Genomic DNA, 57,671 nt, shown 5'->3' with positions numbered 1-57,671 from the left:
AAATGAAAGTGTTTTGCCTGTATTCCCACCATTCTTCGCCAGTCATAAAATCAGGCATTCTGGCCACTTTACGAACGCCAACATAGCCATCGTAAGAAATTGTTGCGCCGCTGCTTTTGTTGGTTGCACCATTCTTTGTGGTTACCAAAACAACACCGTTTGATCCCCTTGATCCATAGATCGCGGTAGATGCGGCATCTTTTAACACATCCATTTTGGCAATATCCTGCGGATTTAGGAAGTTAATATCTGATACGATTACACCATCCACTACAAATAGCGGTTGACCACCGGCCAGGGAATTTTGCCCCCGGATTTGGACATTGAAGCTCGCGCCTGCGCGCCCAGATCCTGCCGAAATATCAACCCCGGCAACTTGTCCCTGAACGGCTTGTAATGCGCTTACTGTTCCACGCTCGGCAATGGCATCACCTTGTACGCTACCTACCGCAGTAGCAACCTGCGATTTTCTCTGCGTTCCGTACCCAACCACCACTAATTCATTCAACTGACTTGCGGATTCTGTGAGGGTAACGGTAAGTGTTTTTTGTCCGCCGAGGGCTACTTCTTTATTGTTGTAGCCTACAAAAGAAAAAACTAATGTGGAATTGGGCGGCGCATCGAACGAAAAGGTACCATTTACATCTGTGGAGCCGCCAATTGCTGCACCTTTGACTTTGACTGATACGCCAATGAGTGTTTCGCCTTTTTCATCTATTACTTTACCTGAAATTCTCTGGTTTTGAGCCAGCAAAATAGTGTTAAACAATAGGGAAATGGCGAAAAAAAGTAATGTTTTTTTCATGGTTATTTGGTTAAAAATTGAAAATAGCCATTTGGGATGACTACTATATTTGGTTACTTATTTACAATTTAGCCAACCCATTTCAATTCCTAACTATAATATCTTTCAAAACTGTGCAATCGTTCCCGTAAAATTAATTTGAAATCATGACTCATTGGGGGAATAAATTTTGTCTGATTTTATGGAATAACGTTTTAGTATTACTTCGTTAGTCGTTTGGTTAGAGCCTGTAAACGTTTGAATATTGCAAACACGGTCGTCATGCCGAATTTAGTTCAGCACTTTTAAAAGAGTGTAGGAGTAGATTTTATTAAATGCTTCTGTTGAAATTCTCTACTGCGTTCTGCATGATCCTAAATACCCTGAACAACACGGTTTTTGCAATAGGGATCGTTATGCTGTGAGTGCAACGAAAACAAAAAAAAACACCATGCCGGAGGTCCCGTCATTTCGAGTGCGGCCGAGAAATCTTTAAACCTTATTAGCGGGATCGCGATACCGAATTAGTTCAGTGCTTTTTAAAATTCTCCTTTTTTTTCAGATTCAACATTCAGTTTGCTATGCTTTTTACCATACCAAAAGTATATTACCAGGCCAATTACCAGCCAAACGCCTAACCGCAACCAGGTTTCCCAGGGTAGAAATACCATCATGGCAATACACGTTAATGTCCCAAGAATTGGAATCAGAGGCACAAACGGAACCCTAAACGGCCGCTTCGCTTCCGGGTTGGTTTTTCTTAAAATTAAAATCCCAACACATACCATTAAGAAGGCAAGCAATGTTCCGATACTCGTCATTTCTCCTACTACATTCATCGGTACAAATGCGGCAAAAAGCCCGATGAAAATACAGAGAATGATATTTGATTTCCAGGGTGTTTTGAATTTACTGTGCACATCAGAAAACATTTTGGGCAATAATCCATCTTTACTGATTGAATAAAACATCCGCGACTGCGCCATTAAATCGATCAGAATCACAGAAGTATAGCCAATTAAAATGGCCAGTATAATCGCCTGACTTAACCAGGCATATGGCGTTTTTTCAATTGCGATGGCCACCGGCGCGCCACTATTTGCAAACTCTTTATAGTTTGCCAAGCCAGTCATTACGTGGCCGAATAAGCCAAAAAGCACGGTACAAACCACTAAAGAACCAATAATTCCGATAGGTAAATCCCTGCCCGGATTTTTGGTTTCCTGAGCAGAGGCAGCAACAGCATCAAAACCGATAAATACAAAGAATACGAGTCCGGCGCCACGCAATACCCCACTCCAGCCAAACTGGCCAAAAGTACCCGTATTTTCCGGAATATATGGATGATAGTTAGCTGGGTCTATATATTGCCAGCCTAAGGCGATGAAAACCAGCACTACGCCAACTTTTAAAAATACAATGATGCCATTTACAATTGCTGATCCTTTAGTGCCGCGAATTAAGATAGCGGTCATTAAAACCACCACCAATGCTGCAGGGATATTTACAATTCCGTTTACAGTTGATCCATCTGCAAGTTTTGCAGTCTCGAAAGGAGAGAGGGTAAGTTGTGGGGGTAAAAATATGCCCAGACTGCTTAGAAATCTGGTTAAATATTGCGACCAGCTAATCGCCACTGTTGCACAGCCAACGGAATATTCCAACACTAAATCCCAGCCGATAATCCAGGCGAAAAGTTCTCCCATAGTAGCATAAGAGTAGGTATATGCACTACCTGCAACCGGAATCATCGAAGCAAATTCTGCATAACAAAGTGCCGCGAAACCACAACCCAGTGCTGCAATTACAAAAGAAAGTGTTACCGCCGGACCAGAATGATTGGCAGCCGCCAACCCGGTAATGGAAAATAAACCTGCACCAAGCGTTAAGCCAACACCAATTAAAATTAGATTAACAGGTCCTAAAGTTCTTTTGAGCGTACCCTCACCGCTTTGATTCGCCTCAGCAACGATGCTGGCTATTGATTTTTTCATGAAACAAGTTAAAGAATTGCAAAATTATCAAAATATATTAAATCTATGGTGATTATATAGTATTGCTTTCTGTTAAAACCACAACCTCTTGATTTTACCGCTTTTTCATCCCCCGAAATATTAATCTATGTAAGATCATCTGGTTGCCTTTCATTTCACTTTCTGCTTCTTTTTCTGTTTTAAAAATTAACAATCCTTCCGATATCCGAAAGGAAAACCGATTTTTTTAACCTGAGATCTGATCAATTTAGCCGCTGAAACGTGTAGGTAAACGTCAAAATCAAATATAAATTTCGCCAGTTATTGAGGTGAAAAATGCTTCGATACTGCTAAAATTTCCATTCAAATTATCTTTGTAAATTTTTAAAATAAAAATAATGTACTGTCAATCAATTGTTTATAGGTTATTTTTAATTTAATTTAGTACTATGTATTGCATAGTACAAGATAAAACATATATCTTTGTATTATGATAGCAGAAAATACGCAAACGCAAATGCGGAAGGGAATTCTGGAATACTGTGTTTTATCAATTATATCTCGGGGAGAGATTTACGCTTCCGATATTATTGCTGAATTACGCTCGGCAAAATTGTTGGTTGTGGAGGGCACACTTTACCCATTATTAACCAGGCTTAAAAACAATGGTTTATTAAGCTACAACTGGGTAGAATCTACCTCAGGTCCGCCAAGAAAATATTATACTTTAACTGAAGTTGGTCGGCAAATTTTATCCAAACTAGATCAAACCTGGCAAGAACTTGCTTATGCTGTGGGCATATCGCAAAGTGGCGCTGATTCAAAAACCTCTTAACGCAACAAAGAAATGGAAAAGACCATCATCATCAATATAGGAAATACAATTATTCACATCGAAGAAAGTGCCTATGATACTTTAAAAGCTTATCTAAATGAAGTAAAACTCTATTTCGCCAACCATGCCGACGATTTAGAGATTGTTACAGACATTGAGAACAGGATAGCAGAATTGTTAACTGAGCAAATGGAGGCACAGAAAAAACAAGTGGTTGATGCTGCCGATGTACAACATGTAGTGGCGCAAATGGGGAGTGTAAAAGATTTTGATACCATTGAAGAAAACAATGAGGAACCTGCATTTCAACCCGATTATCAGCACCAGTATGCAGAGAAAAAATTGTACCGCGATATGGACGACCGTGTGGTTGCCGGCGTTTGCGCCGGAATTGCTCATTTTCTCAATACAGAAGCGAAATGGATTAGGGTTGCCGTTTTATTAATGGCCTTTTTAGGGGGCTTCGGGATTCTGGTTTATATGATCTTGTGGATCATTATGCCAAAGGCGAAATCGCGTGTAGAGAAAATGGAAATGAAAGGCGAGCCTGCAAACTTACAGGGATTTCAAAAAAATTTGGATGAAGAGTTGCAAGCGGTTAAGGAACGTTTAGGAGAAGTAAACAGGCACGCGCAACCGTTATTCGCCCGTTTCGGTATGTTTATCGGTGAATTTTTTGAATGGCTGGGCAGATTTATCTCCGGAAGCGGAAAAGTTATTTTTAAAGTGATTGCGGGCTTAATTATCATTTTTGGTGCATTTTGCTTGCTCGTGCTGATCATTACCGCCGCCGCTTTCCAGGGCTTTTGGGATTCAAGTATTTACGATTCTTTTCCTTTTTCCATTATCAACGATGGCAATAGAGGCGTAATACTTTTCAGCGCATTTATCGTATTTTTTGTGCCGGTTTTAGCGCTGGTATTATTCTCGATCCGCGTTGCATTTAACAAACAAGCCATTAATAAAACCTTTTCCTTTGCTTTATTAATTATCTGGTTGGCTGGAGTTGCCACTGCTGGTTACCAGGCAGCAAAAATTTCTTCAGAATTTAAACAACATGCCGAGCTGACGCAAACTGTCGACTTAAAATCTTTCAAAACCTATACAATTGATATTGATAAGAGTAAGTATTTTAGTAGAGAAGATAGTCTTGCTTACCACATCGATAGGAATAACAGGAATCAAATTGTGGTTGAAGATTTCGAACACGGGCCATTTGTTACTCCAAGTAACATCCGCATCAATATTAATAAAAGCGAAACTGGTGCAAGCAGAATTGTTCAGAAAAATGAATCTCAGGGTAAAACTTTTCCAGGTGCGTTGCAAAATGCGCAAAACATCAATTACACATATACATTGAAAGATTCTGTAATTGTTTTCAGTCCGCGGTTCCAGTTGAAAAAAGGTTCTATCTGGAGAAATCAGGAAGTACGGTTAGACCTGGAGGTTCCTGTAGGTACAAAATTAATTTTGAAGGACGTTGCATACGACTATATTAATAACACCTGGGCATGGGGCTGCGGCGATCGTGAGCATGATAACAATAACTTCAGCGTTTGGATTATGACGGAAGAAGGGATGAAGTGTAAGTATGAAATAGATCATCCGGAGGGAAATACAGATGGACAATAGATCCTGATTCAGCTTTGACAACTTTAACAAATGCTCATTTAAGAGTTGTCAAAGCTTTCATTAAACATATGCCTTAAAAAAAGAAATCATGAAAATATTATTTACGTTAATGACATGCCTGATGGTATGGGGGACTTCCTTTGCCCAAAAACTGCACACCATAACCGGAAAAATTATAGATGAAAAAGCGGTTGCCGTACCTTTTGCAGTTGCTCAATTGTTAAATGCATCAGATACTGCCAAAGTGAAAATGGTATCTGCCGATATTGATGGCGGATTTAAGATTGACCAGGTAAAAGATGGTTCCTACGTACTTTCGATTTCAGCGGTTGGCTTTAAAACGAAAAAGACAGCAATGTTTGTTTTGAATGGTGATTTGCAAGTTCCAATCCTAAAACTGGAAAGCGTTACCAGGCAACTCAATGAGGTAAGTGTAGCAGGTAAAAAGCCTTATGTTGAACATCAGATCGATAAAACGGTGTTGAATGTGGAAAATAGCATTGTATCTACAGGGAGCACGGCGCTTGAGTTATTAGAAAAGGCACCTGGTGTACAAGTCGACAAACAGAATGAACGGATTTTATTGAACAATAAATCTGGGGTGATGGTGATGATAGATGGAAAAAATAACTTTCTTTCGAACTCAGATTTGGCCGTTTACTTAGGGAATTTAACTAGTAGTCAGATTGCTACCATCGAAATTATTTCTAACCCTTCATCAAAATACGATGCGGCAGGAACTGCGGGAATAATTAATATCAAATTGAAGAAAAATAAGGCATTTGGCACAAATGGAAGTGTTTCTTCCACTTACAGGAACGCGATCATCGCAAATTTACCGAAAAATATTTATGGTTCTGATTTCAACTTCAATATTAATAACCGCAATAAAAAGTGGAACCTGTATAGTAACGCCAATGCATCTAAAAATAATAATTTTTCAAACCTGTTTTTAGAAAGAACTACCAATTCTGATGGATTGCAAAGCGCTTTTAATCAAAATTTCCAGAAAATATATACCGGCTCCAGGTTAGCCGCTAAGCTTGGCGCCGACTATTACCTGAGCGAAAAAACAACGATTGGGATAATGGTGGACGGTAGTACAAGTACCAGAAAACTCGATAATTTTTCGCAAACTTTTATTAATGAAGTCAGGGCAGGCGTAGCAAGCAATAATTCCCTTCAATTATATTCAGATGCCAATACGCCTAATAAAAATTATAGTGCAAACTTTAACGTTAAACACGACTTTAAAAAAGAAGGTGCCAGCTTAAACTTCGATATTGATTATTCGGGATTTAATTACACGGGCTTAGAGAATTTTGACACTGATTTTTATAACGAAAACGCAGTGGTCTATAATCAAACCCTTATTAGAAATGATAGTAAAACGGATATCAATATTTTAGCCTCTAAAGTTGATTTTACATGGCCAATATCTAAAACCACTAAGCTAGAGACGGGTTTAAAAACGAGCTATGTTGAAACAGATAACGATTTTCTATCTTCAGCATTACTGAATAATGAATGGCAAAACGTTGCAGGCCAGAGCAACCATTTTATTTACAAAGAGCATGTAAATGCTGCTTATGCAAACCTTTCTAAAGATTTGGGTAAATGGCAAATTCAAGCCGGGCTGCGGGCCGAACATACTCATGCTACAGGGGCTTTGATCACCAATAATACGGAAGCGGATCAAAAATACCTATCCTTGTTTCCAACAGTTTTTGTTAATCAAAAAATTTCAGAAAGTAGTAACCTGCGTTATACCTATGGAAGACGTATCGACAGACCTAATTACCAACAGTTGAATCCATTTAATTTCTATATGGATCCTTATACCATCCAACAAGGGAATCCTTATTTAAAGCCTCAGTTTACCAACAATTTTGAAGTCAGCTATAGCTATAAGAGCGGCTTTTCCATCTCGTTAGCGTATTCGAAAGTTAAAGATTTAATACTGGATAGTAAAACGGCACAAAATGACAGCACCCGGATTGTTACGGTTGGCCAGGGAAATATTGGAAGTGGCCAATACTATTCTGCCGGCTTATATTTCCCCTTGACAGTAACGAAATGGTGGAGTTTTCAAAACAATTTCAACCTGTTTTATAATAAGTTTGATGATAACAACCTGGAAGGAGCGCCTTTCGTATTAAGTAAGTTATCATATAACTTTAATATCTCAAGCTCGGTCACGCTGGCGGATAACTGGTCTATCGAAACTAACTTTTGGTTAAATTCTCCGAAGGTGAGGGGATTGGAGAAAACCATAATCTACCAATACGCCCTAAATGCCGGCGTACAGAAAAGCTTTTTAAATAAATCTTTGAAGCTTAAATTGAACATCGACGACATTTTTGCAACCAATTACTGGAAAGGTACTTTGGATTATCAAAACGTAAATTTGCGGGTTCAGAATAATTATATCAATAGAAGAGTCTCGTTTAATATCAGTTACAACTTTGGGAACCAGAATTTAAAATCAGCCAGGTCCAGAAATACAGCCAATGAAGAGATGAAGAACAGGGCGGGAGGGTAGTTGAGTTGGGAGTCCTTAGTCTGGAGTCTTAAGTCTAAGCCTTTAGTCATCAAAAAAGGATTATAAGACTATCATCAACATGATCATTGCGATGAGGTACGACGAAGCAATCTACTTTTGTAGATTCTTCGATAGAGATTGCTTCAGCAGATGAAGAATCTGCTTCGCAAAGACGGTTTTTTCCTTGGAGCTTCACTAAGGGAATCGTTATGCTGAATTTATTTCTGCCACTATTTTGATAAGCTCCCGAATCAAGTTCAGGAGGGCGATTCTAACTGAATTAAGTCGCTACATTCTATTTACTCAGTTTAATCTTCAGTACGGTAAAAGAATACGCCGGAAGTTTTAAGGGATCTTCAATATTTACCTTTGAAGTAGCAGGCATGATCAATCTTTCAGAGGGATTTCCGGAAATTTCTGTTTTTAATGCTGTTTTTTCAATAGTTGCAACTTCGCTGAGGTCAATTGAGGTATTCACAGAAACGGGTAAAAGATTAACCAGCTTAATGAATAATTCGTTCGTTTTGGTGTTTTTAACAGTCGAAATGGCAATTCTTTTGGCTACCTGATCCTGGTTGTTTGATAATTTTAATTCTGACGGAAGGTATTGATCTCCGGCATTGTTGCCATAAAGCTGCTGGATAAAATAGCCCGTAGTTGGCTTTACTTCGCTGTTGTTGAAATAAATTAAATCAGGATTCCACTGTGTATGTCCATCTTTTGCAATCAGCGGTGCATAAGAAGCCATACAGACCACATCGCCATTTCTTTCCAGTGAGGTTAAATATAAAGCTTCTGCTAAAGCTGTTTCCAGATTGGTTTTATTTCCTCCCGGAAGGCTTGCGGCATATTCTCCTAAATAAACTTTAGATTTTGACCTGTCGTATTGGTCGTAAAAATCTTGATTATTAATGAACCATCCCGGCGATTGATAATAATGTTCATCAATTATCGGCACTTTTAAATCCGTTGCAATTTTCCAGCCTTCTTCATAATCTGTGCCTTCAAAAAACGGTCCTGCGGTACCGATAATGGTAATTTCCGGATGCTTTTTTTGCAAAGCTTTGTAAATCAAGGTAAAGCGCTCTTTAAAAACCTCGGTAATCTGGTCTTCATTGCCAATGCCAATGTATTTTAAATTAAAAGGTTTCGGATGGCCCGCTTCCGCTCTTTTTTTGCCCCAGGTGGTATTTACATCGCCATTGGCATATTCCACTAAATCTACAATATCCTGAATGTATTGATCCATTTCTGCCATCGGAATTCCGCCTTGCTGGCCACCACCGCCTGTACCAGAATTTTGACAAGGCACTGCTGCCGCAATTACCGGAACGGGGGCTGCACCAATATCTTCGCAAAACTGAAAGTATTCAAAATAGCCTAAGCCCATGGTTTGGTGATAGCCCCAAAGGTTGCGGTCTGGCTTCCGTGCCTCTAAAGCACCGATAGAATTTTTCCAGTTGTAAATATTTTGAATACCATCGCCATGGGCTAAACATCCACCAGGAAAACGTACAAATTTCGGATGGATATCGGCAATTAGTGTGGCAAGATCTGCTCTAAGTCCATTTTTGCGGCCTTTAAATGTTTTTTGAGGGAATAAGGAAACCATATCAAAAGCAAATTTTCCGGTAGCCAGCGGAACGATTTCTATTCTAGCATCTGTCGCATTTGCAGCTGAATTGAAAATACCATTAACCTGTTTCCATGAAGAGGTGCTTTTTATTTTTAGTTTGCCTAAAATACCTTGTTTTTCGCTTACTAATCTGACTTCGAAACTGCCATTATTGCCCTGTAATTGTTTGCTGAAAATTGAAAAATTGTAATTTTCTCCCTTTTTAACTGCTATTCCATCGAAACCATTATTGGTAAGCGCAGCACCAGGAACTTTTACATCCAGAACCGCATAATGCAAATTGTTAGTATGAACCGGAGAAACAGAATCTATTTTTAAAACCGTTTGATCACCTTTTAGCGACCATGCAAAAGTGCTGTTCCAATCTTTGTCGCTGAATGATTTATCACTTGGTTTATACTCAAAACCACGATTTTGGATCAATTCGGCATAAAGGCCACCATCTGCTGCATAATTAATGTCTTCGAAAAATATACCGGTGAGCATATTGCTGATGGCTTTTGCATTTTTTGGCTGAAGGGTGATTTTTGCCTCAACTGGTTTTAAGCCTGCAAATCTTTGCACATCGTCTTTCGTGGTTTCAGTATTTTGTAGGGCTTTATATTGCTGCAAATCAAATACTTTTTGAAGTTCCTTGATGACAGACCAGGCAACACGATGTGTTTGACCAGTATGCTGACCTGAAATTTCTGCCGTTTGACTGCGATTTGTAAATGCAGAAAGTGGAATTTTTACGGCTTGGCTATAGCTGATAAAATCTTTGGTTTTAGTCTGAAAATGCTTGCCTTCAACATCTGCATAACTAATGGTATACAGATCCTCCACAGGATTATAATTAACAACAGGTTTAAGCACGTTTTTGCCTAAGGCAACGTAGGGATAATGCTGAGGGCTCCAATTGATTAAATTTTTAGAGGTAGCTACCGCAAATTGATTGGTTTTATCATTTAAACTCCAGGTGCAAACCCATTCACCATTTCTTCCTTTGATTAAATAAGGTGAAACCATCTTTTTTTCACTTCCCCATCTGCCATAATCGCTTTTTAGAAACAGGTAACCTTTGCCAATTGTTGTCCAGTTGGTTTGATCGCGGCTCCAGGCGAAACGTAAGCCATTTCCATTATAAGAAAATAGATAAACAGAATCTGGCTCATCAGTTAACTTATTATCTTTTGCCCATAAACTGGAAGATAAAAAGACTGATAATAGCAGGATGGATGATATAAGCTTGTATCGCATGGTTGTTTGTAATTGATTTGGGATGAGATAGTTTTTGGTTAAAATTTCATATCCAGCTTCCATTGATTAGCTAACCTCTGTGCCTCTTTTTGGGTAAGATGAATTACGGCGCAATGTTTTGGAGAAACAAAATTGGTCGATTTCATTACACCTTCATTAAAATGCCCCAGGTTTTTAAAGTTTACAAAATCTGTGGTTTCACTGAACCCGAAGTTATGTGGATTGATGCGATAAATGTCGTAAATGAGGTGCCACTTTTTCTGACCAATAAGTTTGTAAACAGTTGGCGCCTCGCAGCCTTTTTCTTCCGGATCATACCATTTGTCATCATATTTGTATCCCGAATTGATGGTATTTGATATTGCTTGTTTCACACCGGCCGTTCCGTCATGAGGTACATAAAACATATGATATTGATTTCCAACCCTGGTGATGTCTGCATCAATGTAGGCAACATCTTTAGGGTAAGTAAATAATAATTTTGGCGCAGTTTCCAGCTTGGTGAAGTCTTTATCCATATAAGCATAGTACACTTTATCCTTTCCGGTGCCAAAACGCATAGTGAAATAGATCATGGTTTTCTGTGCTTTTTCATCATAAATAAGTTCAGGTGCCCAGGCACAACCAATATCAGAAAGTTCAGGAAAAGCCTGATCTACCCGCAATACCTGGTGCGACCAGTTAATCAGATCTTTCGATTTCATCAAAACCAGTCCGCGATTATTACCCCAGCCATATTGCTTGCCATCACGTTCCCATTCTGTTAAGCGATAACCCATTTTTTGTGCATAGATGTGCAAATCGGTTAAGGCCAGGTAAAACGTACCATCGGGTGCACGGTAAATGTATGGATCTCTAATTCCTTTTTGTTCGGCAATGGTATCTCCGGCAATTATGGGTTTGGCGTTGTTGATATCTGTAAAACGGTAGCCATCTTTACTTAAAGCCATGTAAAGCCCGTGGGTATCATCTTTGAAGTAAACCATCAGGTAGGCGGCCATGTCCTTTTCTTTCGGAATTTTTGTTCTGATTTGGGCAAGCGCAGCCGAGGACGGAAAAATAAAAAGGAGTAATAATGGGAGTTTAAAAAGGCACTTCATCGGTCTGCAATTATTTGGTTAGGAATGCGATGACCAAAATAAATAATAATCGTTACTTTAACGATTATTATTATGGTTTTATTTTTTTAGTAATTTGATAGAGGCTAAACCGCATTTGGTGATAAGATAGTTGCTGAAGTAAATTCAGCATTACAGCTCCTCGTCGGGCGTCCTCCTGAACTTGATTCAGGATCTATTTCTATTGTGGTTTGGAATTGTTCACAAGACAAGTGCTGAAATAAACTCAGCATCACCATTCATTGTAATGATATCCAAAACTTCTTAGCTGCGTCAGGAAAGCCGTTCTATAGCAACCTATTCTTTCAAGAGCGCATCAATTTCTGTATTAAACTCTTTCACAAAATCAGTATAGTATTTTCCGGTCGCTGGTCCGCTGTAACCGGTATGGATTTGCGCAACCTCTCCTTTTTTATTAATAATGATCGTGGTTGGAAAAGAAAGGAAATTACTTAAGGCCGGCAATGATTCTGCCACCAGTTGTTTATCTGGCTTACCTGCAATCACCTGGTCGTACTGGATATCAAATTTTTCTCTGAATCTGTTTAATGCTTTACGTACATAAGCAGAATCAAGTTGTCTTTCGTAATGGATCCCGATTACTTCTACACCGCGTTTGCGATTTTCTTTGTACCAGGGTGCAATAAAAGATGCTTCATCCACGCAGTTCGGGCACCATGTTCCTGTGATGGTTAATATTACCACCTTGTTTTTAAATTTTTCATCACTTAGTGAGATTTTCCTGCCATTTACATCAGGGAAAGAGAAGTCCAGTGTCTTGTAACCATCTTTTAAATAGGTTAGTTTGTAGGCGTCCGGCAACGCAGCATTTTCATTTTGTTTTCCGCTAAATGGCGTATTTCCCCTTGCGCTTACCACTTCTCCGGTAATTGTTCCGTCTTTCGTAAAACTTCCTTTGTAATAAGATGGCCCGGAGCCAATAAAGCTTGATAAATAGAAATCGTTGCCTTCAACTATTCCCTCTAAATAACGGGAGTCGCCGGTAATACGTAAAAAAGTTCCGGAGATTTTGTTGCCTTCTTGTTTAAAAAGTCCGACTGCATTTTCGTCTTTCCCGGCAGGAGATTTAAAAGTAACATCATACTTGCCAGAAAAATCTGCAGTAGCTGTTTTGCCTGTAGTTTTGAATCGGTAATCTTTCCCTTTCGTTGCACTTACCGCTAAAGGCGTTCCGGAATGATCTTGTTTTCTAAGCGTTCCAATTAGCGAATCTCCTGAAATTTTAAAAGCGAGCTCATTATCAAACTGATCCAGAGGCACTAAAAGTGAATCTGCAGTCTGCCTTACTATTCCCCCCTCAAAACGTTCTTCAGCATTTAAAAAAACTAAATGAGGTTTGTCGGTTTCCTTGGTTATTTCAAAATTAAATGGGACTTCTACGCCTGGTTTAATTTCGAAAACACCACGCCATTTGCCATTTGAAACAAAGGCAGTATTCAATTTCTGTGGTGCAGGTAAACTTTTTTTGTGTGTTTGTGCTTGTAAAGTCTGCGAAAGCGTGAAAGCAAATAGCAGAATAAAATAAGATTTTATATTCATGGGATGTTTCAATCTATTGATTATGCCACAAATGTAAGCATGAAATGAATGGAGAAAAAATATTTTCAATAAAATCTATAGAATTTGTAGTCATTATGATTTTTATATTATCTTTGCGCCAGTTATTTTAAAATACTTATCAAGAAAGGTGGAGGGAATGGCCCTGCGAAACCTTAGCAACCAGCCTTAAAAATGGATATGGTGCTAATTCCACCCCAAGTAATTTGGGTTAGTTAAGTCAGATGAATGCAAATTATTAAAGATAATATATGAGAGCACTCCTGATTTAATGGGCGTGCTTTTTTTATAAGCCGGTTTCGCAAAACCTGATAAGTATAGATGTAGCGTTAATAGAAACTAGATGGAAAAAACTAACAAAGAACAATCAATTCAAAGCGTAAATTTAAACACCTTCTTAATCCTTCGAATGTGCAAGGGTATTTGTTGCTGTAGCAGTTGATAAATACCATACTATCCATTTTAATTAAATAATTATTCACGTCTGTAAAAAAATCGCCCTGATGGCGAAGTGGAATTGCTTTGCCCGAATTTTTTGCATTCACCATTTTTAAATGATCATTAATCAACACTAATTATGTTTAAGAAAATAAAGCTGCCGGCGATATTCTTTTTGCTATTGCTTTCAAATTTCGTTCAGGCGCAGAATATTCCAGTGTCTGGAACGGTAAAGGGCGCTTCCGGTGAAACCCTGCCGGGCGTTTCTGTATTTGTAAAAGGAACTAAACAGGCCGTAACCACAGATAATAACGGTGCATTCAGCATCTCAGTCGCTGGGAAAAGTACTCTTGTCTTCTCGTATATTGGTTTTGCTACCCGGGAGATTGAGGTAACTGAAGCAACAAAAACGCTTGCCGTGACTTTGAGTGATAGCGATAATGCGCTTGATGAAGTGGTTGTAACGGCTTTGGGTATCTCCAGACAAAAGAAATCTTTAGGTTATGCCGTTCAGGAGCTAAAAGGCGAAAGCTTAACTGAAGCGAGGGAATCTAATCTTGTAAACGCACTCGCCGGTAAAGTAGCCGGGGTTAGGGTAACGAATAGTCAGGGCGATATGGGTTCTTCCCGGGTGGTAATCAGGGGCGAAACGTCTATCTCCGGGAATAATCAGCCATTGTTTGTGGTGGATGGGATTCCTGTAGATAACTCACAGCTCAACTCTGCAGGCGCGCGGGATTATGCCAATGCCATTTCAGATATCAACCCGAATGATATCGAATCAATCAGTGTGCTGAAAGGGCCGAATGCCGCGGCATTATACGGATCAAGAGCTGCTGCGGGTGTAATCATTATCAAAACCAAAACCGGTAAATCGAAAAAAGGCCTGGGCATTTCTTTCAATTCCAATGCAGTAATTGAGAGTCTGTTAACCTTACCAAAATATCAGGATGTATTCGGGCAAGGGTCTGAAGGGAAATTTAGCTATGTAGATGGAAAAGGCGCAGGGGTAAATGATGGGGTAGATGAAAGCTGGGGCCCCAGGATGGATGGCCGTTTAATTCCTCAGTTTTTTTCTAAAGGAGTAGCTGTTCCGTTTGTAGCCAACCCGGATAACGTAAGAGATTTCTTCGAAACGGGATATTCCTTGGCGAATGGTATATCTATCGAAGATGCGAGTGATAAGATCGACTACCGTTTATCATACAATAACCTGAAACAAGTAGGCATTGTGCCCAACTCTGGTCAGGGAAAAAACTCTTTTGCATTAAATACAACCTTGCGGTTAACACCAAAACTTACCATCACGGCAAATGCAAACTATAGCAAGCTTGCTTCTGATAACTTGCCCGGTACTGGTGGTTCAAGATCAACCAGTACCATGCTACAGTTTGCCTGGTTTGGGAGACAAGTAGATATTAATCAATTGAAAAATTATCTGGATGAGAATGGAAATACCTTCAATTGGAACAATAGCTATTATAGTAATCCTTATTGGGTAGCTTACGAAAATACTGTTGCTCAAAACAGAAACAGGATTATTGGAAGCGTTGGCTTAAACTATAAAATCATAGATGGCTTAAACTTCAACTTCCGTTCGGGAACAGATTATTACAATGATCGCCGGAAAATAAAAATTGCCTATGGTACCAACGGAACACCATTTGGCTCTTATACTGAAAGTGCTTTTACGGTAAATGAAAACAATACGGATGCAACTTTAAGTTACAACAAGCAGTTGAATGACGACTTCAGTTTAGAGGCTTTGTTGGGTGGAAATATTCGTTCGAGGTACATTGAACAGAATGATCAAAGTGCCCCACGTTTGGCCGTTGCAGGTTTATATACCTTGAGTAATTCGAGAGATCCTTTAACTTCATCCAATAATTATAGCGAATTAAAATCCTATAGTGGTTATGCATCCGGGCAAATTGGATTTAGAAATTACCTGTTCGCAAATATTACGGCACGTAACGATTGGTCTTCTACTTTGCCAGCACAAAACCGGTCCTATTTCTACCCGTCTTTTAACGGAAGTTTTGTACTTACGGAAGCTTTCGATATAAAGAGTGAAGTATTGGATTATGCAAAAATCCGCGGAGGCTGGTCTAAAGTGGGTAAAGATGCAGATCCATACCGCTTGCTGAATACTTATACCTCTGGTGCGCCATTTGGAGCAAGTCCGCAACTTACCCCATCTGCCACCGATTTAAATCCAAATTTAAAACCGGAAACCACAACTTCGTCTGAATTAGGTGCAGAGGCCGTTTTATTTAACAAGCGACTACGTTTTGATTTAAGTTTGTATAACACCAATAGTTATGATCAGATTTTAAGTGTTGATGTAAGCCAGGGTACAGGTTTCAGATCTAAATTACTGAACGCAGGAAAAATTAACAATAAAGGAATTGAAGTGCAATTGGGTATTACACCGATTAAGAAGCAATTTACCTGGGATATTGATGTAAATTATGCAGCAAACAGAAGCAAGGTAATTGAATTAGACAAAGAGGGGTTATTAACAAATTACGTGGTCGCTACAAACTCGGCACAGGTAATCGCTGCCGTTGGCCAACCTTACGGAGCCTTATTTGGTAATGCCTTTTTAAGGGATGGCAGCGGAAATATTGTAGTAAATGCAACCGGCGCTCCGCAAACCGATCCAACCAAAAGGGTTTTAGGGAAATACACACCAGATTGGATCGGAGGAATTTACAATACCTTCAATTACAAAGGCTTTAGTCTGGGTGTTTTAGTAGATGCCAGTTTTGGAGGTTCCATTTACAACGGTACCTATTCTACAGGAACTTATACAGGTGTTTTAGCTTCAACTTTACCAGGCAGGGGTGCAGAATTTGGGGGGCTTTCCTATTATTACCCAGATAATAAAAAAGAGAATGGAACGGTTAGATTGGCTAATGGAACCAGTGCGCCCACCGGTACAACGGTTTACGATGACGGAATGATCTTCGATGGCGTTACTGCGGATGGAAAACGGAACGATAAAATTCTTTCTGCACAAACTTATTATAAATCTTTCCGTACCATAGATGAAGCCAATATTTTCGATGCTTCTTATGTGAAGCTTCGTGAAATTAAACTAACCTACAATTTACCGGCTAAATGGATTCGTTCATTGAACTTACAAGGCGTTTCAGTAGCCTTAGTCGGTAGAAACCTGGCTATTTTACATCGCAATACCGAAGACATTGATCCGGAAGTTGCCTTTAATACAGGGAACGGACAAGGTTTGGAAAGTTTATCAAACCCAACTACACGGACTTACGGAATCAACCTGAACATCAAATTTTAATTTTCCCATCATGAAAAATAATATCCTATATACCTTTATTTTACTTTCGCTGGTTGCTGCATCCTGCCGTAAAGAGCTGGATGATGTTAATATCAATCCAAATGCTACGGAAAATGCACAGCCGGATTACCTGCTAACTGCAGCAATTAAAAACACTGCTGATGCCTATTGGGGAACAACCAATAACATGAATTCCAGTTTGCTCTTTGTGCAACAGTGGGCTAAAGTGCAGTATACCGAAGAAGATCGTTTTATTTACAGTAATAGCAGTTTCACTTCACTGTGGTCTACCTTATATTCTACGAGCATTACAGGCTTAAATAAAGTGATCGAAATTGGCAATACCACTAATAATCCAAACTACAGAGGTGTGGCTTTGACGTTAAGATCCTGGTCTTTTTTATTGCTGACTGATGCTTATGGAGATGTTCCATACAGCCAGGCCGGGAAAATAAATGAATTTATAACGCCTGCTTATGATAAACAAAAGGACGTTTATTATGGAATACTGGAAGATTTAAAAACGGCAAATAGTGTTTTAAATCCAGCTGGAACAGCCATCAGTGGCGATATTATCTATAATGGCGACATTGCAAAGTGGAAGAAATTTGCAAACTCATTGCGGTTAAGAGTTGCCCTTCGCATTGCGGATAGGGAACCAGCGAAAGCACAACAGGTTTTAGATAAAATAAAAAGTGAGGGTGGTAGTTACATCAGTGCAAATGCAGATATTGCCCAATTGATTTACCAGGTTTCGCCGCAACAGAACCCGGTAAGCGCACAGTTTGATACCAGGGATGATTACCGGATTAGTAAAACGATTGTAGATAAACTATTCAGCCTGAGTGATCCGCGTTTACCCGTTTACGCAAGCAAAACGCAAACAGCTACACCAGAAGAATATGTAGGATTGCCGAATGGTTTAACCAATTCTGAAGCCAGTAACTTTGGTTTTGCGAAGACATCAAGACCAGGCGCTTATTTTCTGACACCTCAGTCGCCTGCGGTAATTTTTAGCTATGCAGAATTATTGTTTGACCGGGCAGAGGCAGCAGCGCGCGGTTTGACGGCAGAAAATGCCGCTGATTTATATAATCAAGGCATCGCAGCTTCATTGAAGCAGTTTGGCATTTCCGATGCATTAATTGCTAACTATACAGCTCAGAGAGCTGTCCAATATGATCCTTCCAATTATAAAAAATCAATTGGCGAACAAAAATGGCTGGCACTTTTTGGTCAGGGTTTAGAAGCATGGGCAGAAAGACGCAGACTTGATTACCCGGAACTTACGGCATCAGCAAACACCGTGTTAAACGGACAGATTCCGGTTCGCTTTATTTATCCTGGCACAGAACAATCTTTAAACGGGCAGAGCTACCGAAATGCAGTAGCAAGCCAGGGAACAGATTTGCTAACAACCAGATTATGGTTTGATGTGAAATAAAATTTAAGGATTAAACATGATTAAATACTGATAATTTGAATCGGTTGGTGTACTACCAACCGATTTTTTGTTTTAAACTTCAATGGATTAAGCTGTATTTGAATTTGTGTTTAACAAACTATTCAATCCGTTACAGACTTTTTTAAGCATTTTTTAATGATGATGACTACCTTGTATCTTTTTACATCAAAAATCAAAGTATGAAAAAGATATTTGTCGCCATTGTATGTTCGATATTCTTATTTATAAATGCTTCTGCCCAAAACAAACCCGCTTTCTGGGAAGATGTGCAAACGATCAAGAAATATGATCAGATGTACAAACCTCCTGTAAATCCGATATTGTTTGTAGGGAGTTCTTCTATCCGTAAATGGGACGATTTAATCCAGGTTTTTGCCAAATATAATGTGCTAAACCGGGGGATTGGTGGTGCGGTAACCAACGATATTACGTTTTATTTAAATGATGTTGTTTTTCCCTATCAACCCCGTCAAATAGTGCTTTATGTTGGAGAGAATGATCTTCCGAATGCACAGACTACACCAGATTCAGTATTAAACAGAACGGTGAATCTTTATAAATCCATCAGGGCGAAATTGCCAAATGTTCCTGTCATTTATATTTCTATTAAACCTAGCCCAAGCAGAGATGCGTTTAAAGAAAAAGCAATGGCTTCGAATGCCTTAATTAAAGCTTTTCTCTCTAAAGAAGCCAATACTAAATATGTTGATGTGTACAGCCTGATGCTAACCAAAGATGAAAAACTTCGGCCGGAACTTTTCTTAGAAGATATGTTGCATATGAATGCGGCGGGTTATGCCATCTGGAGAAAAGCCGTTGAACCTCATTTGTTGAAAAAATAGTTCTAAATGCTTCGCTATGGGCACTTTGTCTCCTCGTTGAATAGGGGGATGCAAACATGTTCGCTGTAAAATAGATGCAGGTTTTATCCGCTTTGCTATAGCCACCCCGTCTCCCCGCCGGCGGGGAACTAAAGGAGCTGATTCTCTCTCACAATTATACCTTCTGACACGAAATTCGTCATGACTACATCATTTTGTATTTCGTACATTTAGCGTCTCATGTTAAAAGTTGCAGCCTATATGTCAATAAAATTTTACTTGTTTTTTTTGTTGCTATTTCTAACCAGTTTTGCTGTTCATGCTCAAACCAAATTCACACTAAGTGGCACCATTCGCGATGCAAGTTCCGGCGAAACGCTCATTGGTGCAACCATTAAAATCACTGGTTCAGCAACTTCCGGTACCCTAACTAACGGATATGGCTATTTTGCCTTAACTCAGGTTCAGGGAATGTACACGGTTACCATAAGTTATACGGGCTATGTTCCAATCACTAAAAGTATCGACTTAAATAAAGATACTAAGCTGAATGAGGAACTGAAAACAGCAAATGACCTTGCTGAAGTAACCGTGAGTGCCAATAACAGAAAAAATGAAAACGTTAAAAGCGCACAAATGGGATTGGAAAGGATCGATATGGAATCTTTAAATGCTATTCCCGTTTTATTGGGTGAGAAAGATGTGTTAAAAACCATTCAATTGCTGCCAGGGGTGAAATCTGGTGGAGAAGGAAACACGGGTTTTTATGTTCGTGGTGGCGCGGCCGATCAGAATTTAATAATTCTTGATGAAGCAGTAGTTTATAATTCATCGCACTTACTGGGTTTCTTTTCTACTTTTAATGCAGATGCCATCAAAGATGTAAGTCTTTATAAAGGTGGAATGCCTGCGCAGTATGGCGGTCGTTTATCCTCTGTTTTAGATGTTAAAATGGATGATGGAAATAATAAAGAGTTTAAATTTCAGGGTGGAATTGGTTTGATTGCCTCACGGTTTAAAGCCGAAGGACCAATTGTAAAAGATAAGGGTTCGTTTATGGTGAGCTTTAGGAGAACTTATATCGACCTGTTTTTACGCGCCTCCCCAGACTCTTCTATCAACGGCAGTACGTTAAATTTTTATGACATCAACGCCAAGGCTAACTACAAAATCAACGATAAAAATACCATTTATATTTCCGGCTATTTCGGGAAGGATAATATCGGGATTAAAGACCTTTTTGAGAATAATTGGGGTAATGTTACCACCACCATTCGCTTAAATCATATTTTTAACGACAGGTTGTTTTCTAACACTTCACTTATCTACAACAATTACAATTATACTGTTCAGTTGCTAAATGATGTCACCAACTTTAAGGCTACTTCTTTGGTGCGCGACTTCAATTTTAAGGAAGATTTTCAATACTTCAGCAATAAACATACGCTCAGGTTTGGCTTAAATGCCACTCATCACCGCATTTCGCCAATTGATATTACAACCAGTCAGGCATCCCAGGTTAATCCACTAACACAAGAAAAAAGGTACGGTTTGGAAAGTGCGGCTTATGTATCTGATGAATGGGCGGCGACTGAAAAACTTAACTTTTTATACGGGGTTCGATTCGCAGCCTTTTCGCTTTTAGGTCCTGGTCATTTTAGTGAGTATGATGTAAACGGCAACATTACCAGTACGGAAACTGTAGGCAACGGAAAATTCCATAAGAACTATTTTAATCTGGAGCCTCGTTTTTCTGTTAGTTATTTATTCAATGAGCAAAATTCCGTAAAAGCTTCCTACAACCGAAACACCCAGAACATTCATATTTTAACAAATGCAACATCTAGTTCGCCTACGGATCAATATGTGTTGAGCAGCAATAACATTAAACCAGAAATTGCAGATCAGGTAGCGCTGGGGTATTTTAAAAACCTGGATGAAAATAAATATGAACTCTCGGGTGAGGTCTACTACAAATGGCTTCAAAATCAAATCGATTATAAAAATGCAGCACAACTGCTGGCCAATTCTAATATAGAATCAGAATTGCTTTATGGAATAGGCCGGGCCTATGGTTTGGAATTGTTCTTTAAAAAGAAATTCGGGAAGCTTAATGGATGGGTAGGCTATACCTTATCTAAAACCGAGCGCAAATTTGCACAGTTGAATAATGGAAACTATTTTCCGGCGAGGCAAGATCGTACACATGATATAGCTGTAGTGGGTATTTATAACCTCAATAAGCGTTGGACGTTTTCTTCAAGTTTTATCTACAGCACAGGAAATGCAGTTACTTTTCCGGCAGGTAAATATGTTGTTGGCGGGCAAACCATTTACTACTATACCGAAAGGAATGCCGGTAGAATGCCTTATAACATGCGTTTGGATTTGAGTGCAACGCTTGAAGGAAAACGCAGGGGCAGGTTCCAGTCAAGCTGGAATTTTGGTGTTTATAATGCCCTGGCCAGAAAGAATCCTTATTCAATCGAGTTTATAAATGATCCGGCAAACCCTGGTAAAACGGCTGCCGAGCAAACCTCCCTTTTTGGAATGATTCCTTCAGTTACCTGGAATTTTAAATTTTAAATCATGAAAAGACTTTTTATTTACCTGATGATTGCCACTGTCGGCCTTACTTCTTGTACGAAAATCATTGAAATAGATACCAAAAATGCCGAAGCACAGATCGTTATCGAAGGGAGAATTGTAGATAGGTTAATTGAACAGCAAATTATCATCACTAAAACTGTTGGTTATGATGAAGTGGGGGTTTATCCAAAAGTACCTGGCGCAACTGTAAAAGTGACCGATAGCCGGGGCAATAATTATATTTTTACAGAGAAAACACCTGGTGTTTATGTGAATAGAATGAGAGGGGTTTCTGGAGTTACTTACACTATGGATGTTATGGCAGAAGGGAAAAACTATCAGGCCAGCTCAAAAATGCCAAATTTTGTAAAGCTGGATTCCATAGGCGTGATCAGTAATTCTTTCTTTGGAGAAGAGCGTAAAACGGCTGCGGCTTTTCTGGTTGATCCTGCAAAGGAGAGTAATGCTTACCGTTTCAACCTATATGTGAATGGTGTCTTTTTTGATCGGATTTATGTAAATAATGATCGCTTAACCAATGGGAATAACCTGCGGATTCAATTGTTTTATGAAGCCAATGATGATGATGACGAAGGCTTAAAAAGCGGAGACAGTTTTAGCATTGAAATGGAAGGAATTGATTCGAATATTTTCGATTACTGGTATGTGCTGAGTCAGCAGGATGGAAGAGGTCCTAATCAGGGTACAACGCCTTCAAACCCTCCATCAAACATTTCGAATGGAGCATTGGGTTATTTTAGCGCAAACACTTTGCAAAGGATTAACGCCACAGTAAGATAGTAATGATTTCAAAATATTAAAACTCCTGAAAAGGTTCCTTGTTTTTAAAAGTATGAAAGTATTTATAAGCGGTAATATTGCACAGGTGGGCTTAAAGCAGCTGGAAGAAAATCACATCGAAATCACCCAATGGCAGGAAGACAGACAAATTTCTGCTGATGAGTTAACCGAGGCTTGTCAGGATCAGGATGCCTTGGTAAGTGTTGGTCCTAATAAAATTGATTCAAAATTTTTGAATGCCTGCAAACATTTAAAGGTAATTGCACTTCATTCGGTAGGCTTTGATCAGGTTGATGTGGAGGAAGCCAGAAAGTTAAGCATCCCGGTGGGCAATACTCCTGGTGTACTTAGTGGGGCCACGGCTGATACTGCATTTTTATTGATGCTGGCGGTTTCCAGAAAGGCATTTTACCTGCATAAAAAAATCATTAAAGGCGACTGGCAGAATTACGAGCCTACACCAGAGTTGGGAATCGAATTAAATGGCAAAATCCTGGGTGTGCTGGGCTTGGGGAAAATTGGTTTGGAAATGGCAAAAAAATGTGCCGGAGCTTTCCAGATGCCTGTGATTTACCATAACCGATCCCGTAATGAGGATGCTGAACAAGAAGTTGATGCTAAATATGTTTCTTTTGATGAACTATTGGAGCAGAGCGATGTGATTTCTGTGCATACGGCATTGACAGAGGAAACCAAGGATAAGTTTTCGATGGAGGCATTTAAAAAGATGAAGCCGAAATCTATATTTATAAATACTGCCAGGGGAGGGATTCATAACGAGAAAGACCTGATTCAAGCCCTGGAGGAAAAGATTATCTGGGGCGCTGGTTTGGATGTGACCAATCCGGAACCGATGAAAAAAGATAACCCTTTGTTAAATATGGATAATGTTGCCGTGTTGCCTCACATAGGCTCTGCGACAGAAGAAACGCGTGATGCAATGGCGAAGCTTATTGCCGAAAACATTATTGCTGGGCTGGAGGGTGAAAAATTGCCTTATCCGATTTGGTAAGCAGTCTAACTTCCTTCAAAATTTAATTATAGTTTACTTAAATTCTACAAGAGAAAGTTAACCACCCTTCTCCCTCCAAACTGGTAGAAGCGTTGGAAAAGTGCTATATCAGATAAAAATAAAAGGCTCAAATGCGTCTGCACCTGAGCCTTTTAACATAAACAATGATATCTATTTAACCGTGTACCGCAACACAGCCCTGCCTAAGTTTCCATTGGCATCTATGCCCTCAATAACTACTTTGTATTGTCCTTTCCCATCAGCATTATAGAATTCGAAAGAAGAATTTCCTGTCGCATCGGTAATAACTTTTGGGTTCCAGTAAATAGTGGTACGTAAATCATTTTTATTCATGTTAGCAGGAACATCGTATTTTGGCGAATAAAATTGTTTCTCTTTATTATAGCCCTGTGGAGAGAAAGTGACTTCATAATTCTTAGGAATCATATCAAGCAGTTGCGCTTTAGAAATTTTAGTTCCTTTTGGCGCTTTTTTCTGATTAAATACAATCACACCATTCACATTATTTGCACGGTTTACCAACCCCAGTTCATCCCTTAAAAAGACCTCAATTGATTCGATATTATTGGGATTTAAAGTGTTGATCTGATTTACATCTACGCTCATTCCATTAATAAAAATTCCCATCGGAATCCGTTTCCCGGCATTAAAATCTCTGGTGACATAAAAATTATTATCCTGATAGGTTACGCCTGCAAGCATGCCCTGCAAACAATTAATCAATAAGGCACAGCCCTGTAAGCGGTCGCCGGTAACTTCATGATCGGCCATCTGGCTTAAGCCAGTTAATGCAGGATAATCCTTATGGCTCACCTTTGGAATAACAGCACCTTTAATGGTTACATCCTTCAGCGTGTGTAAATAAGAATATTGTTTTTTACTATTATCCAGGTAAGTCGTTAATGCACTATCAATATTTAAAACCTCTTCTGCTGCGCTAAAATTTCGCGTTAAGCTTGGTACGGCAGATCCGTTTAAGCTAATGGCCATGGCCCTGTAATTTGGATTGTATTTTGCGGTAATGGTCACCTTAGAAGAGTCATTCAAAACCAGATTCTGAAACTTAAAATTTCCTACCGGATCAGTAGTCCCTTCCAGGTTAAAACGTTTATCAGGAATAGTTAACAACAGCTGGCCTTTCCTTACCGGAATTCCGTTGCTCATTCTTAAAATCCCCGAAACTTCAATACCTTGTTCTGGCAGGAAGCTGATTTTAGGCAAACTGCCGGCAAGAATATTGCTGTATTTAAAAGTGCGGTAACCTTGTGTGAGTAAGAGTATATCCAGATCGGTATTTTTCCTGGCATCAGGTGCATTAAAGTAATAATTGGCTTTTTCCACATAACCTTTAAGGTCGCTGCTTAACAATAAACCTGTTAAAATGGTACTGGCTGCATCGTCATTCGCCGGAACTTTCGTTTCATCAACCACAGTTACAGAGAAATTTCCTTCTACTGGCGCACCATCCTTTTTCGCAGCGACGTTCACCTTAACTTTTTTCTTCACCCCGTAAGATGGTGCTGCGGTAGTTAAGGCCACCGCCATATTGCTTTTATGTTGAATAAACGCCAGTCGTTCACTTAGTGGTTTGCCTGCATCGGTAAATAAGGTAAATTGTGCAATGCCTGACGGGAATTTGGATTTCAGAATCGTTGAGCTGTATTCTTTATTGGATAAGGCAGTTTGCGCACCGTAGCAAATTACACCTTTACTTTGTGCCACCAGGTAGAATTTTTTTCCTTTATTCTCTTCAAAAAAACCATCATTAGAAAGAATTTTTACCTGAATATTTTCTGCATCACTGTTGTCAACCGTTACTTTTATACCCTTATCTGTTACGGCAGGCAGGTTATAGGTTTCACTTGTGCCATCCACGTAAGTTACATTGGCTTTATAAGTTTTTCCATTTTCAGGCAGTAAATCAAAGGTTCCCATCCCCACATGCTGGGCGTTGAAGGCAGCCACCTGTTTGCCATCGCTATCAGTAATGGTCCCTTTCGAATTAATGCCTAAACCATCGCTCTTAATTGCTTTAATGGCAACTTTATTCGTTAATCCTGCAATTAGATTTCCTCCCTCCGGGAAAAATTGAAAGTCTTTACTTAAAATTGCATTGGCCAGCGTAAAGCTGTTGTTCACTACATCTTTATCGGTAGTATTGATGCTGGTGATCAGTTCGCCTTTTTTTAATTGATATTCTGCTTTCTGGTTGGCACTCATAGCAATGGTTAGGTAGCCATTTGCATCAGTAGTACCTCTTCCTTTTGCAATAACAGTGTAACTGGTAACCACCTGCCAGCTCACATTCCGATTGGCATATGGTTTATTACCTGGGTCTTTGAACTGTACGCGGGCATCAATTTTTTCCTGCTTATCGTTCGATGTATTTTTATAGGTGATGTGTGTTTTGACTTCTTTATCAATCGCTTCGCCAACAAAAAAGGTTTTGTTAAAAAACGCGGGACTATCAAAATTCAGCATCCACATGGTGTAAGCCCGTATATGGTAATTTCCTTGTTTATAGTTAACCTGATCCAGCGGAAAATTTCCATTTGCAACACCACCTGTAATTGGCAATTTTATGGTTTGAATGAGCGAATCTTTCTGATTAATTACATCAACATAAATGATCTTACTAATTCCTGATAAAAGATTCTGATTCTCCGTTACATAAGCTTTAAACCAAACCGTATCTGCGATGGCGTAATAGGGCTTATCAAAGTGGAGGTAAATTTTCTCCGTTGGATAGTCATTAAGTGCTTTACTGGTTTTGCTAATGAGGGTGTTGATGCTAACGGTATCGGTTTGTGCCGATGAAGAGAAGTTTATAGTGAAGAGAACGGAGAGTATTAAAAGGGATAGTCTAAAAATTTTCATGAATTGGAAATTAAATACTTAGGTTGTAAATATATCCAATTAAAAATAGAGCGCCTAAATTGTAATCATGTTTAACACTTTTTTACATAAAATACAGTTGCGGGGAAGAGCTGTCTATTTTCCAGCCATGTTGCGATTAATAGCTGGCCATTACTTATATTGAGTTTTTTGTAATGGGTAGTCTTTACAAAGAGTTGTCAGCTTTATAGGCAGGTTGCTGTAAAAGTTGACAACTCTATTGTTGATTATAAGCGCAGCGTGAAAAATTTGGCAATAACCTTATTTAAACTCAATTACAAATTCTTCTTTCGGTGTACGAACCTTTTTAAGGTTTGCCAACCAATCGCCATTTTCATCTCTGTGTCCCAGTGGCAATAGGGTTACGCTTTTTAAGCCTTTTTTATCCAAACCTAAAAGCTCATCCAAAGCAGGAGCATTAAAGCCTTCCATCGGTGTCGCATCTACTTTTAATAGGGCAGCTTCTGCGATAGCAACTCCAAAAGCAAGATATGCCTGTTTGGCAGCATGCTGGAAGTTTTCATCAGCAGATTTTGACAATAACATTCCTTTTAACTGTGTTTTATACGCATCAGTGGTATCCAAAGGCAAACCACGTTCAGTGTTCATTCTATCAAACACTTTGTCAATGCCTTCGTCTGTATATTTTTCTTGCGCAGCAAAAACCAATAGGTGAGAAGAATCTATTATTTGCGATTGGTTATAAGCAATAGGGGCAATTTTTTCTTTCAATTCCTGATTCGTAATTACGATCACCCTAAATGGTTGTAAACCTGAAGATGTGGGAGCCAGGTGCGCAGCCGCTATAATTTTATCAACCTTCTCTTGTTCTACCGGTTGGCCATTCATTTTTTTAACGGCGTAGCGCCAGTTCAGTGCGTCTATTGTGCTCATGGTTTTTCGTTTTATAAAATCAAATATCTAAATTAATTCAGCTTGACTTGTTGATTTATGATAAGAAAGCGCCAATTCAGCCCTGGCGTAGGAGAAAAGGCAGATTATTTTGTTTCGGCTGTTTTAGAAATGAGTTTTAAATCGCTTCTAACCGGAAAATGATCAGATAACTTTGCTTTTTCGATTTTATAGTTAAGTACTTCTAAATCTTTTGATGTTGCAATGTAATCGATTTGAAAATTCGGGAATTTACCATTATAAGTGGTACCGAAACCAGCGCCTTTTTTAATGAAGGCATTATTTAACTTTTCTGTGATCTGAGTGACCACATAGGAGGCCGGGGTATCATTAAAATCGCCGGCAATGAGGTATGGCGTTTTGCAATTGTCCATCTCCTTTTTCATTTCATCTACCTGACTGCTCCTTTTCAAAAACGCACTTTTCAGCATGCGTAAAATCCGTTTAGATGGCTGTAGCTGGGTATTCATTTCTTTCACCTTATCCAGGTATTCATAATCCTGTTTCTCGAAAGAGATGGATTGGAAATGCACATTATAAACCCTTAACGTTTGTCCTTTAATGTCCAGATCAGTATAGATGCTCATGTTGCCCGGGAAACCCTCAACAAAAGGAATTTTACCAGAATGTTTAATCGGGAATTTAGAGAAAATGGCTAAACCAATGGCCTCATAATCATTCTTATTTGTGGGCACGAAATAAAAATGTTTGGTTTTCAAAATTGTTTTCAGGCTGTCTATGGTGTCAAAATCTCCTTTGTAACGGGTGTAAAATTCCTGGAAGCAAATAATGTCAGGGCTTTGTTCGTTTATTACCTGAAGTATTTTCTCTTTAACAGATTCATCATTTTCGCCACCATACAACTTAAAATTATGAACATTGTAAGTCATCATTCTGATGCTGTTTTCTGTTTTTACGATAGGCCCCTGGTCGCCGCTTATAGAGAAAGTAGCCCTTAATGTTTTGTAGCCATAGGCGATGACCAATATGCTGGCCAATGCAAAAATCCACTTTTTACTGATGCACCACCAGGCAATAAAAATAATATGGAGGAATAAAAAATATGGATAAGCCAAACCAAAAAAAGCGATAACAGGGTGTTGCCGTGGATCCATATTGCCCGCAACCGTTCCCATTATCAAGGCTATTACCAATATAATTGCAATTGGTAATAAAATTTTATCCAGTAAATTATACTTTTTATTTGCCATTAATCTTTGCTTGCTTTGAACAATTTTTCTTTTTCTGTCGCCGTAAGTTTATCATAACCCGAAGATGAAATTTTATCTAAGATTTCATCAATTTCTTTCTGCGAAACATCTTTGAAAACAGGTTTCTTCACGGGCGGTTTTTCGTTTTTAACGACACGCAGTTTTGGCTTACGCTCAAATAATTTACTCCAGTCACGCCCGCTTTGCAAGCTTCTCATAAAGGCAAAACCCAGAATTGCACCGCCGATATGGGCCAGATTGCCCCCTGCATTGGCAGATGATAATCCGATAAAGGAAATCAGAAAATAAGCGATTGCCACCCATTTAATCTTTACCTCGCCTATCAACATCATCATAATGGTGTAATTTGGAACCAGGGTTGCGGTAGCCACAATAACGGCCATTACAGCTGCTGAAGAACCAATAACAGTTTGACCGATAATGCCGCCTGCATAAGCAGGGAAAATGTTTAAACCTGCTATATAAATTAACGCGCCAGCGAAGCCTCCTGCAAGATAAACGAAATGGAACTGTTTGCTTTTTAAGAAATTCATAAAGATGTTTCCAAACCAGAACAGCCCAAGCATATTGAACAACAGGTGAAGAAAGCCATCATGAAAAAACATGTAGGTAAATACCGTATAGAACCGGGTTGGCAACGAAGAAACTGCTGCCGGAACACCAAAATAGTCTCTGATCCAGTCGCCAATAATAAAATCGGTTTTCCCTAAAAATAAGAATACGGAGATAATCGCAGTGATTAGAAATATAATCGCATTAATACCAATGTAAAAAAACAGTGGATTACCCGATTGAAATACCTTATACTTTAAATCTTTAAAAGTATTATTCATGATAATTGTAAAAATTTGTGTTTTTATCCTTCCATATTTTAACGAGAATGAAGCCGATTAATGCGCCGCCTAAATGTGCATAATGGGCAACAGAATCGCCTTCAAACTGACCAACGCCTAAAAACAACTCTACCAGGATATAAAAAGGGATAATGTATTTTGCTTTCACCGGTACCGGAATGAACATGATCATCAGCTCTGCATTAGGATAGAGCATGCCAAACGCCACCAGTAAACCAAATATTGCGCCAGATGCGCCAACCATTGGTGTGGTGTAGATTTCAATTAATTTGCCTAATTGTTCATTATTTAATCCCTTCACATTCGATTGAACCATGTTTGACGCAAAATCAATAGAAACAGCTCCAGGATTTACTACCGCTCCTGTAAGTTGATAAGTTTCAAATGCCTGTACACCCAGCTGTAAAGCCAAAGCGCCAAGGCCGGTGATTAAATAGAATGTTAGAAATTTCTTAGCTCCCCAACGGCTTTCCAATAACGTGCCGAAAGAATAAAGGGCAAACATGTTGAAGAAAATATGCGCCCAGCCACCATGCATAAACATGTAGGTAAGCGGCTGCCAGGGTTTTGCTAAAGGCGAATCGAAATAAAAAGCCCCAAGCGTAAAGCCTAATCTTATCCCTTTTGTTTCGAAGTATAACGTGGCTAAGAAGAATAAGATATTAATAATCAGCAGGTTTTTGACTACTGGTGGGATATATATGTTGTTCATTTATTGTTTTTCCTGTCGTTGTTCGTTGTTCGTTGTTCGTTTTTCGTTGATCGTCTATCGTTTCTTGTTGGTCGTTTGCCATTATGGCTGTCGAACATCAAGCTTTAATCTTTACACTTTCCGCTTTAGTCTTTACACTTTCCGCTTTAGTCTTTACGCTTTCCGCTTTAATCTTTTGGCTTTCCGCTTTAATCTTACTTCTCAAACTTCTTATCCAGTTCTCCTAGCGTAATGGTTTGGATCACCGGTTTTCCGCTGACGCTAAAGTTAGGCGTTTTGCAGGCAAAAAGTTCATCAATCAGGGTATTCATTTCTTCCTGTGCCAAAGCGGTGCCGGCTTTAATGGCGCTGTTTTTTGCCAAGCTTCTGGCCAGGCGATCACGCTTACTCAACTTCAATTCCTGCTGGGTGTTTTTGAAACCTTCAATTAATTGTTCAAACAATTGTGTCTCGTTAATGCTGCTGCTTCCTAAGTCAACAGGAATCCCTTCTACCACCAACGTATTTTTACCAAACTCACGTACATCGAAGCCTAAACTTTTTATATCATCCAGTAAGCTTTTGGCCAGTTCAAAATCATTGGCATTTAAGGTGATGGTTTGTGGAAACAAGCTCTGTTGCGAAGCCCCTTTTCGATCATCGAGATGTACGAGGAAACGTTCGTAAAGGATTCTTTCGTGCGCCATTTGCTGGTCGATCACCATTAAGCCCGACTTAATTTGCGAAACGATATAGCGATTGTGTAATTGCATATATTGTTTCTTCGGTGCTTCCAGTTCATTGGTATCTTCTGCGTAAATCGACGTTTGTTCTATAACCGGCTGATCGGTAATCTCATATAATGATCCCCAGTTCTTAGCGCTCGGTTTTGCATCGTAATTCCGTGGAGAAGAAGCGTAGCCGGAAACAGAACTGCTATCGCTTGCAAAGGGATTAAAATCCGGGTTGAAGTTGATGCTAGGCGGAACAATATCCTCTACCGCTTTATGCGTAATCATGTTACTGAAACCCGTTTCCTGATCAAAATCTAAAGTAGGCGCAATGTTGTATCTTCCTATGGAGCGCTTAACAGCAGATTTCAGAATGGCATAGATGGATTTTTCATCCAGATATTTAATCTCTGTTTTGGTCGGATGAACGTTTACATCAATTTTTGCCGGATCAATCTCAATAAATAAGACATACAGCGGATAGCTGTCGTCAGGCAAAAGATCTTCAAAAGCAGAACTTACGGCATGGTTTAAATAAGGATCTTTAATGAAACGGTTATTTACAAAAAAGAACTGTTCACCACGGGTTTTTTTCGCGAAAGCAGGTTTTCCAATATACCCTTTCAGGTTAATGATGGTGGTTTCCTCTTCTACGGGCACCAGCCTTTCGTTATAATTATTGCCAAAAAGATGTACAATCCGTTGTTTTAAATTCCCTTTCGGAAGGTTGAATATTTCCGTTCCATCGTGGTGTAAGCTGAAAAACACACCGGGATGTGCCAATGCAATACGCTGAAATTCATCAATAATATGACGCATTTCTACAGGATTGCTTTTTAGAAAATTTCTTCTGGCTGGTGTATTAAAGAATAAGTTTTTAATGGATATCTGTGTTCCTGCTGTGGTTGCGATGGGTTCCTGCGCAATCACCTGAGCGCCTTCTATCGAAATACAAGTACCAATTTCGTCTTCATGGCGGCGGGTTTTCATCTCTACCTGTGCAATTGCCGCGATAGAAGCCATGGCCTCGCCACGGAAACCCATGGTACGAATGGCAAATAAATCCTCTGCCTTTTTCACTTTGGAAGTAGCATGTCGTTCAAAACACATGCGCGCATCAGTCACGCTCATTCCACAACCATTATCAATAATCTGAATCAATCCTTTTCCGGCATCTTTAGCAACCAGTTGTATTTTGTCTGCGCCGGCATCAATAGCGTTTTCGAGCAGTTCTTTTACCGCCGAAGCTGGCCGTTGAACAACTTCTCCGGCAGCAATTTGGTTGGCAACAGCATCGGGCAATAAGTGGATAATATCAGTCATGTATTCTGGCAAAGTGAATTTGCTAAATTATGCAAAATAAGCTTAAATAAGGGGATTTGTTTAAAACTCAACATGTAAATGACTGTGTAAATGCGATAATATGGCTTGTCGCAGAAATGACGTAAAAATAGGGAGTGGAGTTGGATCCTACTGAGGGTTTAATTCCAGACTTTTCTCCTTGTGTAAAGCTGAATTTACAAAACCGAATGATTACAATTTTCTATCTTTATCGATATGAAACCCATCTTATATACGCTTTTTATTGCAGTGGTATTTGCCTCTTGTAGTCAAAAGGAGCAGGCCGATGTAATCGTTTACAATGCAAAAGTCTACACTGTTAATAATCAATTCGATACCGTTGAAGCTTTTGCGGTAAAGGATGGGAAGATTCTCGAATTGGGCTCGAATAAGGCTATTCAATCAAAATTTTCTGCAAAAAATGAGGTAAATGCGGATGGGAAGTCCGTTTATCCAGGATTTATTGATGCCCATGCTCATTTTTTTGGTTATGGACAAAGCTTGCAGGCAGCCGATTTGCGGGATACAAAATCCTGGAAAGAGATTCTCCAACGGCTAATCGAATTTGCAAAAACCCATCCGGGTGGCTGGTTAATTGGCAACGGCTGGGACCAGAATGATTGGGAAAATAAAGCTTTTCCCACTAATGAAGAACTATCTAAGTTGTTTCCCAACCGACCTGTTTTCCTTAATAGAGTTGACGGCCATGCGGCTATTGTAAATCAAAAGGCATTTATTGAGGCAGGCATCACCAAAGCACAAAAATTAACGGGAGGAGATATGCTAACGGAGAATGGAAAACTCACTGGCGTATTAATTGATAATGCCGTGGCTTTAGTAGAAAGTAAAATCCCTGCACCTGATGCAAAACTTGCTGAGAAGATTTTAACTGATGCCCAAACAAACTGTTTTGCTGCCGGCTTAACCACCATTGATGATTGCGGTTTACCTTATCAAACGGTAGATTTGATTCAGAAACTTCAACAGGAAAATAAGCTGAAAATGCGTTTATATGTCATGCTGGCTGATGCACCTCAGAATTATGATTACCTTTTTAAACGTGGTGCCATTAAAACGGATCGGTTAAATGTTCGTTCATTTAAGGTTTATGCCGATGGTGCGCTAGGCTCCAGGGGTGCATGTCTACTTCATCCTTATTCAGATCTGCCTGCTAAAACCGGATTTTTACTGAGCGATCAAAAGCACTTTGAAGAAGTGGCAGAGAAAATTGCCTCACACGGATTCCAAATGTGTACACATGCCATTGGCGATTCAGCCAACCGCGTAATGTTAAAAATTTACAATAAAATTTTAAAAGGCAAGAACGATAAACGCTGGCGGATTGAACATGCACAAATCGTAAATCCGAATGATTTTAATTTATTTGGCAGTGCCAGTATCATTCCGTCTGTGCAACCTACCCATGCCACTTCAGATATGTATTGGGCCACACAACGTTTAGGTGCAACCAGGTTGAAAGGTGCCTATGCCTACAGGCAATTGCTGAAACAAAACGGTTGGATCCCGCTGGGAACAGATTTTCCGGTAGAAAACATTAATCCATTATTGACGTTCTATGCTGCAACGGTGAGAGCAGACGCCAAAGGTTTTCCTAAAGGAGGCTTCCAGGTGGAGAATGCCCTAACGGCTGAAGAAGCATTGAAGGGAATGACAATCTGGGCTGCAAAGGCTAATTTTGAAGAACAGGAAAAGGGAAGCCTGGAGAAAGGAAAACTTGCAGATTTTGTAATCCTGGATCAGGATCTCTTGAAATCCTCACCACAAAATATATTAAAAACTAAAGTATTAAAAACCTACCTGAACGGAGAGAAAGTATATGAAGCGAAATAGATTAGTGATCCTGGCTGCGGCGAGTTTTTTGAATATTCTGTGTTTAATGGCTTGCGCACAGGAGCATAGCAATAATGAAAAAAAACTCTCCATCGCCAACACCATTGTCAAAACAACTGTAGTATTAAATAATCAGGATACGATTATTCCCTTAAAATCGCTTGAAAAAAAGACCATTGCTTCTGTAAGTTTGAGTTTTGCCTATAGTACCGTTTTTGATAGCCTTGCGAATAAATATGGTAAGGTAACATCTTTTACAGCTGATAGCTATCGCGATAGTGTTAACCTTAACGATCTGGAAGATGATTTGAAATACTACAATACTGTGCTGATTTCCATTGATGATCAAAATATTTTAAAAGCGAGATACATCAGTTTTATCAACAACATCAGTAAAACAAAGAAGTTGATTTTAGCCTACTTTGGAAATGGAACAGGGTTAAAGGCATTTGATTTATTAAAATCGCCCATTGTTTATACGGCACAAAATAACGCAGATGCTGCGGCATTGATTCCTCAATATATTTTTGGAGGTATTGCTGCCGGGAATAAACTCACCACTGCTTTTTCGGCACGATATACCATTGGGTCTGGATTTATTACGCCTAAAACCCGTTTGAAATATACGGTGCCCGAAGATGCCGGGTTGAATTCGAATGCTTTAACCGAAATAGACGCCATTGCTGCAGAGGCGATCAGTCAGAAGGCTACACCAGGTTTAGTGGTTTTAGTGGCTAAAGATGGTAAAGTGATTTTCAATAAGGCATATGGCACACACACCTACGACACCAATGTACCCGATCGTACCACTGATATTTTTGATTTGGCATCTGTAACGAAAATCGCAGCAACCACACCTGCTGTAATGCGTTTGGTTGAAGAAGGCAAGCTGAAACTGGATACCACCATTGGCACTTACATTGCCAAAGCCAGAACTTCCCCCATGAATAATATTCCGGTAAGGGAAGTAATGCTGCATCAGGCGGGTTTTATCCCTTATATCCCTTTTCATGATTATGTAAAAACCGGTGATTATAGCAGAGATTCATCAGCAGCTTATCCTACTAAAGTGGCCGATGATTACTACATAAAAAAAGGATTCTTTAAAGACTTTATGTGGCCGAAAATGCTGAACGCTCCCATCAGAACCCGGGGCAAATATGTGTACAGCGACATTAGCATGTATGTGATGAAAGATATTGTAGAGCACATTACCGAAGAGCCGCTTAACCAATACACTTACGAAAATTTCTATAAGCCACTTGGTATGCAAACAGCGGGCTTTTTGCCGAGAAACAGATTTAGCAAAGAGCAGATTATTCCAACAGAGCTGGATACTTATTTTAGAAAAACCTTATTAGTGGGTTATGTTCATGATCAGGGTGCTGCATTAGCAGGAGGGATATCTGGTCACGCCGGCTTATTTGCCAGTGCAAATGACCTTGCCATTCTCTATCAAATGATGTTGAATCACGGTACTTATGGCGGAACAGAATATTTCAAACCGCAAACCGTAGATACTTTTACCGCAAAGCAATCCAATGTAAGTCGCCGGGGTTTAGGCTTTGATCGCTGGGACCCTGATTCCACTAAACATTATCCGTCAAACCTGGCTTCTCCACAAACTTATGGACACACAGGTTACACCGGCACCTGTGTTTGGGTAGATCCTTCCCGCGGTTTGGTTTACATTTTCTTATCAAACAGGGTAAATCCAACGGTGAGCGACAGGCTTTCTAATCTAAAAATAAGAGGAAGAATTCAAGATGTGGTGAATAGGGCAATTGATGATTCGAAAAGTGTTGTCAACTTTAAATAGCCAGTAGGCCAGGAAGCTGACAACGCTGAAAATATAGTTTAATATAATATAAAGTTGTCAGCTTTAATAGCTATTACGCTAGAAAGTTGACAACTCTGAACCAGGGTAATCGGGGGTAACATAGAAAAAACCATCTTACAGGGTTAAACTCAACTTATAGATAGTTGTGTTTAACTCGTCAGTATCACGATCTTCGCATAGCAAAAATTCTATCCGTTTTTTCTCTTGTTTAAATAACGTAATGCCTTCGAACTTGTGTTTGCCGGGAATTTTATAGCTAAAATTGAGTTGTAAGTTTTTTGCATTAATACTCCCAATAAAGCTCCCGAGAATCTCACCGTCATGGTAGGTAGATTTGGTGTTTTCAGCAGTTGAGATGAAAAAGATCTCATTTCCTATTAGCGTAGCATCTGTAAATGATGATTCTACATGATTAATATTTGGCAATAGCAGTGTATTGAACTTAATATCTCCGGCATTAATTAAATCATTTCCTGATAAAGTAAAGATTCCATTTTTAGCTTCGTCGCCATTTCCACGGTTAAAAAGCAGCCAGTTTGTTCCGGTGAAAACAGCGCCTTCAATATTGAAATTATCAGCATTGACGCTAGAAATCGACCTCATTTTTTCGTAAGTTTTACTTAAACTTTCCTGCTTAACTTTTTTGGTTTTTAAGTCGTATTTAACCATGATACTCCTCGTAGCAGTAGAGCCAGAACCTAAAATGTAAAGGTAATTATCAATGTGACAGAGCACTTCAAAATCAGGCTTCAAATGTTTTGGGATGTTTTCATTTTCAGTAACCGTTTGATCAAACAATATTTGGATCTTCTCCAATTCATACGTGTCTACATTGTATTTATTCAAAAAGCCACTATTGTCACCAACGATGTAAAGCTGCTCATCAGCGGAGAATATCCCGGAAGCAGAACCGATTCCTTTTATTTGTCTGAAAATTTCTAAATGGGTAGAATACATGATTTAAGATAACAAAAAAGCATCAGCTTTTGGCTAATGCTTTTTATACTATTTTGACTCTAGACGCCACACTTCCGACTCCGGACTCCGGACTAAAGACTCCGGACTACAGACTACTTCTTCAATCCAATCTCTCTTAACCGTTCATCTAAATATTCACCGGCAGTCATGTCGCTGTAAACCTTAGGGTGTTCCGCATCAATGGTTGATGGCAAACTGGTTAAATCCATATCACTACGTGGGTGCAAGAAAAACGGAACAGAAAAACGAGAAGTTTTCATCAGTTCGCGAGGCGGATTCACCACCCGGTGTGTAGTCGATTTTAATTTGTTATTGGTTAAACGTTGCAGCATATCGCCTACATTCACTACAATATCAGTATGATGTGCTTTAATTGGCAACCATTCATTACTTCTCGTCAATACCTCTAAGCCATCGGCACTTGCACCAATCAATAAGGTAATCAGGTTAATATCTTCATGTGCACCAGCACGAACAGCATCATCAGGAATAACCTCAGGATTTTCGATCGGGAAGTAGTGAATTCCCCTTAAAATCGAGTTTCCATTATGAACATGTTTATCAAAATAATCAATCGGCAATTCCAGGTAAGTTGCAATTGCACGTAAAAGATGCGTGCCGTTTTCTTCCAGTTTTTTGTAGATATCGCCTGTTATTTTATTAAACTCAGGTAATTCTTCAAGCACCTCATTGTCTGGATACTGATCTTTCACCGGATCGCCATCGGTAACCTCCTGACCAATTTGCCAGAATTCTTTTAAATCAGGGGTTTTTGCACCTTTTGCAGTTTCTTTTCCGGCGCTGGTATATCCCCGCTGACCAGCAAGTTCTGGTTTTTCATATTTGCGCTTGATTTCTACCGGCAAAGTAAATGCTGCGCGAATGTTTTCGTAAAGCTTATCAATCAATTCCTGACTTAAACCATGGTTGGTAATGGTTACAAAACCTGAATCGTTAAAGGCCCGGCCCAATTCATCAGAAAATTTTTTGCGTTCTTCTTCAGTTCCATTGATATATGAACCCAAATCTAAACAAGGAATATACGGTGTAGACATGATTTTAAATTTAATGTATTACGAATTTAAAAAAGAATTGTTAATAAGTGAGATCTCGGTTCTTAAAATCAAATTATAAATCTATTAATCAGTATTTTAAGTTATTAACAACAGGATGATAAATCATGCTTTCTGGCGATTGTCATTCAAAATCCATTATTGTTTGAACAGAAACTATGCTGCTGATATTTTCGTAATATAGTGTAAGAAATGAAACCCTAAATAGTAAAGAAACAGATCATATGAAGAGGATAATTTTAGTTTTATTAACAGTTTTAAGTATCAGCCAGGCAAATGCGCAAACAAAAAAAACAGGGAAGGCAACTTTTGGAATGGGCTGTTTCTGGTGTACAGAAGCCATATTTCAAAGGCTAAAAGGGGTTACTGCGGTTAAATCCGGTTATGAAGGCGGGCAACTGGCTAACCCAACTTACGAGGAGGTTTGTACCGGTAATACGGGTCATGCCGAAGTATTGCAGATTACGTATAATCCGATGGAGATTTCTTATGATGAATTACTGGAAGTTTTCTGGAAAAGTCATGATCCTACAACTTTAAACCGCCAGGGTGCAGATACGGGAACACAATACCGTTCAGTTATTTTTTATCATACACCACAACAAAAAGCTTTAGCAGATAAATACAAGGCAGAATTGAACAAAACCAATGCTTACGGTAAAAAGGTAGTTACTGCTATTGAAGCCGCAAAGCCATTTTATGTGGCTGAAAGCTATCACCAAAACTATTTCAACAAAAATGGCAACGAATCATATTGCAGATTAGTGATTCAGCCAAAAATTGAAAAACTGGAAAAGATTTTCAAATCTAAGTTGAAAAAGTAATTAGTTTCAGGTTCTATCGTCGTATTTAAGTTACTAACCCTGATTTGCACCATGCAGATCAGGGTTAGTAAGTTTATAAAGCCTTTCATTTAAGAATTGTCAATAAATCGCTCTGCCCATTAAACAATTCTTCATTCCTAAAACTTTCCGCTGGTAAATATTACATTTGCACTATGAATACTGGCTTACAGCTTTATAATACGCTTTCACGTAAGAAAGAACTTTTTCAACCGCTAAACCAAAACCATGTTGGGATGTACGTTTGTGGTCCGACTGTTTACAGCGATGTGCATTTGGGCAACTGCCGTACCTTTTTATCTTTTGATTTAATTTTTAGGTACCTGAAATATTTAGGTTTCAAAGTTCGCTATGTGCGAAACATTACTGATGCTGGTCACCTGGAAGGCGATCGAGACGAAGGTGATGATAAGTTTGCCAAACGTGCGAAACTGGAGCAGCTGGAGCCCATGGAAATTGTACAAAAATATACCTTAGGTTTCCATGATGTAATGCGCATGTTTAATACGCTGCCGCCAAGCATAGAACCAACCGCAACCGGGCATATTATTGAGCAGATTGAAATGATCAAAGTAATCATCGAAAATGGTTATGGCTACGAAATCGGCGGGAATGTTTATTTCGATGTAGAAAAATACAGTAAGGAATATAATTACACCATTCTCACCAACCGGAATTTGGAAGATATGCTCAACAATACCAGAGAATTGGGCGGTCAGGATGAAAAACGGGGCCGTTTAGATTTTGCGCTCTGGATTAAAGCAAAGCCAGAAACGTTAATGCAATGGCAATCGCCATGGGGTTTAGGCTTTCCGGGCTGGCACATTGAATGTTCAGCAATGAGCGCTAAATACCTGGGAGATGAATTTGATATTCATGGTGGTGGAATGGATCTTGCGGCAACGCACCATACCAACGAAATTGCACAATCTGAAGCTTGCAGTCACAAACAACCTGCCCGTTACTGGATGCATACCAATATGCTCACGGTAAACGGTACGCGAATGTCTAAATCTGCCGGAAATGGATTTCTTCCTTTGGAGTTATTTACCGGCGCTCACCCGCTTTTAAAGAAGGGATATAGCCCTATGACGGTTAAGTTCTTCATGTTACAGGCGCATTACCGCAGTACGTTAGATTTTTCGAATGATGCATTGGATGCTTCTGAGAAAGGTTTCAGGCGTTTAATGGCCGCGATTAGTTTGTTGGATAAACTTACTGTTTCTGCAGAAAGCGACTTCGACATCGAGACGATAAAAGAGAAATGTATCATCGCCATGAACGATGATTTCAATAGTCCGATTCTAATTGCCGAATTATTTGAAGCCGTGAGAATTATCAATACAGTTTACGATGGTAAAGCGAAAATTTCAGCAGAACAACTCGGAAAACTCAAGCAGTTAATCAACGATTTCGTTTTCGATATCCTCGGATTAAAAGATGAAGATGCCGGAAGCAATGATCTGAATGGTGTTTTAGATATGGTGATTGATCTTCGTACGGAGGCGAAAGCAAACAAAGATTATGCTACTTCTGATAAAATCAGAATTGGTTTACAGGAACTGGGCATCCAGTTAAAAGACAGTAAAGAAGGAACAACCTGGAGTAAGGCTTAGGCAATAGCGGTATTAATCATCCATGAGAAAAATTGGTTTAGTTGGTGGAATAAGCTGGATATCTACTATAGATTACTATAAATTCATTAATAAAGGAGTAAATGATAGACTAGGTGGATTAAATTTTGCCGAGTGTTTAATTTATTCTTTAAATTTTGGTGATGTTCAGGATAAAACATGGGAAGGATCATTTGATCTTTTACTAAAGGCTTGCCAGAATTTAAATCAAAGTGGGGTAGATGCAATTGCGTTATGTGCCAATACAGCGCATCTTTTTGCCGATCAACTTCAGGAAGAAATTAATTTACCCCTTATCCATATTGGAAAGGAAACTGCAAAAGCTGTAAATTCTGCCGGAATCAAAAACGTAGGTCTCTTAGGAACAATTTTTACCATGGAAAAAGACTTTTATGTGAAAAAGCTTGAAGAACATTGATTAAATGTATATGTGCCTAAATTAAAAGAAACCAGAGATTATGTTCAGTTTACACTTAAAGAAGAATTGGGTAGAAATTTAGTGTTGGAAGAAACCAAACAACAGCATATTAAAATAATTAATGATTTGAAAGCAGAAGGTGCCGAGGGAATCATTTTGGGATGTACAGAAATTCCAATGCTGATCAGTCAGGATGATTTTGAATTTCCAGTATTTGACACTACCAAGATTCACTGCCAGGCCATTGTAGATTATATTCTCTCTTAACTACCGATCGTTAATTTTAAATTTTACTACATGAATAGAAAACTTTTAATCATCCCATTAATTGGATTTATTGCATTTCAGGGATGTAAAAATAAATCAAAAACTGAAACCGACACAAATGCGGATGATGCCGTTGTTAAATTGGTTTCACCAGAATTTAATGCCGATAGCGCTTACCTTTATACCAAAGCGCAGGTAGATTTTGGTCCACGTATTCCAGGTACAACAGCGCATCAGAAATGTGCAGATTATTTAGTTGCAAAGTTGAAATCGTTCGGTGCTGCGGTTAAAGTAAATGGTGAAAAAACCAAAACTTACGATGGCAAAAGCTTCCAGTTAAAAAATATTGAGGCCAGCTTCAATCCGGAGAAAAAGGAAAGGGTATTAATTACAGCCCATTGGGATGCACGCCCGTTTTCAGATCAGGATTCTGATCCATCAAATCACAACAAACCGTTCGATGCTGCAAATGATGGTGCAAGTGGCGTGGCCGTAATTTTAGAGATGGCGCGTCAGGTTCAAAAAAAGCAACCTAATGTGGGTGTAGACTTCATTTTGTGGGATCTGGAAGATTATGGAAAGGCAAATGATGAAACTCCTGATGAAGTTACCTGGTGTTTGGGTTCTCAATATTGGGCTAAAACTGCAGTTGCGAAAGGTTACAAAGCACGCTATGGCATTAACCTCGATATGGTTGGTGGCGGTAATGCGCAATTTACGCAGGATGAAATATCCCGCCAGGCCGCACCAGATGTGGTCAGCAATGTGTGGGTAATTGGAAACGAAATTGGTTTTAGTTCTTATTTTGTAAACCTGCCTAGCGGAAAACTGGTTGATGATCATTTTTGGATGAATAAAGCAGGTGTTCCTTCGATAGATATTATCCATTACAATGATAACAGTGGCTTTTACATTAACTGGCATACCCAATTGGATAACCTTGCCAATATCGACAGAAATACACTAAAGGCTACGGATCAAACCGTGTTGGAAACAATCTACCGCGAAAAATAAATGTGTAATTGTTAATTACTTTTGAAGTCTGCGAGCAGATAAAATTTTTATATTCGCCCACAACTATACTTAAACATATAATGAAACAAATATTTTCAACCGCGATTGCATCCCTTTTAGCACTGAGTGCCTTCGCACAGAAAAATGATGGAACTACAAAATCCCTGGTTAACGCAGAAAAGGATTTTGCTAAATCTATTGCAAAAAATGGCGACAAAGAATCTTATCTCGAGTATTCATTGGGAAGTGCGTTGGTGTTTCGTCCGAATCCGGTAAACGTAAAAACATTCTATAATACACAAACAAAAGGTGAAAAGTCAGTTACCTGGGAGCCTAATCTGGCTAAAGTTTCCCGTAGTGGTGATTTAGGTTTTACAACTGGTCCTTATTCGGTTAACGGTGAAGAGAAACAGTATGGTCAATATTTATCCATCTGGAAATCGGAAAATGGCAAGTGGAAACTGGCAATTGATCTGGAAACTTCAAGCAATAAGCCATTAGATCAAACTGCACCCAGATTTGTAGAGCCAAAAGACCATGTTGCGCCTAAATTCTTAAATGAAAGAGAAATTAAAGCAGGCCGTGAAATTATCTTAACCACAGAGAAAACATTAAATACCTTCCTCAAAACGCATGGTATTGGAGCTTTTGGTGGATTTATGACAGATGATTCGCGTTTATTGTTTCCAGGTAATGAGGCTATTACCGGAAAAGGAAAAATCCTTTCGTTTTATAACGGAATGATTAGCAAAATTAACTTAAAAACTACTGGCGTGGATAAAGCTTTAGGTAGTGATCTGGCTTATACTTTTGGTGTTGCTACTATTGATTATAAAGCAGATTTACGCGAAAGTTTCAACTATGTGTTTGTATATGAAAAAGCGGCTGATGCCAGCTGGAACCTCGTTGTACAAGCATTTGTGCCGGCAGAAAGATAGTAATCAAAAATGTGAATGAAGAAGCTTCCTGTTAAAGGGAAGCTTTTTTTGTTGTGTACCGGGCAGAGAAATGCAACCCGTTAGCTCATTATTTTATAACTTAAACCTGAGTTTTACGTTTACCCTAAAAATGAAATTTATGCATAAAAAACTCCTTATCCTTTCCACTGCTATCTTATTATTTTTGAATGCATCTGCACAGAAACGAAAGTTTGATCTTCAGGGTAAAGCCGGTGCGAGAGGTATTATGCCAGAGAATACCATTCAAGGAATGTTAAAGGCGTTGGATCTGGGCGTAACCACATTAGAAATGGACGCGGTGATTTCTCAGGATAAACAAGTAGTGTTATCGCAAGAGCCATATTTCAATAATGAAATATCCTTAATGCCTAACGGAAAAGCCATTACTTTCAAAGACCAGAAAAATTACAATATCTACAAGATGGATTATGAGCAGGTTAAGAAGTTCGATGTAGGGAGTAAGGTTCATGCCCGTTTTCCAGGACAAATGAAATTTAAAGCCTATAAACCCCTGCTTTCTGAAACCATTGATGCTGTTGAAGCTTATGTTAAAGAAAATAAATTGGCAAGACCGGTTTATAATATTGAAACCAAAACCATTAAAAATGGCGATAATGAATTTCACCCAGAGCCTGCAGCGTTTGTAGAATTGATTATGGAAGTGGTGAATACAAAGAAGATTGCCAGGCGTGTGATTATAGAATCTTTTGATATGAGAACGCTTCAATATTTACATGAGAAATATCCAAAAATTCAAACATCACTGCTTATTGATGAGAAGGAGCCATTTGAAGATTACATTACCAAATTGGGTTTTAAACCAACTATTTACAGCCCGTATTCGGTGCTGGTTGGGAAAGGCCTGGTAGATCGGTGCCATGAAATGGGGATCAAAATTATCCCCTGGACGGTGAACACCACGAAAGATTTAAAGTATTTTATGAGTCTGGGCGTGGATGGAGTAATCACCGATTTTCCAAATCTTATGAATCAGGTGAAATGATAGCCCATAAAAAAAGCGATGAATCCATCGCTTTTTTTTATAATAGTAATTTTTAGTGGTGTGATGTCTCGGCTTCTTCTCCTTTTGAATGTGGTTTAGCTTCCGTATTTTCATGGCCTGATCCTGCGGCGTTATGCACGAAAATAGGACGGGTAAATGCTACTAAAAGGATTAAAGTAAGAATCCATGCTGCTAAAGGAAGTGTCCAAATGCCTTTTGTTTCCTGAACCGGAGCGTGTGAATCGTGAGCTGACATATCGAATATTTTTGATTTAAAATTTTTGCTTTGTAATTGAGTGGTAAATATAGTAACAAAAAAAGAAAATAAAGATTCGAAGCGCTAATTGTAACGCAGATAAATAAACGGCATAAGTGGGATGATTACTTATGCCAATAAATCGTAAATCATCGTTTTTGTGCTGTTTATTTTACTTTTAACCCTGTTCTGGTGTTCCTTAAAAACAAGCTGCATATCTGGAATTGAATTAAACATTTCTGCTTTCTTAAAATAGTTTTCAGCTAATTTAAAATCCTGCTGTCGCTCTGCATACAAACCCAGACTTTCGTAGATATTAGCTTCACAAACGCCGGGAACCGATAATGCCTGGGTTGCAACTTGCTTTACTAATTTATGCATCTTCAATGTAATAACCAGCTTTAAATAAGGTTCGTACACCTCTGGAAAATCAGAATCAATTTCAATGCATCTTTTGTAATAATAACCTGCACTTTGATAATTCTTGAAATGATAATGGTTGAAGTTTCCTAAGTGGTAATAAGCCCTGGCATATTCAGGATCGAATGCGATAAGTTCATTGAAATATTGATGTGCTTTCGGGAGCTCGCCCCAGTTTAATTCTTCAACGGCCTGTAGATATTTTTCTTCTACGGTTGTAAAAATGTCCATGATGGATATAGTTGATTTTCAGGGTTGTAAAAACCAGGAAAAAATTTTAATAAATTGATTCTTAAATTAGATGTTGACTGTAATAAACAGAAAATCAGTTAAGGATTGAAGAGAAAATTATAGTTCATATCCAATCCCTTTATGCCACAAGACGGGCTAAAGCTTAATGTTCGGATATGTATTTGACGTAGCATTTTTTTATAATCTGCTGCAAATATATTTATTTTCAATGAATTACAAAATATGCAGGCTTTATTTATGGGGTGATACAGTTTTAAATAAAAACTAACCGGCAGCGGGATCAATAAAACCAAGTAAAATAGAAGCAGATTTTAACAGGTTTTTCCGGTCAAAGAAGAGGGTTACATACCGATTGCCTATTTTAACTTCTAGTTCTGTGCCGCCCTCAAGCGCACCATACATTTCGGGCATTGTCTTTTTAACTTTATTTTTTTTAAATTTTACCAACGCCTCCTGAACAGTAGTTTGATTTAAAGTTAAATGATAAGGCAAGCCAGAGATAATCAAAAATTTATCATCAGGAATATCAAACCAGATCTCATTGATGCTTCTGTTATTTCCAAGTGTACCGTAAAGTGCTAAACCTGATTTCGTGATCCACTTTGCATTTTGTTCCTCACTGGCATCTTCCGTAAAAATAGGTTTAACCTTTAAAACAACAGAAATTTTTTCTGGTGTTTGCGGAAAAATGAATTCAGCATTTTTATTTAACAAAGTACCCAAACCTGCATTTTTCTGTGCAAATGTAGTTACGAAAAGGAGTTGTAAAAAGAAAATTAAGGTTAAAGCTTTAGTTTTCATTTAGCTTAATTATTTATTGTAAATGAATTTACCTTTAAAGATAGTATTTTAATTAAATCAACAAAAATTGAAGAACTGCTTAATAAAAGCAGCCTATAAAAGATCTTTAATGATTTTCTCGATGGATAACCCTTCTGCTTCTGCACGATAATTCCGAACAATTCGGTGGCGGAGAATTGGCTCAGCAACTGCCTGAACATCTTCTATATCCGGTGCATATTTGCCCGTTACCGCAGCATGGCATTTAGCGCCTAAAACTAAGAATTGTGAGGCCCTCGGACCGGCGCCCCAACTGATGTATTTATTTACTGCATCCGTCGCAAACTCACTATTCGGGCGGGTTTTAGAAGCCAGTTTAACGGCATATTCCAATACGTTATCGGTAATCGGAATATTCCTGATCAATTGCTGAAAATATTGAATATCTTCTGCATGAATGATTTTTTGTAACTGAATGGTTTTGTTGCTTGTTGTGTTTCTGACAATGTTCAGTTCATCTGCAAAAGCAGGGTAATTTAACTGAATATTAAACATGAAACGATCCAGCTGTGCTTCAGGAAGGGGATAAGTACCTTCCTGTTCTATTGGATTCTGAGTAGCTAAAACAAAGAAAGGTTTTGGTAAAATATGGGTTTGCCCGGCGGCAGTAACCGATTTTTCCTGCATGGCTTCCAATAGCGCAGCTTGTGTTTTCGGAGGAGTTCTATTGATCTCATCAGCTAAAATAATATTAGAAAAAACAGGCCCTTTAATAAATTTAAAATGCCTGTCTTCTCCTAGTATCTCCGCGCCAATGATATCACTTGGCATTAAATCCGGTGTAAACTGAATCCGGTTAAAATCTAAATCCAGCACGCCAGCTACAGTTTGAACGAGTAAAGTTTTAGCTAATCCGGGTACGCCAACCAACAAACAATGTCCGTTGCTAAAAATGGCGATTAATACAGATTTGATGATCTCATCTTGTCCTATTACAACTTTACCAATTTCAGCTTTAATATTGTTAAAAGCCTGGTGAAGTGCGTTGACAGCTTCTACTTCGTTTTTGTACTGCATTCGTATTATTTTGCGGCTGTGGACGTTTTAGTCCAGATTTTTAATTCGTCACAGGTATTAAATTCGTCGTCAATTTTAATATAAGTGCTTTCACGACGTTTTTCAAACCATTCACTTAAAGTACGATTAATTTTATCACTTTGTGCAGCATCCCTGATTTTTGGGAAATCCTGTGCCATATTTGCTTTATGAGGTGGAATTTTCGACTTCAAATATAAAATGCGGTACCCTTGCTTTCCATCAGCAGCAGTATATAAATTCGGTTTAGAAACGGCACCAATCTTCATGGTGTCAATCACTAAAAATACGGAAGGATCTAATTTATCAATCGGGATGAAAGTACTTCTGGCCTGAACATTCTCTGCATTTAGCATCATACCACCATTAAATTTCGACTCTTTGTTGTCCGAGAATAAACTTGCTGCCGCAGCAAAGCTGATTTTCTTCGATGAAATATTTTTGTAGATACTGTCTGCATGAAGCTGTAAACGAGTTAAACTTTCTGGTGTGGTTGCCGGCCTTACCAAAATATGGCGTGCGTGCACCTGCTCGCCACGGCGCTCGATTACCTGTAAAATATGGAAGCCAAATTCAGTTTCGAAAACAGGAGACATTTCACCTGCTTTAAGCTTAAAAGCCCAGGCCGTAAATTCTTTTGCCATGGTACTTCTATCAAAGAAACCTAAGTCGCCGCCATCAGCTGATGAACCCGGATCTTCAGAATAAGTTTTAGCCAATACTCCGAAATCATCTCCGCTCTTTACCCTTAAACGAAGGGCTTCAATTTTATCGTGGAACTTTTGTTTTTCTGCCTTGGTTAGTTTTGGATCTAAAATAATCTCACCAACTTCAACCTCCGTGTTAAACTCCGGAATACTATCGCCCAATGTTTTGAAGTATTTTTCTACTTCCATTGGAGTTACATTAATATTTTCTGTGATTTTTGCCTGCATTTTCTGTGCAATCAACTCATCTTTAACTGATGGTCTGATTTCATCTTTATACTGAAGCAGAGATTTATTTAAGAACTGCTCCAGGCGCTCCTGGCCACCCGCACGTTGCATACTGTAACGCATCCGTTTGTTCACCTCATCATCCACCTGTGCATCTTCAACCATTACAGAATCAATTTCTGCCTGCTGTTTCAATAGCTTTTGCGTAAGCGTATTTTGTAAAATTTTGCATTTAACATCTTCATTAGCAGGGTTCCCCTGATAAAGATATTGCGTGTATTGTTGGTTTAAATCAGAAAGCAGTACAATGTTATTTCCTACAACAGCAGCAACTTTATCAATGTTATGTTTTTTTGTTTGAGCATAACTATTTAAAAACAAGCAAACTAATGCGATTGCTACTAAAAAAACTTTTTTCATTCTATTATTTATATTTTGCAATTATTATATTAATCTGTTACAGTTTTAAGGTTTTGCAAGTTTTTTCAACTCGTTTTCATTCACCTTGACCTGATATTTTTGTTTAAGGCTTTTCAGCCAGTTTTCTTCTAAGCTTTGCTGGTAATCTGCAATTACCAACCCTTTAATTTCACTTAACGGTTCCTTGTAATCCTTTTTGTTATTGCGGTAAAAATCCTTTATTGCCTGCTCATCATCTTGTGCTTTATTCCAGATTTTCTGTTCAGAAACGTTAAACATCAAAACACCTTCGCGATATTCATTCAGCAAAAAATCGTGATTTTTACTATTTACACTTGTTTTTTTACGTGTTTCTAATGCTGTTTCATAAGTTTTTATTTCCTCCTGGTAAACCGGATTTTTATCCAGTCCCATCTCACGGGCATCTAAAACTTTCAGTTTAAAATTTAAATATAAGTTAAGATAGGATGCTAAATCTGCATAATCTGTGCTTACACTTCCGTTATGGCTTTTCTTGTAAGACCAAATAAACTCTTTGGTACTTATGGGTTTGCCATTTATAACAGCAACGTTCTGAGCAAACGAATAGCTACAAATAAAGCTAAAAACGAACAAGGAATAAGCCTTCTTTACAGGGAGCACTCTATAAATTTTAAGGGATAAAAGTAACAATTAGCGGCGCTATTATAAGATATTTAACTAATTTTAACAGAAATTATTATCCTACAAAAATACGAATGGAAAACCAGGTTACCAACAATGCGAACGCTTTACGTTTATTTTTTACTGAAGAAGTTTTTTTGGTAGAAGATGAAAGCGTAGAAATCGTGCATCGTGTTGCTGCAGAGCCTGTTTTGCCTCCGTCTCAAGTGGAGATTAAACCAGTAGATAATTTGGTTTCATCGGCTCTAAACAGTACATTTTCAACGCCAGAAGTTGTAGAAGTACTACAGGCTCATCAGGAAATCGTCAAGGTTCCGCCTGTTATTACCCCCCCAGCGCAAGAAAAATCATTTAAATTTTTGGGCGGGAATAAGAAGTTTGTCTTGATTTTAGTGAATGATCCTCAGCATGATGTAAGCACAGAACAGGGGAGGGAACTGCTTCGGAAAATTGTAAAGGCGGTAGATCTAGGAACAGCAGATTTTGCACTGTTAAATTATGCCCATCATTTCGGGGTTAACTTTGCGGCTTTTCATCAGTTTTTCAAACCAGTAATTATGCTTTCTTTTGGAGTTGAAATTTCAGACTTACAGTTGAATTACGTTTGGCAAAACGAAATCATTGTACATGAATCTACCAGGATTATCTTTGCGCCAAATCTACATCAGCTTGATAGCGATTTAACGGCTAAGAAAATGCTTTGGGGCCATCTTCAAAAAATTAAGTAGTGTACAGATTAAGATTAGAATATTAAGATTTGAGTAGTAAGTATCAGGTATCAAGTTTGGAGTTTTGAAAATTTTACCAACAAAAACTTAATGGATATTATAACATGAGCTGCTCAATTTTTTCCAAAACCTAACCACCTAACCATAATGAAAAAACTCGTCTTCGCGACCAATAATCAGCATAAAACCGACGAAATCCGTTTAGCACTTAGCGGCCTGTATGAGGTTTTGAATTTAAGCGATATCGGATGTGAAGAAGATATCCCTGAAACCGCAGATACTTTTGAAGGCAATGCAACCTTGAAAAGCACTTATGTGTTGGAAAACTTTCAGTTGGATTGTTTTGCAGATGATAGCGGACTGGAAGTAGAAGCGCTCAATAACGAGCCTGGTGTGTTTTCTGCACGCTACGCCGGCAGCCGTGATAATTCGGAGAATATCAACCTCGTTCTTAAAAAACTTACCGGGGTTTCCAATAGAAAAGCAAGGTTTAAAACGGTTATATCACTATTGCAAAATGGACAAAACCATATTTTTGAAGGCACGATCAATGGCACCATCAGAACGCATTTATCAGGTTTGAAAGGTTTTGGTTACGATCCGATTTTTCAGCCGGATGGCTACGACATTACTTTTGCAGAAATGGATATGGCACAAAAAAATGCCATTAGCCATCGGGCGCAGGCATTGAAAAAGATGCTCGAATTTCTGAAAGCTAAATAAAAAAGATTACATTTTCTTTAACTGCTTCAGCTGGGTTGAATCCTTTTTGGGTAAAATGGGTTTGATCCCGAAATTAGTTGTGTCAGTAGGTTTTGCCTGAAACAGATTTCTCTTTGTGCTCACTGTATCTTTCACTGCCTTCACTTTTGACTGATCCGCTATTTTAATAGCAGTTTTAGCTGGTATGGCAGTCGCTTTTCCTGCAACAGCAGGTTTTTTCGCTACTGCCGCTTTAGCTTTTGTTTTAGGTTTCGCCTTTCCCGACGAGCCTATGGCGTCTTTTTTAGCCTTTGGCCGTTCTTTAGGTTTCCATGAAAATCCTTTCAACACATTATCTTTAGATATTTTGGTCTCTGGATTCAATGCACCTTCAACACCTTTAATGTATACAATGTCTTCAATATCATTCTCATTGTCCTGGAAAACAAATTTGATCCTGCTGCTCAGGGTCTGATTCATTTCCTTATACACTTTAGTGCTGTCATCCTGGGTATAATAAATACTTTCGGCATTGCCATCAACATACATGGTTTTGAGCTTGCCGTTGTTGAAGAAACCTGTCATTAACCTGCCTTTAATCTGGTTAAAACGCAAGGAATCTTTTGGGGTATTCACTAAAAAAGCATTGCGAATGGCTTGTAAGTTATTCAGCTTTTTATTCTTAAACTGCACATAGATGGTATCTGCAATCTGCTGCGATCCTTCTGACCAGATGATTGGATTTATAAAACACCTTAACGTAGAATCTGCACTGGTGTAAAATAAACTATCTGTTTTAGCCTGAATATTGGTTTTGAAGATTTTAACACCATGATAGGCCTTTATAATCCTTGCCTGAACAGTATCTGCAGGATTAAATTTCGTTGTATCGTTCTTAACAATACCAGGTTTCAGCGCCGAAATTACCCCTTTGCCGAGGTTTTTTATGTCCTTTTTACCGATATTTTTGGTTAAGCTATCCACCTTGCCGATAGCGTCTTTTCCGGCTAAAGAATTGTTTTTGATTACTTTCTTCGTCAGGCTGTCTGATTTAATTTTTGGAAGATTTTTAACAATAGAATCTGCTTTAGCTTTTAAAATGTTTCCATTTTTTAAACTATCTATACTTAGCCTGGGCAGACTTTTCGCCAAGGAGTCTGTCTGGGTAGAATCTATTGGCAATTTAGGCAATAGGCTGGTTGGGTCAGTATTCTTCCGATCGCCTTTAGGCTTGTTTTTAGCACCCTTTTCATTTTTACCTGAAAAATTTCGCTTATCTTTTGCGTTGCCCTCTGTATTTTCTGTTGAGGTTTTCTCTGGCGATTCGGCACCATCTTTTGCGCCTTCTTCTTCATCGTCTTCGCCAACCTCATTATCAGCTTTTATCGAAATTTTAGGAACCAGTTTTAAATTTTTCTGTAAAACCATCTGGGTTTCCAGGGTGTCTGCACCCATCCATAAACTATCCGGGCGCTTTTTTCCTTTCACCAATACTGAATCTTCCGTGCCAATGCCCAAATAAGCATTTCGGGTTACCAATGTTCGCTGATCGATTTTATAGTAATAACCCAAATCGCCAAACATCTTCATTTTATCCTTTGTATCAGAAAACACAATGTTTTTCACTGCTTTACCATAGCCTATTTTACCGAAATAATATAAACTATCACCTTTCAGCGATCTCGTTCCCTGGGTATATAGGTTCTTCTTCCCAAAATAAGCATCTTCACTTGCCGTATTGTAAGCACCATTTTCAGTATATAGGTTATCATCTTTGCCCTTTATATTGGTTGGGCCATAGAAATATGTCCATTTTGATTGTGTATTGTACCGCAAGGTATCAGATTTGATTGTTACCTGTGGGGTAACCACCACTACATTATACCTGAAATAAGCATCGTTACTTCCGCTGAAATAATAACCGTTTTTGCTGGTCAGGGTAACTTCCTGATTTACAATTTTTCCACCACTGGTATAAGTCCCTATCTTGCTGACTGTGTTATAATCTAAAATATTAGTGGTTAAAACTGAGGTAGGATCTGTCATTCGAACATTTCCGGTTAAATGGGCCTGCTTTTTATTTCCATCATATTCCAGTTGATCAGAATAAATATCGGTGGTAAGCTGGTTGATGTGCACATTTCTATAGGCCTCAAAATAATTCCGCTTATTGTAGAAAACAGCGCTATCACATGTCAGCGTGGCGTTATCTTGTTGGAAAACCGGATTTCTTAAATAAGTAACACTGTTTTTCATATCTCCGCTAATTTTGGAGTACGAAACTATTTTAATCTGCTTTTGGCCGAATAGAAAAAAAGGACTTATTAGAAGAAATAGAAAAACAAATATTTTTTGCACCCTACAAAGTTAGTTTTTTGTTCCGAACGTTCGGAATACCAGTTAAAATTAAATATTTTTGGTGGATGTTACCCTTATCTCAATTTCAGGATTTTATTAAGAAAAACGAGTTGTTTACCAGTGGTAACAAGATTCTTTTAGCCGTTAGCGGAGGAAAAGATTCGGTATTAATGATGCATCTTTTTAAGGCATTAGGCGTTAATATTGGTGTAGCGCATTGTAATTTTGGTTTACGGTTAGATGAGGCACAGCGTGACGAAAATTTTGTCAGGCTACTGGCTGATGCTCACGATCTTCCATTTTATGTAACGCATTTCGAAACGAAAAAATATGCTGCTGAAAATAAAATTTCTACTCAAATGGTAGCGCGGATTTTGCGTTATGCCTGGTTTGAGGAGATTCGGCTGGCAAATGGTTACGATTACATTGCGCTGGCACAACATCAGAACGATGCCATCGAAACGGTATTGATTAACCTTATCCGGGGTACCGGAATTAGTGGTTTGCATGGCATTTTGCCAAAGAGAGATCGGCTCATCAGGCCGCTGCTGTTCTTAAACCGTGAGCAGATTAACGATATTATTGAAGAGGATAACATTGCGTTTGTGGAAGACAGTTCGAACCTAAGTACGAATTACACCCGAAATAAATTAAGGTTACAGGTGATTCCGCATCTGCAGGAAATCAACCCAAACCTCGAAAAAACTTTTGCAGAAAACATTGCCCGTTTTACTGCACTCGAAAACTTTTTGGATTTACAGGTAGTCCAGCTTCGTACAGAAATTCTAATCCGAAAATCTGATGGATGGTATTTATCATTAACAGAGATCGTAAAGCTAAATCCTCAAAAGTTTCTGTTGTATGAGTTGCTTAAGCCATTTCATTTTACAGCGCCTGTTGTTGAGGAGATTTTGAATAGTTTAGGCGCTGTAAGTGGCACGCATTTTTTTAGTTTAAGCCATCAGGCGATAATTAATAGAACCGACCTGGTGATTGTAGAAAAGAATGCCAGTATGCTGCTTAACCAGTTTATTCATCCTTCAGCAGCCAAAACTAATTTCGGCGATTATACCATTTCGCTACGCTATTCTACAGAAATAAAGTTTGAAATTGATGCCGCAAAAGCCTTTGTGAGTGCTGATAAACTGATCTTTCCATTGGTGTTGCGGAAATGGCAAAACGGAGATAAATTTATTCCGCTGGGCATGCGCTTTCCCAAAAAGGTGAGCGATTTTTTTATTGATGAAAAAGTTCCACTTCATTTAAAGCATAATACACCGATCCTGGTAAACGGAAACGGTGAGATTATTTGGATTGCTGGCATGCGACAGGATAATCGATATAAATTATCTACTGCAACAAAAAAAGTTGCTATATTCGAACTCGAAAATAACTAAGTGGAAAGCAAATACGCCTATATCGAAAAACAATACATTGGCCGGGATTATGTTCGCATTTTCATCAGATTAATTATGGCTGCGTTCTGTTTTGCAGCTTACGTTTACGAGCGCGATCGCGACAATACTCAGGATCTTTTTTTAGTAGTTGGTTTTGGAATCATTGGCGTTTCTATGCTGCTACTTTTCCTCATTCAATACAAAATTGTGGTAGACAATGGCAGTATGATATTGGATGGTTTATGGACTACCAAACGGGTAAAAATCGATTTGAACAGCATTGTAGATGTGCGGAAAGCTACTTATAGTCGTTATTTCTTTAATAATCCGGTATACAATCTTCACACAAAAGGCACCATTCGTTTTTATTCTTCAGGTAAAGACGCCGTAGTATTAACAGATCGGGATGGTCTGGAATATTTTATCGGCACTCAAAGGCCAAATGAGCTTTTTCTGGTGATTAAAGAAGAGATGCGGAATCTTAAATAATTCTCAATAAAAAATCTCAATTTTATTCATCAATTCTTGCTATTCTATACAGATATAAATTTTATCTTCACAGTGTGACAAAAAATCATGTATAAAAATATATTGCTGTGTATAATTTTATAGGAATAAGTGTTAGATTTGTTTTACACATACTCAAATGAAAACATATCTTAAAATTACAAGCTTCTTATTTGTAAGCCTATCATTTTTCTCTTGTGAGAAAAATATAACTGAAACTACTATAAAAGAAAAGTATACCCAGTATTTCAACGCCAATATTGCAGGTCAATCTTTAAATATCAAAGGATCAATAGATGAAAACAGAGACATTTTTAGCGGAAGCTGGACTGGCGTTGGAAACAGCGATGGCACACAAAAAGACATGTATAGGGTAAAGGTAACTGTTCCTAGAACATTTTTGAACACAACGCTTGATGCTAAATTATCCTTTCAGGTTTATGACATCAAACCAGGAATATATTTGCTTTCGGATGCCAAAGCATATCAAAAGGATTTTGCGAATCATATGTATTTAGCTACCAATGTTGGTTTAGAAAATTCGAATTTTTATACCACTAATGAGCAGAAAAATCCTTTCAAAATAGAAATAACAAAATATGAAAAACCGAAAGACAGTAGCGTTCCCATCGTTGGCGGTAAAATCAATGGTACTTTGTATAATATTAAAAACCTCAGGGATTCTATTGTAATTAAGGATGGGGTATTTGAAGTAAGATTTTAACTTCATAAGCGATAAAAACCTTGCTTTTTTGAAGAGTGTTCAGTTCATTTTTTATTGCAATATTCCGACATGCATTATACATTCAAATGGGCTACATTTGCATAACAACAACGCATTTATAAATGAAGATAGGAATTGTTTGCTACCCAACCTTTGGGGGTAGTGGAGTAGTTGCAACGGAGCTTGGAAAAGCACTCGCAAATGAAGGACACCAGGTTCATTTTATCACATACAGCCAGCCAGCCAGACTGGATTTTTTCTCCGCAAATTTATTTTATCACGAAGTTTCGGTAAGAGATTACCCGCTTTTTGATTACGCACCATATGAATCAGCTTTAGCCAGTAAACTGGTTGATGTAGTTCGTTTTGAGCAGTTAGATGTTCTTCACGTACACTATGCTATTCCACATGCTTCAGCAGCTTTTATGGCAAAGCAGATTTTAGCCAGTTACGGCATTCATATTCCCGTGGTAACCACTTTACACGGCACAGATATTACCCTAGTTGGTAAAGATCCAACCTATAAACCGGTAGTAACCTTTTCCATTAATCAAAGTGATGGTGTAACAACTGTTTCTGATGATTTAAGAGAAGATACTTACAACCATTTTGAGATTACGAAGGATATTAAAGTAATCCCGAATTTTATCGATTTCAGCCGATTCAGTTTGCAGGCTAAAGATCACTTCAAAAAAGCGATTGCACCAAATAACGAACGGATCTTAATTCATACCTCTAATTTCAGAAAAGTAAAACGGACTTCAGATGTGATCAAGATTTTCGAAAAAGTACAGGCTGTAATTCCTTCTAAATTATTAATGGTGGGTGACGGACCAGAACGTGCATACGATGAGCAGCTTTGTCGCAGTTTAAACATCGGAGAAAATGTTCGTTTCCTTGGAAAACAAGACGCGGTAGAAGAAATTCTATCGGTTTCTGATCTGTTTTTAATGCCTTCAGAGTCTGAAAGTTTTGGTTTAGCTGCTTTAGAGGCCATGGCTTGTAAAGTGCCGGCAATTACCACAAACGCCGGCGGCTTGCCTGAGTTAAATATAGATGGTTTCTGTGGTTATATGAGTAATGTGGGCGATGTAGAGGCAATGGCGGCAAATGCCATTTCCATTTTAAAAGATGATGAAACTTTAAAACAGTTTAAGGAGAATGCATTTACAAGAGCTCAGGATTTCGATCTGAAAAAAATCTTACCATCTTATGTAAATTTTTATAAAGAAGTAATAGAAAACTCCTTACAGGTGAAATACTAAAGACCGTTATAACAAAATATTAGAAGTCGTTTGGTTTACCAGACGGCTTTTTTTATGGAAGCGTGATTTGTAAACCTTGTTTTTAGTGGTTTTGCTTTATATCTATTCAATACAGGAATAAAATTATTTAGGAGTTAACATTTATGATGTAAGATTCTTATAAAGAAATCATTATGAAATTAAACTTTCTCTAAATCAAATCATTATAAATCGTACCTTTGCGCCAAATGAAAAAGATAGTAGATTACAGAAAGCTTTTGAACGTAGATAAAACGGCCGAGCTTGCAGCGCTTAAGTCGGTTTACCGCACGATGATGAAAGAGTTCCACCCTGATAAATTCCAGGTTGAAGAGGAGAAATTAGCGGCAGAGGCAAGAAGTAAAGAAATTATAGAAGCTTACCATTTCCTGGTTAGTATTGCGCCAGAAACACGTGAGCAAAACATCGAGACTTACACACAAACGATTACAAATTCTAATATTTTAGATTTTGAATACAAACAATCTGTTTTAAACATCCAGTTTTTTGATGGAAGCGCTTATGAGTACTTTGACGTACCAAGAGCCATTTACATTAAATTAGTGAATGCAGATTCACCGGGTCGTTTTGCCCGTCGTCATATCTGTAATTCTTTCCCATACCGTAACGTAGTTAAAGTTGCAGAACCTGCATAGTTTAACATTAAAATAGAATGAAAGACTCGCAGAAAAGCGGGTCTTTTTTGTGTAGTAAGCTTTGTTCGTAAGGTCCTGAAATAAATTCAGGATGAACTGTGTTTAAATCCAAATAATAATTAAAATTTTTCCAAATAATATTTTGTTTTAGGAAGGTTGTAAC

At 38.6% G+C, this 57,671-nt stretch carries 43 protein-coding genes, 1 pseudogene and 1 riboswitch (1 of these 45 running past the window's edge); of the genes and pseudogenes, 24 read left to right on the top strand and 20 right to left on the bottom strand.

From position 1 onward, the window contains the following. Together GJU39_RS14290 and GJU39_RS14285 are read right to left on the bottom strand one after the other, a co-directional pair. On the bottom strand, positions 1–805 hold the 5' end (the start) of the coding sequence (locus GJU39_RS14290) for a SusC/RagA family TonB-linked outer membrane protein (RefSeq protein ID WP_154281563.1). It extends 2,273 nt beyond the left edge of the window; only the first 805 of its 3,078 coding nucleotides appear in the window; it begins with the start codon at positions 803–805; the stop codon falls past the left edge of the window. 518 nt (positions 806–1,323) lie between these two features. Continuing rightward, on the bottom strand, positions 1,324–2,778 hold the full coding sequence (locus GJU39_RS14285; protein WP_154281561.1) for an amino acid permease: 1,455 nt from the start codon (positions 2,776–2,778) through the stop codon (positions 1,324–1,326). Between the two features lie 469 nt (positions 2,779–3,247). Between GJU39_RS14285 and GJU39_RS14280 the strand changes: the two genes are divergently transcribed. The 3 genes from GJU39_RS14280 to GJU39_RS14270 all read left to right on the top strand — a co-directional run bounded on the left by GJU39_RS14280 (position 3,248) and on the right by GJU39_RS14270 (position 7,766). Next, positions 3,248–3,592, top strand: coding sequence for a PadR family transcriptional regulator (locus tag GJU39_RS14280; protein ID WP_154281559.1), 345 nt, complete (start codon positions 3,248–3,250; stop codon positions 3,590–3,592). A 12-nt stretch (positions 3,593–3,604) separates the two neighbouring features. Further along, complete coding sequence (locus tag GJU39_RS14275) at positions 3,605–5,224, top strand: PspC domain-containing protein (protein ID WP_154281557.1); 1,620 nt, start codon at positions 3,605–3,607, stop codon at positions 5,222–5,224. Between the two features lie 88 nt (positions 5,225–5,312). Next, positions 5,313–7,766, top strand: a complete 2,454-nt coding sequence (locus GJU39_RS14270) for an outer membrane beta-barrel family protein (protein ID WP_154281555.1) — start codon at positions 5,313–5,315, stop codon at positions 7,764–7,766. Positions 7,767–8,061: 295 nt separating this feature from the next. Here the strand turns inward: GJU39_RS14270 and GJU39_RS14265 are convergent, their stop codons facing one another. The 3 genes from GJU39_RS14265 to GJU39_RS14255 form a co-directional block, all read right to left on the bottom strand. Further along, entirely contained in the window at positions 8,062–10,704 is a 2,643-nt protein-coding gene (locus GJU39_RS14265; protein WP_245227908.1) for an alpha-L-arabinofuranosidase C-terminal domain-containing protein, read from the bottom strand. Continuing rightward, on the bottom strand, positions 10,680–11,741 hold the full coding sequence (locus tag GJU39_RS14260; protein ID WP_154281553.1) for a glycoside hydrolase family 43 protein: 1,062 nt from the start codon (positions 11,739–11,741) through the stop codon (positions 10,680–10,682). Before GJU39_RS14260 ends, GJU39_RS14265 begins: the two co-directional genes overlap by 25 nt. Before the next feature lie 315 nt (positions 11,742–12,056). After that, the gene (locus GJU39_RS14255; protein ID WP_154281552.1) at positions 12,057–13,319 is read right to left on the bottom strand and encodes a peroxiredoxin family protein; all 1,263 of its coding nucleotides are present in this window, start codon (positions 13,317–13,319) and stop codon (positions 12,057–12,059) included. A 133-nt stretch (positions 13,320–13,452) separates the two neighbouring features. Further along, positions 13,453–13,559, top strand: a riboswitch (SAM riboswitch). A gap of 355 nt (positions 13,560–13,914) precedes the next feature. On the opposite strand from GJU39_RS14255, the gene GJU39_RS14250 reads away from it, so the two are divergent. From GJU39_RS14250 to GJU39_RS14225, 6 genes are all read left to right on the top strand, one after another. After that, positions 13,915–17,088 (top strand): SusC/RagA family TonB-linked outer membrane protein, encoded by a 3,174-nt coding sequence (locus GJU39_RS14250; RefSeq protein ID WP_154281550.1) that lies wholly within the window; start codon positions 13,915–13,917, stop codon positions 17,086–17,088. A gap of 10 nt (positions 17,089–17,098) precedes the next feature. After that, positions 17,099–18,532, top strand: coding sequence for a SusD/RagB family nutrient-binding outer membrane lipoprotein (locus GJU39_RS14245; RefSeq protein ID WP_154281548.1), 1,434 nt, complete (start codon positions 17,099–17,101; stop codon positions 18,530–18,532). Positions 18,533–18,732: 200 nt separating this feature from the next. Beyond that, a complete protein-coding gene (locus tag GJU39_RS14240) occupies positions 18,733–19,395 on the top strand; it encodes a GDSL-type esterase/lipase family protein (protein ID WP_154281546.1) in 663 nt (220 codons plus the stop codon). 240 nt (positions 19,396–19,635) lie between these two features. Continuing rightward, positions 19,636–21,960, top strand: a complete 2,325-nt coding sequence (locus GJU39_RS14235) for a TonB-dependent receptor (protein ID WP_154281544.1) — start codon at positions 19,636–19,638, stop codon at positions 21,958–21,960. A 3-nt stretch (positions 21,961–21,963) separates the two neighbouring features. Beyond that, entirely contained in the window at positions 21,964–22,764 is an 801-nt protein-coding gene (locus GJU39_RS14230; protein WP_154281542.1) for a DUF4249 domain-containing protein, read from the top strand. Between the two features lie 52 nt (positions 22,765–22,816). Continuing rightward, on the top strand, positions 22,817–23,776 hold the full coding sequence (locus tag GJU39_RS14225) for a 2-hydroxyacid dehydrogenase (protein WP_154281540.1): 960 nt from the start codon (positions 22,817–22,819) through the stop codon (positions 23,774–23,776). 171 nt (positions 23,777–23,947) lie between these two features. On the opposite strand, the gene GJU39_RS14220 is transcribed toward GJU39_RS14225, so the two are convergent. From GJU39_RS14220 to mutL, 6 genes are all read right to left on the bottom strand, one after another. Beyond that, on the bottom strand, positions 23,948–26,674 hold the full coding sequence (locus tag GJU39_RS14220) for a carboxypeptidase regulatory-like domain-containing protein (RefSeq protein ID WP_154281538.1): 2,727 nt from the start codon (positions 26,672–26,674) through the stop codon (positions 23,948–23,950). Positions 26,675–26,953: 279 nt separating this feature from the next. Further along, positions 26,954–27,586 carry an NAD(P)H-dependent oxidoreductase gene (locus GJU39_RS14215; protein WP_154281537.1) on the bottom strand — a complete coding sequence of 211 codons (633 nt, stop codon included), beginning with the start codon at positions 27,584–27,586 and terminating at the stop codon, positions 26,954–26,956. Between the two features lie 104 nt (positions 27,587–27,690). Then, positions 27,691–28,815 carry an endonuclease/exonuclease/phosphatase family protein gene (locus GJU39_RS14210; protein WP_154281536.1) on the bottom strand — a complete coding sequence of 375 codons (1,125 nt, stop codon included), beginning with the start codon at positions 28,813–28,815 and terminating at the stop codon, positions 27,691–27,693. After that, positions 28,815–29,669 (bottom strand): rhomboid family intramembrane serine protease, encoded by an 855-nt coding sequence (locus GJU39_RS14205; protein ID WP_154281535.1) that lies wholly within the window; start codon positions 29,667–29,669, stop codon positions 28,815–28,817. The genes GJU39_RS14210 and GJU39_RS14205 overlap by 1 nt, the downstream gene beginning before the upstream one ends. Continuing rightward, positions 29,662–30,402, bottom strand: coding sequence for a rhomboid family intramembrane serine protease (locus GJU39_RS14200; RefSeq protein ID WP_154281534.1), 741 nt, complete (start codon positions 30,400–30,402; stop codon positions 29,662–29,664). Before GJU39_RS14200 ends, GJU39_RS14205 begins: the two co-directional genes overlap by 8 nt. A gap of 194 nt (positions 30,403–30,596) precedes the next feature. Next, on the bottom strand, positions 30,597–32,435 hold the full coding sequence (gene mutL / locus GJU39_RS14195) for a DNA mismatch repair endonuclease MutL (RefSeq protein ID WP_154281533.1): 1,839 nt from the start codon (positions 32,433–32,435) through the stop codon (positions 30,597–30,599). A 234-nt stretch (positions 32,436–32,669) separates the two neighbouring features. On the opposite strand from mutL, the gene GJU39_RS14190 reads away from it, so the two are divergent. Both GJU39_RS14190 and GJU39_RS14185 read left to right on the top strand, forming a co-directional pair. Further along, a complete protein-coding gene (locus GJU39_RS14190; RefSeq protein ID WP_154281531.1) occupies positions 32,670–34,304 on the top strand; it encodes an amidohydrolase in 1,635 nt (544 codons plus the stop codon). Next, positions 34,291–36,123 (top strand): serine hydrolase domain-containing protein, encoded by a 1,833-nt coding sequence (locus tag GJU39_RS14185; RefSeq protein WP_154281530.1) that lies wholly within the window; start codon positions 34,291–34,293, stop codon positions 36,121–36,123. Before GJU39_RS14190 ends, GJU39_RS14185 begins: the two co-directional genes overlap by 14 nt. 135 nt (positions 36,124–36,258) lie before the next feature. Here the strand turns inward: GJU39_RS14185 and GJU39_RS14180 are convergent, their stop codons facing one another. Next, positions 36,259–37,101 (bottom strand): DUF6929 family protein, encoded by an 843-nt coding sequence (locus GJU39_RS14180; protein ID WP_154281529.1) that lies wholly within the window; start codon positions 37,099–37,101, stop codon positions 36,259–36,261. 113 nt (positions 37,102–37,214) lie between these two features. Beyond that, positions 37,215–38,177 carry an isopenicillin N synthase family dioxygenase gene (locus GJU39_RS14175; RefSeq protein WP_154281528.1) on the bottom strand — a complete coding sequence of 321 codons (963 nt, stop codon included), beginning with the start codon at positions 38,175–38,177 and terminating at the stop codon, positions 37,215–37,217. Between the two features lie 242 nt (positions 38,178–38,419). On the opposite strand from GJU39_RS14175, the gene msrA reads away from it, so the two are divergent. The 6 genes and pseudogenes from msrA to GJU39_RS14145 all read left to right on the top strand — a co-directional run bounded on the left by msrA (position 38,420) and on the right by GJU39_RS14145 (position 44,332). Beyond that, positions 38,420–39,019, top strand: a complete 600-nt coding sequence (gene msrA, locus GJU39_RS14170; protein ID WP_154281527.1) for a peptide-methionine (S)-S-oxide reductase MsrA — start codon at positions 38,420–38,422, stop codon at positions 39,017–39,019. Positions 39,020–39,192: 173 nt separating this feature from the next. Next, a complete protein-coding gene (gene cysS, locus GJU39_RS14165) occupies positions 39,193–40,653 on the top strand; it encodes a cysteine--tRNA ligase (RefSeq protein WP_154281526.1) in 1,461 nt (486 codons plus the stop codon). Positions 40,654–40,675: 22 nt separating this feature from the next. Next, positions 40,676–41,356, top strand: a pseudogene (locus GJU39_RS14160) (aspartate/glutamate racemase family protein). A 30-nt stretch (positions 41,357–41,386) separates the two neighbouring features. Beyond that, positions 41,387–42,370 (top strand): M28 family peptidase, encoded by a 984-nt coding sequence (locus GJU39_RS14155; protein WP_154281525.1) that lies wholly within the window; start codon positions 41,387–41,389, stop codon positions 42,368–42,370. Between the two features lie 80 nt (positions 42,371–42,450). Further along, the gene (locus GJU39_RS14150) at positions 42,451–43,308 is read left to right on the top strand and encodes a nuclear transport factor 2 family protein (protein WP_154281523.1); all 858 of its coding nucleotides are present in this window, start codon (positions 42,451–42,453) and stop codon (positions 43,306–43,308) included. 139 nt (positions 43,309–43,447) lie between these two features. Beyond that, positions 43,448–44,332, top strand: a complete 885-nt coding sequence (locus GJU39_RS14145; RefSeq protein WP_245227905.1) for a glycerophosphodiester phosphodiesterase family protein — start codon at positions 43,448–43,450, stop codon at positions 44,330–44,332. A 52-nt stretch (positions 44,333–44,384) separates the two neighbouring features. Here the strand turns inward: GJU39_RS14145 and GJU39_RS14140 are convergent, their stop codons facing one another. From GJU39_RS14140 to GJU39_RS14115, 6 genes are all read right to left on the bottom strand, one after another. Then, the gene (locus tag GJU39_RS14140) at positions 44,385–44,588 is read right to left on the bottom strand and encodes a hypothetical protein (RefSeq protein ID WP_154281520.1); all 204 of its coding nucleotides are present in this window, start codon (positions 44,586–44,588) and stop codon (positions 44,385–44,387) included. Between the two features lie 129 nt (positions 44,589–44,717). Beyond that, positions 44,718–45,239: a tetratricopeptide repeat protein gene (locus GJU39_RS14135; RefSeq protein ID WP_154281518.1), complete on the bottom strand. Its 522-nt coding sequence runs from the start codon at positions 45,237–45,239 to the stop codon at positions 44,718–44,720. A gap of 285 nt (positions 45,240–45,524) precedes the next feature. Further along, the gene (locus tag GJU39_RS14130) at positions 45,525–46,061 is read right to left on the bottom strand and encodes a hypothetical protein (RefSeq protein WP_154281517.1); all 537 of its coding nucleotides are present in this window, start codon (positions 46,059–46,061) and stop codon (positions 45,525–45,527) included. Positions 46,062–46,154: 93 nt separating this feature from the next. Continuing rightward, the gene (locus tag GJU39_RS14125) at positions 46,155–47,117 is read right to left on the bottom strand and encodes an AAA family ATPase (protein ID WP_154281515.1); all 963 of its coding nucleotides are present in this window, start codon (positions 47,115–47,117) and stop codon (positions 46,155–46,157) included. A gap of 5 nt (positions 47,118–47,122) precedes the next feature. After that, the gene (locus GJU39_RS14120; protein WP_154281514.1) at positions 47,123–48,490 is read right to left on the bottom strand and encodes a peptidylprolyl isomerase; all 1,368 of its coding nucleotides are present in this window, start codon (positions 48,488–48,490) and stop codon (positions 47,123–47,125) included. A gap of 45 nt (positions 48,491–48,535) precedes the next feature. After that, positions 48,536–49,132, bottom strand: coding sequence for a hypothetical protein (locus tag GJU39_RS14115; RefSeq protein ID WP_342448213.1), 597 nt, complete (start codon positions 49,130–49,132; stop codon positions 48,536–48,538). 95 nt (positions 49,133–49,227) lie between these two features. Between GJU39_RS14115 and GJU39_RS14110 the strand changes: the two genes are divergently transcribed. After that, positions 49,228–49,881 (top strand): hypothetical protein, encoded by a 654-nt coding sequence (locus GJU39_RS14110; protein ID WP_154281510.1) that lies wholly within the window; start codon positions 49,228–49,230, stop codon positions 49,879–49,881. Positions 49,882–50,028: 147 nt separating this feature from the next. Next, on the top strand, positions 50,029–50,604 hold the full coding sequence (gene rdgB, locus GJU39_RS14105; protein WP_154281508.1) for an RdgB/HAM1 family non-canonical purine NTP pyrophosphatase: 576 nt from the start codon (positions 50,029–50,031) through the stop codon (positions 50,602–50,604). A 6-nt stretch (positions 50,605–50,610) separates the two neighbouring features. Here the strand turns inward: rdgB and GJU39_RS14100 are convergent, their stop codons facing one another. Then, positions 50,611–52,839 (bottom strand): OstA-like protein, encoded by a 2,229-nt coding sequence (locus GJU39_RS14100; protein WP_245227901.1) that lies wholly within the window; start codon positions 52,837–52,839, stop codon positions 50,611–50,613. A gap of 167 nt (positions 52,840–53,006) precedes the next feature. Here GJU39_RS14100 and tilS point away from each other — a divergent pair, with 167 nt between their 5' ends. The 5 genes from tilS to GJU39_RS14075 all read left to right on the top strand — a co-directional run bounded on the left by tilS (position 53,007) and on the right by GJU39_RS14075 (position 57,508). Beyond that, positions 53,007–54,338, top strand: a complete 1,332-nt coding sequence (gene tilS / locus GJU39_RS14095) for a tRNA lysidine(34) synthetase TilS (RefSeq protein ID WP_154281506.1) — start codon at positions 53,007–53,009, stop codon at positions 54,336–54,338. Then, positions 54,339–54,827, top strand: a complete 489-nt coding sequence (locus GJU39_RS14090) for a hypothetical protein (protein WP_029282618.1) — start codon at positions 54,339–54,341, stop codon at positions 54,825–54,827. It begins immediately after the preceding gene. Between the two features lie 157 nt (positions 54,828–54,984). Next, a complete protein-coding gene (locus GJU39_RS14085) occupies positions 54,985–55,569 on the top strand; it encodes a DUF5025 domain-containing protein (protein WP_154281504.1) in 585 nt (194 codons plus the stop codon). A 122-nt stretch (positions 55,570–55,691) separates the two neighbouring features. Continuing rightward, entirely contained in the window at positions 55,692–56,834 is a 1,143-nt protein-coding gene (gene bshA / locus GJU39_RS14080) for an N-acetyl-alpha-D-glucosaminyl L-malate synthase BshA (RefSeq protein ID WP_154281502.1), read from the top strand. Positions 56,835–57,061: 227 nt separating this feature from the next. Then, entirely contained in the window at positions 57,062–57,508 is a 447-nt protein-coding gene (locus tag GJU39_RS14075) for a KTSC domain-containing protein (protein ID WP_154281500.1), read from the top strand. The last annotated feature ends 163 nt before the right edge of the window (positions 57,509–57,671 follow it).

The sequence above is a fragment of the Pedobacter petrophilus genome, assembly GCF_009674725.1.
GTDB lineage: Bacteria > Bacteroidota > Bacteroidia > Sphingobacteriales > Sphingobacteriaceae > Pedobacter > Pedobacter petrophilus.
Note: the sequence above shows the minus strand (reverse complement) of the source record. Positions and strands in the feature narration are given on the sequence as shown.

What these genes read in the sequence shown, in the direction of transcription:
- GJU39_RS14285 (WP_154281561.1), bottom strand. Translation starts at nt 2,778, where the DNA reads ATGAAAAAATCAATAGCCAGCATCGTTGCTGAGGCGAATCAAAGCGGT.
- GJU39_RS14280 (WP_154281559.1), top strand. Translation starts at nt 3,248, where the DNA reads ATGATAGCAGAAAATACGCAAACGCAAATGCGGAAGGGAATTCTGGAA.
- GJU39_RS14275 (WP_154281557.1), top strand. Translation starts at nt 3,605, where the DNA reads ATGGAAAAGACCATCATCATCAATATAGGAAATACAATTATTCACATC.
- GJU39_RS14270 (WP_154281555.1), top strand. Translation starts at nt 5,313, where the DNA reads ATGAAAATATTATTTACGTTAATGACATGCCTGATGGTATGGGGGACT.
- GJU39_RS14265 (WP_245227908.1), bottom strand. Translation starts at nt 10,704, where the DNA reads ATGGAAGCTGGATATGAAATTTTAACCAAAAACTATCTCATCCCAAAT.
- GJU39_RS14260 (WP_154281553.1), bottom strand. Translation starts at nt 11,741, where the DNA reads ATGAAGTGCCTTTTTAAACTCCCATTATTACTCCTTTTTATTTTTCCG.
- GJU39_RS14255 (WP_154281552.1), bottom strand. Translation starts at nt 13,319, where the DNA reads ATGAATATAAAATCTTATTTTATTCTGCTATTTGCTTTCACGCTTTCG.
- GJU39_RS14250 (WP_154281550.1), top strand. Translation starts at nt 13,915, where the DNA reads ATGTTTAAGAAAATAAAGCTGCCGGCGATATTCTTTTTGCTATTGCTT.
- GJU39_RS14245 (WP_154281548.1), top strand. Translation starts at nt 17,099, where the DNA reads ATGAAAAATAATATCCTATATACCTTTATTTTACTTTCGCTGGTTGCT.
- GJU39_RS14240 (WP_154281546.1), top strand. Translation starts at nt 18,733, where the DNA reads ATGAAAAAGATATTTGTCGCCATTGTATGTTCGATATTCTTATTTATA.
- GJU39_RS14235 (WP_154281544.1), top strand. Translation starts at nt 19,636, where the DNA reads ATGTCAATAAAATTTTACTTGTTTTTTTTGTTGCTATTTCTAACCAGT.
- GJU39_RS14230 (WP_154281542.1), top strand. Translation starts at nt 21,964, where the DNA reads ATGAAAAGACTTTTTATTTACCTGATGATTGCCACTGTCGGCCTTACT.
- GJU39_RS14225 (WP_154281540.1), top strand. Translation starts at nt 22,817, where the DNA reads ATGAAAGTATTTATAAGCGGTAATATTGCACAGGTGGGCTTAAAGCAG.
- GJU39_RS14220 (WP_154281538.1), bottom strand. Translation starts at nt 26,674, where the DNA reads ATGAAAATTTTTAGACTATCCCTTTTAATACTCTCCGTTCTCTTCACT.
- GJU39_RS14215 (WP_154281537.1), bottom strand. Translation starts at nt 27,586, where the DNA reads ATGAGCACAATAGACGCACTGAACTGGCGCTACGCCGTTAAAAAAATG.
- GJU39_RS14210 (WP_154281536.1), bottom strand. Translation starts at nt 28,815, where the DNA reads ATGGCAAATAAAAAGTATAATTTACTGGATAAAATTTTATTACCAATT.
- GJU39_RS14205 (WP_154281535.1), bottom strand. Translation starts at nt 29,669, where the DNA reads ATGAATAATACTTTTAAAGATTTAAAGTATAAGGTATTTCAATCGGGT.
- GJU39_RS14200 (WP_154281534.1), bottom strand. Translation starts at nt 30,402, where the DNA reads ATGAACAACATATATATCCCACCAGTAGTCAAAAACCTGCTGATTATT.
- mutL (WP_154281533.1), bottom strand. Translation starts at nt 32,435, where the DNA reads ATGACTGATATTATCCACTTATTGCCCGATGCTGTTGCCAACCAAATT.
- GJU39_RS14190 (WP_154281531.1), top strand. Translation starts at nt 32,670, where the DNA reads ATGAAACCCATCTTATATACGCTTTTTATTGCAGTGGTATTTGCCTCT.
- GJU39_RS14185 (WP_154281530.1), top strand. Translation starts at nt 34,291, where the DNA reads ATGAAGCGAAATAGATTAGTGATCCTGGCTGCGGCGAGTTTTTTGAAT.
- GJU39_RS14180 (WP_154281529.1), bottom strand. Translation starts at nt 37,101, where the DNA reads ATGTATTCTACCCATTTAGAAATTTTCAGACAAATAAAAGGAATCGGT.
- GJU39_RS14175 (WP_154281528.1), bottom strand. Translation starts at nt 38,177, where the DNA reads ATGTCTACACCGTATATTCCTTGTTTAGATTTGGGTTCATATATCAAT.
- msrA (WP_154281527.1), top strand. Translation starts at nt 38,420, where the DNA reads ATGAAGAGGATAATTTTAGTTTTATTAACAGTTTTAAGTATCAGCCAG.
- cysS (WP_154281526.1), top strand. Translation starts at nt 39,193, where the DNA reads ATGAATACTGGCTTACAGCTTTATAATACGCTTTCACGTAAGAAAGAA.
- GJU39_RS14155 (WP_154281525.1), top strand. Translation starts at nt 41,387, where the DNA reads ATGAATAGAAAACTTTTAATCATCCCATTAATTGGATTTATTGCATTT.
- GJU39_RS14150 (WP_154281523.1), top strand. Translation starts at nt 42,451, where the DNA reads ATGAAACAAATATTTTCAACCGCGATTGCATCCCTTTTAGCACTGAGT.
- GJU39_RS14145 (WP_245227905.1), top strand. Translation starts at nt 43,448, where the DNA reads ATGCATAAAAAACTCCTTATCCTTTCCACTGCTATCTTATTATTTTTG.
- GJU39_RS14140 (WP_154281520.1), bottom strand. Translation starts at nt 44,588, where the DNA reads ATGTCAGCTCACGATTCACACGCTCCGGTTCAGGAAACAAAAGGCATT.
- GJU39_RS14135 (WP_154281518.1), bottom strand. Translation starts at nt 45,239, where the DNA reads ATGGACATTTTTACAACCGTAGAAGAAAAATATCTACAGGCCGTTGAA.
- GJU39_RS14130 (WP_154281517.1), bottom strand. Translation starts at nt 46,061, where the DNA reads ATGAAAACTAAAGCTTTAACCTTAATTTTCTTTTTACAACTCCTTTTC.
- GJU39_RS14125 (WP_154281515.1), bottom strand. Translation starts at nt 47,117, where the DNA reads ATGCAGTACAAAAACGAAGTAGAAGCTGTCAACGCACTTCACCAGGCT.
- GJU39_RS14120 (WP_154281514.1), bottom strand. Translation starts at nt 48,490, where the DNA reads ATGAAAAAAGTTTTTTTAGTAGCAATCGCATTAGTTTGCTTGTTTTTA.
- GJU39_RS14110 (WP_154281510.1), top strand. Translation starts at nt 49,228, where the DNA reads ATGGAAAACCAGGTTACCAACAATGCGAACGCTTTACGTTTATTTTTT.
- rdgB (WP_154281508.1), top strand. Translation starts at nt 50,029, where the DNA reads ATGAAAAAACTCGTCTTCGCGACCAATAATCAGCATAAAACCGACGAA.
- GJU39_RS14100 (WP_245227901.1), bottom strand. Translation starts at nt 52,839, where the DNA reads ATGAAAAACAGTGTTACTTATTTAAGAAATCCGGTTTTCCAACAAGAT.
- tilS (WP_154281506.1), top strand. Translation starts at nt 53,007, where the DNA reads ATGTTACCCTTATCTCAATTTCAGGATTTTATTAAGAAAAACGAGTTG.
- GJU39_RS14085 (WP_154281504.1), top strand. Translation starts at nt 54,985, where the DNA reads ATGAAAACATATCTTAAAATTACAAGCTTCTTATTTGTAAGCCTATCA.
- bshA (WP_154281502.1), top strand. Translation starts at nt 55,692, where the DNA reads ATGAAGATAGGAATTGTTTGCTACCCAACCTTTGGGGGTAGTGGAGTA.
- GJU39_RS14075 (WP_154281500.1), top strand. Translation starts at nt 57,062, where the DNA reads ATGAAAAAGATAGTAGATTACAGAAAGCTTTTGAACGTAGATAAAACG.